This is a genomic window from Streptomyces sp. yr375, assembly GCF_900110755.1.
GTDB lineage: Bacteria > Actinomycetota > Actinomycetes > Streptomycetales > Streptomycetaceae > Streptomyces.
This window is the reverse complement of the sequence record NZ_FOFF01000009.1, coordinates 173015-230098: the sequence shown is the minus strand read 5'-3', so window position 1 is coordinate 230098 and position 57084 is coordinate 173015. Positions and strand designations below refer to the sequence as shown.

Below are 57084 nucleotides of genomic sequence, written 5' to 3'. Positions count from 1 at the left end.
CCGTCCTCCAGGAGCTGCTGGAGGTCTGGCCCACGCTGCGCCGACGGGCGAACGTCCGCATCGTCATCGACACCTCGGAGTCGATGAACGACGTGATCCCGGGCACCGGCGACACCAAGATGGCGCGCCTGAAGCAGGCCGAGGCCAACCTGTTCCACGAGTTCACCGGCAGCGACCGGGTCGGTCTGTGGAAGTTCTCCGACGCCTATGTCCTCGGCGGCGGCCACGACTACAAGGAACTGGTGCCGCTCGGCCGGTACGACCAGAAGCTGCCCGGCGGCACCCGCGCCGCCCTGCTGTCCGCCAACGTCGCGGGCCTGGACGCGGACGGCGCGACCGGTCTCTACGACACGCTCGACGCCGCGACCACGGCCATGCGCGACGACTACGACCCCCGGGCCATCAACGCGATCGTGCTGCTCACCGACGGCCACAACGAGGACGGCGACAGCCTCACCAAGGCCGAGCTGCTGAAGCGGATCAAGGACCCGGCCCGGCCCCAGATCCGGGTCTTCACCATCGCGTACGGGAGCAAGGCGGACGAGGACGACACCGACGGCCGCAGCGTGCTCGAGGAGATCGCGGACGCCAGCGGCGGCCAGGCCTACGACGCCAAGAAGGCGGAGACGATCGAGCAGGTCATCACCAGCGTGATCTCCAATTTCTAACCTGTTCCTTTACTTCCCGCAGGGGCGATCTCGGGCTGTCCATGGGCGGCGCGGGCGCACAATGGGCGGTGGGGCGAGTGCCTGACTGCGGGGTGATGCAGATGCAGAGCCGTTTCCGGAGCGACCGGGGTCTGACCGTGCGGATGACGGTCACCTTGTTCCTGCTCGGATTTCTGTACGTGGCGTTCGTCGTCGCGTTGATCGTGTTGTTGAAGTCGTGGGTGCTGGTCGTCGTGCTCATGGCGATCATGTTCGTCGCGCAGTTCTGGTTCTCCGACCGGATCGCGATGTTCGCGATGCGCGGGCGGGTCGTGGAGCGCGCCGAGTATCCCGAGCTGCACGCCGTCGTGGACCGGCTGTGCGCCCTGTCCGACATGCCCAAGCCCATCGTCGCCGTGTCCGACATGGACATGCCCAACGCGTTCGCGACCGGGCGCAATCCCGAGCACGCGGTGGTGTGCGTGACGACCGGGCTGCTGCGGCGGCTGGAGCCGGCCGAGCTGGAGGGCGTGCTCGCGCACGAGCTGTCGCACGTGGCGCACAAGGACGTGGCCGTGATCACGGTCGCGTCGTTCCTGGGCGTGATCGCGGGGCTGATCGTGCGGTTCGCGTTCTACTCGCAGCTCTTCGGCGGCGGGCGCCGCGACCAGAACACCGCGTTCGTCTTCGCCGTCGTGATGGGCGTCTCGGCGGCCGTGTACGCGCTGAGCTTCCTCCTCATCCGGGCGCTGTCGCGGTACCGGGAGCTGGCGGCGGACCGGGCGGCGGCGCATCTGACCGGCCGCCCCTCGGCGCTGGCCGCCGCGCTGACGAAGGTGTCCGGCGACATCGCCCGCATCCCGACGAAGGACCTGCGGACGGCCCAGGCGTTCAACGCCTTCTATTTCACCCCGGCGACCGGCCGCGAGCCGGGCATCGAACGGTACTTCTCCACCCACCCGAGTCTGGAGCAGCGGCTCGAACAGCTCGGGCGGATCTCCGCCGAGCTGGGCGAGGCGGCCACTCCTGGAAAGGCGAGCTGAGGCACACATGGGGCTGTTGGACATCCTGCTCGGCCGGACGAAACCGGTCGTGCCCGACCTCGACCAGTTGTTCGCGCTGCCGTCGGCGGCGGTGACGCTGGAGGCGGCGGCCGGGTTCGTCCCGACCGGGCAGGGAGCGGTGTGCTTCGCGACCGTCGAGGGCTCGGCCTTCGACCAGACGCACCGGGAGGTCCAGGCGCTCCTCGACGCGGACACCGACCGCACCGGTCCCCCGGTACGGCTCCTACGCGACGGCTACGGCTACTCCTGGCTGGTCTCGCAACGCACCCCCGACCAACTGTCGCTCCTGGTCAACGACCTGCACGCGGTGAACAGCGCGATGGAGGTCAACGGCTTCGGCCCCCAACTGCTCTGCTCCCTCGCCGGATTCGAGGAGACGGGGACGGGCGGGGCGGAGAGCGGGGCCGACGGGAGCGGGCGTCGGCTGGCGCTCGTGTACCTGTACAAGCGGGGTTCGTTCTACCCGTTCGCGCCGCTGCCCGGTGGTGGACAGCGGCGCGACAACCCGCTGGAGCTACAGGTGAAGGCCACCCTGGCGAACGACCTGCGGATCGAACAGGACCTGAGCCGCTGGTTCCCGGTCTGGGGCGCCCCCGGCCTCTGAACCGGCCCTGCGACGCTCCCACCTGGAGGCATACCCTCGTCGCATGAGCGAACTGATCTCCTTCACGCACGCGTGCGACGGTGAACGACTCAGCGGCGTCCACGGCGGTGGCGACGGTGTCGGTGTCGGCAGCGGGCTGGGCGGTGCCACCGTCGTCCTGTTGCACGGGGCGGGGAACGGCAGTCATGAGCGACTGCTGCCGGTAGTCCGGGAGTTCACGGGCCACGGCTGCCGGGTCCTCGCCTTCGACTTCTCCGGGCATGGTGAAAGCAGCGGTGCGCTCGGGGAGTTGAGCTTGCGCCGGCGGTTCGGGCAGGCGGTCTCCGTGATCGACGCGCACGTTCCGGCGGACGGTCCGCTGGTGCTCGTCGGGTTCAGCATGAGCGGGCAGACGGTGGCCGACCTCGTCGCGCACTACGGCGACCGGGTGACCGCCCTGGGCCTGTGCTCGCCCGCCGTGTACGCCACCGAGGCGTGGGAGGTCCCGTTCGGGGACGGGGACGGGGAGTTCAGCGCGATCATCCGCAGGCCGGGGAGCTGGCAGGGGGCGCCCGCGCTCGACGTGCTGCGGGCGTACGAGGGCGATGCGGTGCTGGCCGTGCCGGGCACCGACACGGTGATCCCGGCGGCGGTGACCGAGTCCGTCCACGGCGCGCTGGGTGCCCGCGCCCGGTACACGAGGCTCGAACTGCCCGACGCGGGGCACCGGTTGGGCGAGTGGTTTCACGACCACGCCGACGACCGACGGAAGTTCGTGACGACGGTGCTGGCGGCCCTGTCGAAGTCCCCGCTGCCGGAACGGAGTTGATCTCGGACCCCCGGCTGTCACACGCCCGGCGCGGCCTTCACCACCCCCGCCGCGATCGCCGCGCACAGGGCCGCGTGGTCGGCGGCGGTGCGGTCGGCGTAGGCGAGGGCGAAGTCGGCGACGGCGCGTTCGAAGGTGTCGGCGCCGCCGAGGTAGCCGGCGATGGCGACGCGGTCGCCGGAGCGGGCGTGGGCGCGGGCCAGCGCGGTGCCGCACAGCCGGGCGTACGCCAGAAGGTCGGCCGGGGACATGCCGGCGACGTCGGCGGAGCCCTTCATGTCCCGTAGCTGACGCCAGTAGAAGGCGCGGCCCTGCGGCCCGGTCATCCAGCCCAGGAAGATGTCGCCGGCGGCCTGGAGCAGCCGCTGCCCGGCGACGACCCGGTGGCCGGGATGGCCGTAAGAACTGTGCGGGCCGTAGGTGCCGTAGGTGCCGTTCGGGAGGTGTTCCTCGAGGACGGACGCGCGGGCCTCCTTGATCTGTAGGAACAGCGGATCGTCGGTGTCGCGCCCGGCGAGCAGCACGATGAAGCAGCGGGTGCCGACGCTGCCGACGCCGACGACCTTGCGGGCGGCGTCGACGAAGCGGTAGCGGTCCAGCAGGACGCGGCGCTCCTCGGCGAGGGTGGAGCGGTAGTCGCTGAAGATCTTGCGCAGGGCGGCGCCGTCGGACGCGCCGGCCGGTTCGAGCAGCGGCGGGTCGTGGACGATCCGGCGGCGTCCGTCGACCGTCTCGGTGAGCTTGCCGACGGCCTGGAGGCTGGTGCGGCGGCGGGCCCGGGTGAGGCTGGCCTCGACGCGTCCGCGGTGGCGGGCTGAGCGCAGCAGGGGCAGCAGGCGCTCGACGTCGATGCACTCGTACCAGACGGCGAGTTCGCCGAGCCGGGACAGCCGTCGCATGCCGGTGCGGTAGGCGGCGACGGCCTCCAGGGTGGCGCGGTGCACCTTGGGCTCGGGGTGTCCGTTCTCGCGGGCGGCCACGGCGACGGAGGCGGCGAGCCGTTTGACGTCCCACTCGAAGGGGCCGGGGAACGTCTCGTCGAAGTCGTTGAGGTCGAAGAGCAGGGCCCGTTCCGGGGAGGCGTACACCCCGAAGTTGAGCAGGTGGGCGTCGCCGCAGAGTTGGACGGTCAGGCCGGTGTGCGGCTGGGACGCCAGGTCGGCGGCCATGACGGCGGCCGAGCCGCGCAGGAAGGCGAAGGGCGAGGCGGCCATCCGCCCGTAGCGGATCGGCAGCAGTTCGGGCAGCCGGTCGCGGCCCTGCCGTTCCAGTACGGCGACGGGGTCGGGCCGGTCGACGGGCGGCAGCCAGGCGGTGTGGGCGGAACGGGCGACGCGTTTACGGGCGTCCTTGCCGCGCCGGGCCCGGTCGGCGGCGGTGGTGGCGGTCATCGGTGTCTCCTGCGCACCACGGCTGCCTCCCGTCCGCCCGGCCCGGCCCCTCCGGCTTCCTGTTCGCAGTGAAGGCCAAGACGGGGGCGTCCGCATGCCGGGTCCGGCGAACGGGTGACGGTGCGGTGCGGGCGGCGGCGGGCCCGATTGTCAGTGGCGTCGGGCAGGATGCGAAGAGGGACGACGACGGGTGGAGGCCGGGATGGGTGACGGGCTGCGGTACATCGGGGTGGCGGAGCGGCGGGCGCGGCTGGCGCTGCGGCACCGGCTGGCCCCGCGGGCGCGGGTCGCGACGCCGGAGGCGGTGGCCGACGCGCTCGTCGCCCTGCACGGCAGCGACCCGGCGACGGTGTATCTGGCGGTCGGCGCCCGCCTCGCCGACCCGGCGGCGACCGTCCCGGAGACCGACCGGGCGCTGTACACGGATCGCAGCATGGTGCGGATGCACGGCATGCGGCACACGGTCTTCGTGTTCCCGACGGAGCTGACGGCCGTCGTACACGCCTCGACCGGTCTCGCGGTGGCCGCGCGGGAGCGGGCCAACCTGGTGAAGGACATGGCGAAGGCCGGCGCCCCGGACGCGGCCTGGCTGGCGGAGGTCGAGGTGTCGGCGCTGGCCGCCCTGGCCCGGCTCGGCCAGGCCACGGCGGCCGAGCTGTCCCGCGAGGAGCCGCGCCTGCGGGAGCAGTTCGTGTACGCGGCGGGGAAGAAGTACGAGGGCGTCCACACCGTCGTGACGCGGCTGCTGCGGGTGCTGGGGGTGGAGGGCAAGGTGGTCCGGGGCCGCCCGCTGGGCTCGTGGACGTCGAGCCAGTTCCGTTGGGCCGTCGCCCCCGCGCACCGCGAACTGCCCACGGCGGACGCCCAGTCGGAGCTGCTGCGGCACTGGCTGACGGCGTGCGGCCCGGCCACCGAGGCGGACCTCAAGTGGTGGACGGGCTGGCGGGTGACGGACGTCCGCCGGGCGCTGACCGCGATCGGGGCGCGGGCGGTGACGCTGGACGAGGGCACGGGGTACGTCGTCGAGGGGGACGAGGAGCCGGTGGCCGGCGCCGGGGAACCGTGGGCGGCCCTGCTGCCCGGCCTCGACCCGACCGCGATGGGCTGGCAGGGCCGGGACTGGTATCTGGCCCCGGAGCTGCGGCCCGCCCTGTTCGACTACAGCGGCAATGTGGGGCCGACGGTGTGGTGGGACGGGCGGGTGGTGGGGAGTTGGGCCCAGCGGTCCGACGGGGAGGTCGTGTGGCGGATCCTGGACGGGGCGGACGCGAAGGATTCGGAGGGGGCGGAAGGTGTGGGGAGCGAGGCCAAGGCGGCGATCGGGGCGCAGGCCGAGCGGTTGGGGGCGTGGCTGGGGGCGACCCGGGTGACCCCGAGGTTCCGGACGCCGGTGGAGAAGGAGTTGGCGGGGTGAGTGGTGCGAGTGCGGTGAGTGGTGTGGCTTGTCGCGCGGGAGCGCCGGGCGCCGTCACTGACGACGGCGCCCGGCGTCCGGCTCACCGCGAGTAACGCAGCAGCGCGCGCACCATGTGGCACGTCGTGTCCGACGGCGGGTGGACGCCGATCAACTGGGCCGTGCTGCGGATCTTCTCGTTGCGGGCCTGGTTCGGCATGTACACCCCCAGGTCGAGCAGGGCGATCGTCAGGCGCATGGCCTTGAGGCGACGGTTGTGCATGACGTACCAGTCGCGCGGTCGCCCGGGCGGCAACGGCCGCTTCTCGACGGGCACATAGGGCAGATCGAGCTGGACGGGACGCTTGGCGGTGGACTGGGTCGGTATCGGCAACGGCTTCTGCTTCAGTGCGGCAGCGGGCACGGGCATCCTCCTGTCGCGGACAGGGTCCGACCCGGAACCCCTCCGGCGGACCCTCGAACACTGCTTCTATTCTACCGCCCACCACTGACAAAAGCCCCTGATCACAGGGGCTTTCGGCGTCTTCGAACGCTACCGTGTACGCCATGGAGATCTGGATCAACCCCGCCTGTTCCAAGTGCCGCGGCGCCCTCACCCTCCTCGACGCCGAGGGCGCCGACTACACCGTCCGCCGCTACCTGGAGGACGTACCGAGCGAGGACGAGATCAGGGACGTACTCGACCGCCTCGGCCTGGAACCCTGGGACATCATCCGCGCCCAGGAGGCCGACGCGAAGGAACTCGGCCTGAAGGACTGGGCGCGGGACGCGGACTCGCGTGGACGCTGGATCACCGCGCTCGCCGCGCACCCCAAGCTCATCCAGCGCCCGATCATCACCGCCGAGGACGGCACCGCGCTGGTGGCCCGCACGGACGAGGCCGTACGCGACGCCCTGTCCCGCCGGCCGTGACCGGGAAGGCCTGTCCCGCTGGACGAGGTCCGCGCCTCAACCCCATCGCATACGAGACGGTCGGCGACCGCCGCCGATCGCCCCGCCGCGACGGCGAACCGCAACTTCCGGCCGGGTCGGTGTCCTCACGCGGTGAGTCCCGCCACAGAACCACCAGGTAACACGGGGTTCACATTTGAGCAATGATCGGGAAATCGCCTGTTGACAAACTTCCGGGCAAACAGGTGGCGCCCCAGTGCCGCAGCGCCGCAGCACCCGCAAGTGCGTCAGACACACCCCCGAAGGAAGTGGCCCGTGACCTTCAAGGCTGAGTACATCTGGATCGACGGCACCCAGCCGACCGCCAAGCTCCGCTCCAAGACCAAGATCATCACGGGTGAGCCCGTCGGTCTGGACGCGCTCCCGATCTGGGGCTTCGACGGGTCGTCCACGAACCAGGCCGAGGGCCACTCCTCGGACCGTGTCCTCAAGCCGGTCTTCACCTGCCCCGACCCGATCCGCGGCGGCGACGACATCCTCGTCCTGTGCGAGGTCCTCGAGATCGACATGACGCCGCACGCGTCCAACACCCGTGCCGCGCTCGCCGAGGTCGCCGCGAAGTTCGCCGGTCAGGAGCCGATCTTCGGCATCGAGCAGGAGTACACGTTCTTCCAGGACGGCTACCCGCTCGGCTTCCCCAAGGGCGGCTTCCCGGCCCCGCAGGGCGGCTACTACTGCGGCGTCGGCGCCGACGAGATCTTCGGCCGTGAGGTCGTCGAGGCGCACCTGGACAACTGCCTGGCCGCCGGTCTCGCGATCTCCGGCATCAACGCCGAGGTCATGCCCGGCCAGTGGGAGTTCCAGGTCGGTCCGGTCTCGCCGCTTGAGGTCTCCGACCACCTGTGGGTTGCCCGTTGGCTGCTCTACCGCACCGCCGAGGACTTCGGCATCTCCGCCACCCTCGACCCGAAGCCGGTCAAGGGCGACTGGAACGGCGCGGGCGCGCACACCAACTTCTCCACGAAGGCCATGCGCGAGGGCTACGAGGCGATCATCACCGCATGCGAGTCGCTCGGCGAGGGCTCGAAGCCGCTCGACCACGTCAAGCACTACGGCGCCGGCATCGACGACCGCCTGACGGGCCTGCACGAGACCGCCCCGTGGAACGAGTACTCCTACGGCGTCTCCAACCGCGGTGCCTCGGTCCGCATCCCGTGGCAGGTCGAGCAGGACGGCAAGGGGTACATCGAGGACCGCCGTCCCAACGCCAACGTCGACCCGTACCTGGTGACGCGGCTGATCGTCGACACCTGCTGCTCGGCGCTGGAGAAGGCCGGCCAGGTCTGATCCCCCGTTCTTCCCTGACAGGGGCGCCCACCGTCACGGTGGGCGCCCCTTTCTGCGTGGAAGCGTCCAAGCTGTGAGAAGAAGGCTCCTGTGACGGGCATGTGTCTGCTTCAATGGGGCCATGGCCAGCTTCCAGAAGTACTCCGCGACAGGTCGCCATGACCTCGAGCCCTTCTGGCCTTCCCGTCAGCACCACGACTTCGACCGGGTGTGTTGCCGCGCGACGAACGCGTCGGCCCGCTAAAGCCGCACACCCCGGCCTTCGCCGACGCGAGACGACGTACGTCCCTCCCGACGAACTCCTCGCGCGAAAGAGCTGACCTCTCATGGCGACCACTCGTTCTCTGTCCTCCGCTCTCCTCCCCAACGCCTTCGGCCCCGTCGGCCCCGCCCAGAGCGCCGCCCGGCACCGGCTGCGGGCCGTCGACCCGGACGAGGTGGTGGACGTCGCGGATCTGCTGCCGCCCGGCGCCACCTGGCTGCCCGCACCGCAGCACACCCTGCCCACACTGCCCGGCCGGCCCCCGATGGTCGGCTACCTGGTGCTGATCCCGGCGGACCAGCACCAGCCGTTCCAGCCAATCCCGCCAGCCCCGGTGCCGGTCCCGGTGGCGGAGAAGGGCGTCGGCGAGCCGCTCGTGCGGATCGACGCCGTGCAGCGCACCGCCGAGGTGGACGGGCGGCAACTCGACCTGACCTACCTGGAGTTCGAGCTGCTCGCACACCTGGTGGCGCACCCGAACCGGGTGCACACCCGCGACCAGCTCGTCACCACGGTGTGGGGCTACGGCCATGTCGGCGACGGCCGCACGGTCGACGTCCACATCGCCCGGCTGCGCCGCAAGCTGGGCGCGCAGCACCGCCAGTCGATCCAGACGGTGCGCCGGGTCGGCTACAAGTTCACCCCGCCGACCGCCCGCTGAGACCCTGTCCCGCCCCCTCCGCCCCCTCTGCTCTCGGCAGAGGGTGGTTCCGCTCCGCGCCCCGGCCGGGCACAGTCGCCGGTATGAGACTTCTGGTGCTGGGCGGTACGGAGTTCGTGGGACGGGCGGTCGTCGAGGCGGCCCTCGGGCGCGGCTGGGACGTGACGGTGTTCAACCGGGGGCGGCACGCGCCCGCCCCCGGCGTCCGCCCACTGACCGGCGACCGCACCGCGCCCGGCGGCCTCGACACGCTGGCCGCCCCCGGTGAGGGGGACTGGGACGCCGTCGTCGACACCTGGTCGGCGGCCCCCCGCGCGGTGCACGAGGCGGCGCGGCTGCTGCGGGGCCGCGCCCGCCGGTACGTGTACGTGTCGAGCTGCTCGGTGTACACCTGGGCCCCGCCCGCCGGATACACCGAGGACGCGCCCGTCGTCGAGGGCGCCGAACCCGAGGCCGACGCGACCGACTACGCCCGGGACAAGCGCGGCGGCGAGCTGGCCGTCGTCGACGCCTTCGGCGCGGACGCCGCCGTCCTCGTCCGGGCCGGGCTGATCCTCGGCCCGTACGAGAACATCGGCCGGCTGCCCTGGTGGCTGACCCGGATCGCGCGCGGCGGCCCGGTCCTCGCGCCCGGCCCGCGCGAACTGCCCCTCCAGTACGTCGACGCCCGTGACCTCGCCGCGTGGATCCTCGGGGCGGTCGAGCGGGAGTCGAGCGGCCCGTACAACCTGATGAGCCGTCAAGGGCACGCCACCATGGGCGAGTTGCTGGAGGCCTGCGTCCGGGCGACCGGCGCTGCGGCCGAACTGCGGTGGACGGCCCCGGAGATCGTCCTCGGCGCGGGCCTCGCGCCGTGGACCGAGCTGCCCGTATGGGTGCCGCCGGGCAGCGACATGCACGACGCGCTCCACGCGGCCGACGTGTCACGGGCGTTGGCGACGGGCCTCGCCTGCCGTCCCGTCGAGGAGACCGTCGCCGACACCTGGACCTGGCTGCGGTCGATCGGCGGCACGGCACCCCGCCGCCCGGACCGACCGACCCTGGGCCTGGACCCGGAGAGGGAAGCGAAGGTGCTCGCGGCGGGCACGAGCATCGCCGGAAGCTCGGCCGGGGGTGTATCTGGCACCACCCCCTGACCGGGGGTCCCGGCCCCGTGCCCGTCGCGCGTGGCTCGGCCAGACTGGCCGTATGAACACCAACACGAAGAGCAGCGACGGGCGTTCGAGGGCTCGGGGGATGGCCATCGCCGCCGGGCGGGGGCTCGGGCTGGCCGTGCTGGCGCTGCCGGCGGCCGTCCTGGGCGTCACCCTCTCCCTCGTGTCCTTGGCGCTGATACCAGCCGGGATCGGGATCGTCACCACGCCCCCTGTGGTCAAGGGGGTGCGCGCCTACGCCACTTGGCGGCGGACGCTCGCCGAGCGGTGGGGCGGGGTGCGCGTCCCGTCGGCGTACCGGCCGCTGCCCGCCACCACGAACCCGTGGACGCTCACCCTCGCGCTGCTGCGCGACCCGGCGACCTGGCGGGACCTGCGCTGGCTGCCGGTGGACATGACGGCGGGGTTCCTGACCGCGCTGCTGCCGCCGCTCCTGCTCGTCTACCCCCTGGAGGGGTTCGCGCTGGCGGCCGGCGGGTGGCGGGCCGTGACGGACGCAGGGCACGGGCCGTACTGGTACGCCTTCGTGCCGGTCGCCGGGCAGGGCACCGCGCTCGCCGCCGGCGCGCTGGGCGCGGTCGTCCTCGTCGCCGCCCACCGGTACACGGTGCGCGCGCTGCACGCCCACTTCCGTCTCACCCGCGCCTTCCTCTCCCCCAGTCAGGCCGAACTGGCCGAGCGCGTACGGGTGTTGACCGAGACCCGGCGGGACGCCGTGGACACCTCGGCCGCCGAACTGCGGCGTATCGAACGGGACTTGCACGACGGGGCGCAGGCTCGGCTGGTGGCGATGGGCATGGACCTCGGCACCGTCGAGATGCTGCTCGACAAGAACCCGGCGAAGGCCAGGGAGCTCCTCGCGAAGACCCGCGAGTCGTCCGCCGAGGCGCTCGCCGAACTGCGCGACCTGGTGCGCGGCATCCACCCGCCGGTGCTGGCCGAACGCGGACTGGGCGACGCCGTAAAAGCGTTGGCGCTGCGGCTGCCGGTCGCGACGGAGGTGACGGTGGAGCTGGGAGCGGGCCGCGCGGAGGCGCCCGTGGAGTCGGCGGCCTACTTCGCGGTGAGCGAGGTGCTGACCAACGCGGTCAAGCACTCCGGCGCCGACCGGATCTGGGTCGACCTGCATCACACGGACGGCCGGCTGCTGGTCTCCGTCACCGACAACGGCAGGGGCGGCGCGGTGATCGGGGCGGGTTCGGGGCTGGCCGGGGTGGAACGGCGGCTGGGTACATTCGACGGCGTCCTGGCCGTCGGCTCCCCCGCCGGCGGTCCCACCATGGTGACCATGGAGATCCCTTGCGTGTTGTCCTAGCCGAGGACCTGTTCCTGCTGCGGGACGGTCTCGTCCGGCTGCTGGAGGCCTACGACTTCGAGATCGCCGCCGCCGTCGAGAGCGGGCCCGAACTCGCGCGGGCCCTCGCCGAATTGGAGCCGGACGTCGCCGTGGTCGACGTCCGGCTGCCGCCGACGCACACCGACGAGGGCCTGCAGTGCGCGCTCGAGGCCCGCCGCCGCAAGCCCGGGCTGCCGGTGCTGGTCCTCTCCCAGCACGTCGAGCAGTTGTACGCACGGGAGTTGCTCGCCGACGGCACCGGCGGGGTCGGCTATCTGCTGAAGGACCGGGTGTTCGACGCGGAGCAGTTCGTGGACGCCGTACGGCGGGTCGCGGCGGGCGGTACGGCGATGGATCCGGAGGTGATCCGGCAACTGCTGGCCCGGCGTTCGGGCGACGGGGAGGGGCCGGTGGACCGGCTCACTCCGCGCGAACGGGAAGTCATGGAACTGATGGCGCAGGGCCGGTCGAACGCGGCGATCGCCGCCAAAATGGTCGTCACCGAGCGGGCGATCGCCAAGCACACCGCCAATATTTTTCTGAAGCTCGGTTTGGAGGTCTCCGACGACGACAACCGCAGGGTGTTGGCGGTGTTGGCCTATCTGGACCGGGGTCGGTGAGCTGTGCAACCGCTGTGTACTGTGTGTGCGTTGGGGCTGGTTTGTCTTACGGAGCTCTCATCTATTTCCGAGAAGGCTGAACACCTCTGGGGCGACGTTCGTAAATGAGGGAGCAGCTTCACTCCTGTCGGGCGCCTCGATGCTGCCCCGCAAGGAAGTCAGAGGAGTTCCATGGGACGCAACATACGTAAACGCCGTTCGTCGATGGCCACGAAGGCCGTGGCAGCATCGGCGGCCCTAGCGCTCGGTGGGGGCGGGCTGATCTGGGCGAACTTCTACGCTTCGGCGCACGAGTCGAACAACTCAGGTCAGAACCAGACCAAGGCCGCCACCGCGGGCGCGCAGGTCGCCACCATCTCCTGCCCAGATGTGGGGCAGAAGCTGACGAACGTTCCGAACGGGGCGAAACAAGGCGTAGCGACCGAGCTGGCGAACCTCGACAAGCAGATCACCGAGGCTTACACGCGGCTCGCGTCGACCCGCCAGGCTCAGGCCAATGACTCCGGGTTCGTGCAGAACGCGATCACCGGCCCCCTCAAGGAGAAGAGGGCGGCCACGATCGACCGGATCCGGATCAACGTCCAGCGTTCCGGTGGTCAGTTCAACAACCAGCTCAGCCAGCTCGCGGCCTGCACCACGCAGGGCGCGAACACCAACGCCGGGCAGGCCGGTAACGGTCAGCAGAACAACGGCGGCAACGGCCAGCAGAACAACGGCCAGGGCCAGAACAACAACGGTCAGAACAACGGCCAGAACAACGGCGGCCAGCAGAACAACGGCGGCCAGAACAACAACGGCCAGAACAACGGCCAGAACAACGGTGGCCAGCAGAACAACGGCAACAACGGCCAGCAGCAGAACGGCCAGGGTGGCAACGGCCCCGTCGCCGCGGACTTCGTGGACATCACGAAGGTCCAGGGCAACGCGCAGTTGGGTGTCGGCCAGAACGGTCTCCCGGCGAACGGCAACAGCGGTTCCAAGGGCAGCTTCACGTCGAACTGCGGCACCAACGGGAACGACAACCACAACACGGACAACGTGATCGTCGCCCCCGGTGTCAAGAACGGCGCGCACCACCTGCACGACTACGTCGGCAACCAGAACAACGACGCCTTCGCGAGCGACCAGGACCTGGAGAACGGCGGCACGAGCTGCCAGAACCAGGGCGACAAGTCCTCGTACTTCTGGCCGGTGCTGCGTCTCCAGAACGGCACGCAGGACTTCGACCAGAACGACGACGGTGGTGGCAAGGAGGGCAACGTCGGCCAGATCCTCCAGGCCTCCCAGGCGCAGCTCAAGTTCGTCGGCAACAAGAAGGGCAAGGTCGTCGCGATGCCGACGGCCCTGCGCATCATCACCGGTGACGCCAAGGCCTTCGTCAACGGCAACGCGAACGCCAACGTGAACTGGAGCTGCACCGGCTTCGAGAACAAGGTGCAGTTGCACGACCAGTACCCGATCTGCCCGCAGGGCAGCCAGGTGGTGCGCACGACCAACTTCCAGAGCTGCTGGGACGGCAAGAACATCGACAGCGCCAACCACCGTACGCACGTGGCGTTCGTCCAGGCGGACGGCACCTGCGCCAACGGTTTCCAGGCGATCCCGCAGCTCCAGGTCCGACTGGTCTACAACGTTCCGGCCCCGAAGCTCCAGAACGGCACGGTGGTGAACCCGTACGCGGTGGACACCTTCCCGGAGAACCTGCACAAGCCGGTCACCGACCACAACGACTTCATCAACTTCTTCTCCACGAACACGATGAACCAGATGGTCAACTGCATCAACACCGGCAAGAACTGCAAGTAGGCACGTAGCACAACAGCACGAAAGGCCGGCGGTGAGGATTCCTCACCGCCGGCCTTTCGTGCTGCCCGCCTTTTGTGTTGCCGGCTTTCGTGTTGCCCGCGTTGTTCAGTGAGCTCAGTGAGCGGAGTGCGACGCGCCGTCCGAGGCCTCCTGGGAGGCGTGCGCGGAGTGGTCCGTGCCCTCCTCGATGTCGCCGCCGAGCGTCTTGCGCAGCGAGGTGACGGTGCTGGTCTCCTCGCCCACGGCCACCCACTTGCGGCCGACCAGGTAGTGACCGCCGTAGTCCTTGGCCCCGTTGATCCACTCGCGCTGGCCGCGGTCGGTGGCGAAGGTCAGCAGGATGAACTTGCCCGCGGTGGTCTTGCACAGGGCCTGCCGGAGTTCGTCGGCGTCGGTCTGCATGTTGGGCGTGCACTTCACCTCGGCGGCCAGGTGCTCCAGGCTGCCGGTCGCGGCCACCGGCACGCTGTCCACCTTCACGGCCGTGCCGCCGCCGGAACCGCAGCCCGTCAGCGCCAGCGCCGCCGCGGCGGCGGCTGCCGCCACGAGCATCGATCGGGTCACCTTCATGTGTGTTCCTCCCTGCAAGAGCCTCCCTGGGGATACGGCTCCCGCGCGCGGTGCGCTCAAAATACCGGTGCCCCACCTGGCACGCGCGTGCGAGGGTGGGCCGGTGAACCAAGACTGGGAAGATCGCGTGACCGCCGCCTGGGCCACCTTCGACGACTATCCGCAGGAGCGGGCGGCCGAGTTCCGGGCCGTGATCGACGCGCTCGTCGCCGAGCTTCCCGGGGGCAGTCCGCTGGGCCTCTTCGAGCAGGCCTGCGCCTGGGACTCGACCGGCCACTCGGACCGGGCGGCCCCGCTGTACCGGGAGGCCCTGGCCCGTGGCCTCGGCGACCTGAGCGGCTACAAGGCCCGCCGCGCCAAGATCCAACTCTCCAGCTCGCTGCGCAACATCGGCCAAGCCGACGAGGGCGTCAAGCTCCTCACCCCCGAACTGGACGCCCCGTCCGACGAGTTGGACGACGCCGTACGCGCCTGTCTGGCGCTGTGCCTGTCCAGCCTGGGCCGCGACCGCGAGGGCCTGTCGCTGGTGATCGGCGCGCTGGCCCCTCATCTGCCCCGCTACCAGCGGTCGATGGCCGCCTACGCGCGGGCGCTGGTCGAGGACGCCGACGCGGGCTGACCCGTTCGGCGGTGACCATCGCCCGCGTCGCTCGTTCTGCTGGGCGTGCAGTCACAGGATGTCGCCCCGCGCCCCGCACCCGGTTCCGCAGCCGACCGGATCGTCGACGTCGAGCAGGCCGAGGCCGCGCTCGTCGAGCACTACCCGCGTCTGGTCCGGCTCGCCTATCTGGTGCTGCCCCCAGGCCTCGGCCGCGGCCGGCGCGTCCTCACCGCCCACGCCCTCGCCCAGCGCGCGCTGCCCCGCCGCCGCGCCGCCGCGCCCGTCGTCCCGGCCCAGTCCACCGGCCGCGACGGCGACCCCGGGTACGCCTACGTCCGCCTCCAGGTGGTGCGTACGGCGCTGGAGGCGGGGCTGCCGCTGCGGCTGCGGGCGTGGCCCAAGCGCGCGCAGCTCCCGCCGCTGCTCCCCCAGGCGTGGGGCCTGCGGCTCTTCCCGCGTTCCGGCAGCGCCGACGAACTGGCCCTGGACCAGCGGCTGTCCGCGCTGTCCGGCCCGGCGCGCGCCGCCTACGTCCTGCGCGGCCTCGAGAAACTCCCCGACGGCGAAGTGCGCGAAGTGCTGACCGAGGCGGGCGTCGACGACGTGGCCGGCGCGCTGCGCGAGGCCGGTCAGATCCCCGCCGCGCAGTACGCGCTGCTCGACTCCCCCGAGTTCGACCCCTGTTCGCTCCAGGCCCGGCCCACCGACCTGATGCGCCGCCGCCAGCACACCCGGGCGGCGCTCGCCGCCGCGGCGGCCCTCGCGGTGTGCGGCGCCCTGGTCGCGCTGCCCGGCGACGGCTGGGGACCCGACGGCGCGGCCGCCCCGGTGTACGCGCAGAACCCGGCCGCCGAGGCCGCGCTCGACCCCGGGCGGCTGGTGAAGGTCTCCCCCGCCGCCTGGAAGACGTCCCCGCGCACCGACTTCTCGGCGTGGCCCGCGCGCGGCCCGCTCACCGGCGACACCGCGCTGCTGCGCCGCGCCCTCGCCGTGTGGGCCCGCCCCAGCGAGAAGGTCCGCGTCTCCGCCACCCCGGAGACCCCCTTCGGCGGCCCCGCAGGCCCGCCGCAGCTCCTGTACGCGGGCGACGTCGACAACGCGCGCGTGGTGATCCTCTACGACGGTCTGCGCATCGCCCGTTACGCCGAGCCGAAGGACGGCACGGCCGGGGCGGCCCTGGACTTCGCGCGGGTCGACGGCGCGACCGGCGCGGAGGCGGGCGCGCTGGTGCTGGACCGGGCCGACGGCAACGTCCGCTATCTGACGGCCCCCTGGGTGACGAAGGCCGGCGCGCGGGACCTGTCGAAGCCGGGCGCCGGGGTGCTGCGCCTGACGCTGACGGACGGCATCACCTCACCGCTGGCCAGCCCGGCCACCCAGACCGGCGCCTGCACGACGTGGAACGTGCTCCAACTGACCGACGCCACCGGCAGCCACCTCCTCAGCGACCTCGGCGAACTCGTCCCCGCCCGCCTCACCGCGGGCCGCCCGGCCGCGCCCGGGGAGGCGACCGGCCCGGAGGCGCTGCGGACCTGGGCGCCGTTCGCCTGCTCGCTGGCCGACGCGCGCGGGCAGGGCGTACGGACGGTCAACGCGTGGGCGTACACGCGGCAGCGACTGCCCGACGCGAGCGGCTCGGCGGCCTGGGTGTGCACCCGCGCCGAGACCTGGCGGGGCGACGGGAGCCGGGTGCTGGCCCAGTTCCACACGCCGGGCGGGCTGTTCGGGGCGGCCGTGGCGAAGGCCGGGGACGTGCCGGCGTGCGGACCGCGCGATCCGCACGTACTGGCCGGGGTGCTGTGGAAGTCGAAGGGCGGCCACTGGTACCTGCTCGCGGCCGGCGACAAGGCGACGGCGTCCATCCGGTCCACGGGCGGCGTACGCGGCTCGGGCGAGGGCAACCTGCTGACGGTGCCGGCGAAGCAGGGCGCGCAGGCCGGCCTGGAGGGGAAGCTGACGGACGGGCGGTCGGTCAGCGGGCTGCGCTGAGCGGTCGTCCGCGAAGTCGTCGCGCGGGGGTTCACCTGCGCGCTACCCGTCAGTACATTGACGTCATGTCCAACAAGCCCGCGCCGGAAGACCGGGTGCCCCTCACGGCGCGCAAGGTGTCCTTCGCCTGGGAGGGCACCCCGCTGCACTGGGTGCCCGGGGACCCCTTCACCACGCACACCATCAACGTGCTGCACCTGCTGCTGCCGGCCGGTGAGCGGTGGTTCGTGCACGTGTACAAGCAGGTGCTGCCGTACATCCGGGACGAGCGGCTGCGGGCGGACGTCATCGGGTTCATCGGGCAGGAGGCGACGCACGCGCAGGCGCACGACGAGGTGCTGCCGCATCTGCGGGAGCAGGGGCTCGACCCGACGCCGTACACCGCGCAGGTCGACTGGTTCTTCGAGCGGCTGCTCGGCGACCGTGCCCTGCCGCCGGGGCGGGCCCGGCGCTGGTGGCTGATGGAGCGGGTGGCGCTGATAGCGGCGATCGAGCACTACACGGCGTTTCTCGGCAACTGGGTGCTGAACGCGGGGGAGTTGGACCGGCGGGGCGCGGACCCGACCATGCTGGACCTGCTGCGCTGGCACGGTGCGGAGGAGGTGGAGCACCGGTCCGTCGCGTTCGACCTGTTCACGCATGTCGACGGCGGCTACCGGCGGCGGGCGCGGACCTGGGCGACGGCGTTCGCGGCGCTGGTGTTCCTGTGGCAGCGCGGCACCCGTTTCTTCATGGCGAACGACCCGACCCTCGTCGACGGCCGCGCCTCCTTGCGGGAGTTTTACCGGCGCGGCAGGCAGGGCACACTGCCCGCGACCGGTGACCTGCTGCGGTCCGTTCCGCGCTATCTGAGCCGCGCGTACCACCCGTCGCAGGAGGGGTCCACCGAGCAGGCGGTGGCCTATCTGGCCTCTTCGCCCGCCGCGCTCGCGGCTCTCGCGGCGCTCGCCCCGGAAGAGGGGGCCCGCTGATGCCGAGGCCGCTGACCCTGGTCACCGTCGCCGGTGCGGCGCTGTTCGCGCGGCTGGCGCTGCGGCGTCGGATCCGGGTGTCGCCGCTGTGGCCGATGCCCGCGCTGGCGGAGCCGGTCTCCGGGCGGCCCCGGTCGCGGGCGCTGCGGCTGCGGGTGGCCGCGCGGGCGATCGTCGCCGAGGGGGTCGTCCAACTGCGCCTGGAGGGCGGGCGGTTGCCGGGCTGGGAGCCGGGGGCGCATGTCGATCTGGTGCTGCCGTCGGGGCGGGTGCGGCAGTACTCGCTGTGCGGGGACCCGGCGGACTCCGCCGCCTACACGGTCGCCGTCCGGCTCGTGGCGGAGGGGCGGGGCGGGCGCGGCGGCTCGCGCGAGGTGCACGAGCTGCTGCGGGAGGGGAGCGAGGTCGAGGTGCGGGGGCCGCGGAACCGTTTCCCGCTCGTCGCCGCGCCCTCGTACGTGTTCGTCGCCGGGGGCATCGGGATCACGCCGCTGCTGCCCATGCTGCGGGCGCTGCCGGAGGACGCCCGGTGGCGGCTGGTTCTCGCCGGTCGGACACGGGCCTCGATGCCGTTCCTGGCGGAGGTCGAGAGACTCGGCGGGGACCAGGTGACGGTGGTGGAGGGGCGGCCGGATCTCGACGCGCTGCTGACGGACCTGCCCGAGGGGGCGGCCGTCTACTGCTGTGGTCCGGAGGGGCTCATGGCGGCGGTGGCGGAGCGGGTGCCGCATGTCCGGCTGGAGCGGTTCGCGCCGGGTTCGCTCCGTGACGGCACCGCCTTCGAGGTCGAACTGCGGCGCAGCGGGCGGGTGTTGACCGTCCCCGCCGACTCGACCGCGCTGGCCGCCGTACGCGCCGCGTTGCCGGACACCGCCTACTCGTGCGAGCAGGGTTTCTGCGGGACCTGCCGGCAGCGGGTGCTGGCCGGCGAGGTGGACCACCGGGACGAGTTGCTCGGCGACGCGGAGCGCGCCGACTCGATGCTGCTCTGTGTCTCGCGGGCGCGAAGTCGACGCCTGGTGCTGGATATGTGACAGAAACAAGGTGAACGTCTGATCCGGTCCGGTCCGTTGGCGTCCGGATCCGATCGGTAAGGTATTCGTATGACTACCGGGGTTCGTCGCAGAATGGGAGTCGAGGAGCGTCGGCAGCAGTTGATCGGCGTCGCCCTCGAACTGTTCGCCCAGCGCTCGCCCGACGAGGTCTCCATCGACGAGATAGCCGCCGCGGCGGGCATCTCGCGGCCCCTCGTCTACCACTACTTCCCCGGCAAACTCAGCCTGTACGAGGCCGCGTTGAAGCGGGCGTCGGAGGATCTGGCGAGCCGGTTCAGCGAGCCGCGCGAGGGGCCGCTCGGTGCCCGGCTGCGGCGCGTGATGCACCGGTTCTTCGACTTCGTCGACGCGCACGGCCCGGGCTTCTCGGCCCTGATGCGCGGCGGCCCGGCGGTCGGCTCCTCGACGACGAACGCACTCGTCGACTCCGTACGCCAGATCGCCTACGAACAGATCCTGTCGCATCTGGGCATCACCGATCCGCCGGCGCGGCTCGAACTGATCGTCCGCTCGTGGATCTCACTCGCCGAGTCGACCGCGCTGATCTGGCTGGACGGGCGGCGCATCCCGCGCGAGGAGCTGGAGGTGCAGCTCGTGCGCGACTTCGCCGCGCTGACCGCCGTCGGCGCGGCCTACGACGACGAGCTGCGGACGCTGCTGCGGCCGATGCTGGGCGGCGAGCCGGCCGACGGCCCGTTCGGGGACCTGGCCAACCGGCTCATCGCGCTCGCGTCCTGAGCCCGGCCCGGTGCGCCGGTCCTAGCTCTCGTGCTTGCGGTACGACGGGTCGAGGTCGCGGACCTCGGCGGAGGCGTGCAGCACGAACGTGTCGTCCTTGACGTGCTCGCGCAGCAGCTCCAACACGGTCTCGGTGAGCTTCGCCTTCGTCTCGTCGGTGCGGCCGGCGAGCAGCCCGAGCGTGACGTGGACGACCGCGTGCCGCCGGTCCTCGGGGTCGTCGTAGCCGAACGCGGTGAAGTCGGACGGCCGGAACAGGGTCTTGCAGGCCTCCGGCTTGGCGGCGGCGATCTCGACCACCGAGGTGTGCAGGGCCCGCGCGAACCCGGACCGGTCGAAGGCGGACTCCATCGTGGTCGAGTAGTCGACGCTGATCTGCGGCATGGGCACTCCCGTTCTAGGAACAGACTGCGCTCAGCCTAGTTCGTCAGCCGCAGGGCCAGCATGGCGATGTCGTCCTCCCGGTCGTGGTCGAAGCAGGTGAGGAGGGTGTCGCAGAGGGCGTCCAGGCCCGGCATGGCGCCGGTGGCCGCCGCGCGCAGGTGCTCCATCGAGACGGCGAGGTCGGTGCCCCGGGTCTCGATCAGACCGTCGGTGACCATGAGGAGCCGGTCGGTGGGTTCGAGGAACAGTTCGGTGGGGGCCGGGTGCGGCACGCCCAGGCCGAGCAGGGGGCCGGCCGCCTTGGCGTAGTCGGCGTCGCGGGTGTCGCGGGTGCCTCGGACGATCAGCGGCGGGATGTGCCCGGCGTTGGCGATGCGGGTGCGGCCGGTGGCGGGGTCGATCAACACCAGGCAGACGGTCGCCGTGGCCTCGGGGTGGTAGCGCCGCAGCATCCGGTCGAGACGCTCGGCGAGCACGGCCGGGTCGCTCTCGTCGACGCAGTAGGCGCGCAGCGCGTGCCGGATCTCGACCATCACGGTGGCCGCCTCCAGCGAGTGCCCGACGACGTCGCCGACCGCCGCCAGCACCCCGTCCCCGGTGTTCAGGGCGGCGTAGAAGTCGCCGCCGATCTCGGTCTCCCGGGACGCGGGCACATAGCGGACGACGACGTCGACGCCCGGCAGCTCGGGCAGCCGGTGCGGCTGGGGCAGGAAGCTGTGCTGGAGGGTGAGGGCGACGTGCCGTTCGACCTGGTACATGAGCAGCGGCTCGGCGGCGAGCACGGCGGCCTGGGCGAGCCGGGCGAGCAGGGACTCGGTCTCGGGGTCCACCCGGCGGACCCCGCGGGTGGGGGTGGCCAGGCACACCGAGGCCCGGCCGTCCTGGGTGGGGATCAGCACCAGCCGGGCGTCGTGCCGCACCTGCGGCCGGAAGAACCCGGCGGGCCACTGCGGCGCGGGCACGGTGGTGATCCGCACCCCCGCGTGCCCGGCCGGCCCGTGGCCGAGGCGGCGCAGCAGGGCGGCGACGGCCCGGTGGGCGCCCGCGTCCGGCAGCGCGAGGGTGGTGCGGTTGCGGGAGAGCGCGCGGTACAGCTCGTCGTCCGGGCCGAGGACGAAGACGGCGGCGGGCGCGCCGGTCAGCCGCGCTGCGCCCTCGGCGGCGGCGTCGGCGAGTTCCTGCGGGGAGCGCGCCGCCTGGATGGTGACGATCGCCTCCGACAGCACCGTCAGCCGCCGCGTCGCCGCCTGGTCGTCGGCGCGCAGCCGGGCGGCCCGCACCGCGGCCCGGACCACGGCGTCGATCTCGGCGGGCTCGGCGGGCATCGCCAGATGGGCTTCGCCGCCCGCCTCCAGCCCCTCGGCGCGCTCGCCGGGGGCCGGCTCACCGGCCGAGAAGTGCACGACGGGCAGACCGGCCATGTGCGGCCGGGCCTTGAGCCGGCGGCACAGCTCGAAGCCGCTCATGTCGGGCAGGTCGAGGCCGACGAGCGCCACGTCCGGCAGCGCGCCCTTGCGCCGCCGGACGTCCAGTTCGACGAGCGCCTCGGCGCCGGTGCCGACCGCGACGACCTCGTGCCCGGCCCGGCGCAGCACCGCGCCCAGGGCGAACCGGCCGGCCGACGTGGGGTCCACGACGAGCACGGTCGTGCCGGTCCGTCTGCCGCTGACGTCCATGTGCCAACCCTCGGACTCGACCCTTGGACTGAACTCCTCGGAGCAGACCTGGTTCAATACCTGCTCCACCAAGCCTGCTCCACCAAGGTAGTACCCCTGTCTAGGGCGTCCGGGAGAACACCGCCACGGTGCGGCCCGGCACGGTGAAGGTGCCCGAACTCGCCGCGTACGACGACGACTTGACGGTGGCGTCCGCCCCCGCCGCCTGGACCGGGTGCAGTCGGTATGCCGACCCGGCGAGCGCGTCGACGGTCTGCCGCTGCGCGGTGGGCGTCGCGTTGAAGACGACGACCAGGTCGCCGAGCCGCATGGTGACGACTCCGGGTGTCTCGTCCTTGCCGGACAGCGGGAAGGACAGCGCCGACTGCACCTGCGCGGCCGTCGCGAGGGAGAACACCGGCTCCGTCGCATGGATCCGCAGCAGGTCCAGGTAGGCGGCGGAGGTCGCGGTGATCTGTGGGCAGCCGACGGTGACGGTGGTCAACAGGGGTTTGGCGTAAGACCACTTGGACGCGTTGTCGGCGGCCGGCGGTAGTCCGTGCCCGAAGCCGTTGCCTGCGGCGCAGTTCCAGTGGATCGCGTTGAACCAGTCGCCGCTGTCGTAGGAGTTGCGGTCCAGGGACTTGGAGCGCAGCAGGTCGCTGCCCGCCTGGGACAGCGCGGGCCCCTGGGAGAGGGCGGCGGTGGCCAGCGCGAGGACCTGCATACGGGCGCGGTCGGCCGCGGAGGTGCCGGCCGGCAGCTTGTAGGCGAGGGCGTCGAACAGGGACTCGTTGTCGTGCGCGTCGACGTAGGCGAGGGCGTCGCCGGGCGCGGCCGCGTAGCCCGCCGGGGCGCCGTTGTAGTCGACCTCGGCGCCGGTGACCTCCTTGCCGTCGGTGTCGGTGAAGCGGTAGGCGGCGAGGTCTCCGGACAGGCCGACCTTGACGAGGTCCTGGTAGTGCAGCAGCCGCGCCTTCTGCTGCGCCGAACTGCCGTTGGCGGTCGATGAGTTGGGGTCGGTGTAGAGCCCGGAGGCGAAGCCCTGGACGCCGGGGTCGTCGTCGAACGGCCCGCCGCCGCGTACGGCGTCCCGGGCCCGGTCGGAGAACGTGGCGATGCCCGTGCCGGCCATGTTCTGCTGGGTGGCCTGGACGAACCGGGCGTCGTCGGCGACCTCGCCGAAGTTCCAGCCCTCGCCGTAGAGGATGATCCGCTTGCCGTCGACGCCGTCCTTGGCGGGCGTCAGCGCGTCGAGCGCCTTGCGCACGGCCAGGATGTTGGCCTTCGGCTGGTGCCCCATGAGGTCGAAGCGGAACCCGTCGACCTTGTACTCCCTGGCCCAGGTGACGACCGAGTCGACGACCAGTTTGCCCATCATCGCGTTCTCGGTCGCCGTGTTCGCACAGCACGTGCTGGTGGCGACCGACCCGTCGGCGAGCAGCCGCTGGTAGTAGCCGGGGACGATCCGGTCCAGGACGCTGGCCTGCGCCTGCCCGCTCGCCGCCGTGTGGTTGTAGACCACGTCCATGACGACCCTCAGCCCGTCCCGGTTGAGCGCCGCGACCATCTTCCGGAACTCGACCGTACGGGCCGTCCCGTCCGGATCACTGGCGTACGACCCCTCGGGGACCGTGTAGTGGTACGGGTCGTACCCCCAGTTGTAGGCGTCCTTGGCGGCGCTCGCCGTCACGCACTCCTGCTGGCGTTCGGAGGCCGCCGGGTAGGCGGCGAGGTCGCAGTCGGTGGCCGTCTGGTCGGCCTTGTTCTCGGGGATGGTGGCGATGTCGAAGACGGGCAGCAGATGGACGTACGACGTGCCGGCCGCCGCCAGTTGCCGCAGGTGCTTGGAGCCGTCGCTGTCCCGGTCGGTGAAGGCCAGATAGCCGCCCCGGTCCTTGGCCGGGACCGTCGGGTCGGCGACGGAGAAGTCGCGGACGTGCAGCTCCTGGATCCGGGCGGCCCGCAGCGGCACGGCCTTCGGCTTGCGCAGCGCCGACCAGCCGCTCGGCGCGAGGGACGTGTCGTCGAGGTCGACGACCAGGCTGCGCGCGGAGTCGGTGGTGAGGGCGACCGAGTAGGGGTTGGTGACCTTGTTGGTGACGACCTTGCCGACACTGGGCGCCCACACGGTCACGGCGTACCGATAGGCCTTGTTCCGCCAGGACGTGGGGCCGGTGACGGACCACACTCCGGTCGCGTCGTCGCGCCGCATCGGCACGGTGGAGCCGTCGAGTTCCAGTGCCGCCCGCTGTGCCGTGGGTGCCCAGACGGCCAGTGTGGGACGGCCGTTGTGGAAGGTCGGGCCGAGCCGCGCCTTGGTCGCGTGGGCGGCGTACAGGTCGTCCAGCACGCCCGCGAGTTGCACGCCCGTCGCGGCCAACACCGCGCCGTTCGCGGCCCGTTGGGTGGCGACGACCTGGCCGGTGAGCGCCTCGCGCACCCGGTCCCGGTCGCGCGGGTCGACGGACCACGCGGTGTAGGCCTTGAGGTGCGGGAACTTGGCCTTCTGGGCGTCGGTGAGGGCGGTCCTCGTCAGCCGCAGCCACTTGGCGGCTCCGGTGAGCCTGCCGTCCGCGACCTTGATCAACCCCTCCCCGCTGTACAGGAGTTGGGTGGAGGCGGCGGCTTCGGAGCCGTTCCAGGCGACCGTGTTCCGGTCGATCCAGACCGCCTTGGCGGTGGTCAGGTCCAGCGCCGCCGCAGCAGCGGCCGGCTGCGGCAGCAGGTACTTCTCCTGGCCGTTCAGCAGCCACACCTCGTGGCCGTTCGCCGTGAGGTCGAGCGACTGATCGGCGGGGAGGTCCTTCTCGTCGCCCTTGTGGAGGACGTAACTCAGGCTGGTGGCACCGGTGTTGAGCGGCACCTCGAAGACCGCGCCGTAGGCGTCGGTGCGCACCGGCTTCAGCGGGCTCGACCACTCGGTGGGGTTCGCCGCGCCCGTCCAGACGTGCAGCCCCCAGCCGTCGTAGTCCCCGTCGGCGCGGTGGTAGTGCAGGACGGCCTTCGTGGCGTCCGGGGCCGGAAGGCCGTCGGGCCGCTGCGTCCGTACGGCCTCCTTGCCCTGCTCGATCCAGACCTCACCGGTCTTCGTGACGTCGATCGTGCGGTCGGCGGCGACGTCCTTGACGCCGTTGCGGTCGACGACGACGAAGCCGACGTTCGCCGCGCCCGGCTTCAACTTGACGTAGGCGAAGGCCCCGTAGGCGTCACGGCCGACGAAGGGGTGACCGTCCGGGAAGGTGGTCGACTCGCCGTCGGCCAGGTCGCCCGTCGCGTACAGACCCCAGTCGGTGTAGTCGCCGTCGGGGCGCTGGTAGTGGACGATCGCGTAGTCCCGGGAGGAGGCGGTGGGGGTCTCCTCGGCGGGCGGGGTACCGGTGACGGAGTCCGCGCTCGCACTCGCCGTGCGCCCGGCCGAGTCGACGACAACGGCCTTGTAGCGCAGGGCTGTTCCGGCCGGGAGGGCCGCGTCGATGCTCTGCGTGACCTTGTAGGGGGTGTGGTCGGCGGAGCCCAGCGTCCGCCACTTGCCGTTGCCGGTCTGGGCGGCGAAGACGACCCGGTTGAGCTGCCCGCCGTCGACGTCGGCGGTCAGCTCGACGGTGCCGGTCGCGCCGGCGGCGGGGGCGTGCAGGGTGATGGTCGGCTCGGTGGCGGGGGCGGGCGGCTTGCGGGTGGCCTTGAGGACGACGGCCGAGCCCGCCGGGACGGTCACCGTGATCTTCTTGTCGGCACCGGTGGTCGCCGACTCGTGCGTGCCGTAGATCCCCCGGAACACCGTGTTCGCGAAACCGGTTTCGAAGGTCGCCTCCGACGCCGTACCGGCGTTGTTGAAGGCGACGACGTACTCGGTCGTATCCGTGCCCGTGCCCGTGGCCTTGCTCTTGCCGCTGCTCGTGCCGTTGCGGGAGAAGGCGTAGACGCCGGGGCCGTCGGCCGCGTAGCGCTCGGTCTGGACGCCGTCGGTGAGGGCGGGGTTCGCCGCGCGGAGCTTGGCGAGGGCGCTGATCTGGCGGTACAGCGGGGCGGCGGTGTCGTAGGCGTCGCTCGCGTGGGTGCGGTCGGTGCCGATCTCGTCGTCGTCGAGGTAGTCGGGCGTCTTCGAGGCGAACATCGTCTGGCGGGCGTCCTTGTCGCCGCCGGAGCCGGTGAAGCCCTGCTCGTCGCCGTAGTAGACGACCGGGTTGCCTCGGCTGAGGAACATCAGCTCGTTGGCGAGCTGGTCCTTGGCGAGGATCTGCGCGTCCGTGGCGTTGGGGTTGTCCTGCTCCAGGAAGTAGCCGATGCGGCCCATGTCGTGGTTGCCGAGGAAGGTGACCTGCTCGTACGCGTTGGCCTTGTCGGTCGTGTACTTGTAGTCGTCGGCGAAGACCGAGGCCAGCTTCCGCGCGCTGCCGCCCTGGGAGGCGTACTGCCGGGCCGCCTCCTGGAAGGGGAAGTCGAGCGTGGCGTCCAGGCGGCCCTGGGTGACGTACGGGGAGGTGATGTTCGTATCGGCGGAGTAGACCTCGCCGAACATGAAGAAGTCGTCGCGCCCCTGCTTCTTGGCGTACGCGTCGAGCGCGGTCGCCCACTGCGTCCAGAACCCCATGTCCACGTGCTTCACGGTGTCGATCCGGAAGCCGTCGACGTCGAAGTCCCGCACCCAGCGCTGGTAGATCTTCTCCATCCCGGTGACGACCTCGGGACGCTCGGTCCACAGGTCGTCGAGCCCGGAGAAGTCGCCGTACGTCGTCGACTCACCGGCGTAGGTCGAGTCGCCGCGATTGTGGTACATCGTCGGGTCGTTGAGCCAGGACGGGACCTTGGCGTTCTTCTTCGCGGCGGCGACCGTCGGGGTGCGCGGGAAGGAACCGGCGTCCACGGCGGGGAACTTCCGGCCGCCGGCCGCGTAGTCGGCGTTGTCGAAGGGCTCGCCGTCCTTGGTCAGATACGGGAACGCGCCCTTGGACAGGTAGTCGTAGGACTTCTCCTGGTAGTCGACGACGTCGGCGGTGTGGTTGGTGATGACGTCGAAGAAGACCTTCATGCCCTTGGCGTGCGCCTTGGAGATGAGGGTCTCCAGGTCCTTGTTGGTGCCGAAGTGCGGGTCGACCTGGGTGAAGTCGGTGATCCAGTAACCGTGGTAGCCGGCGGAGGCGTTACTCCCCGTCCCCTGCACGGGCTGGTTCTTGAAGATCGGGGCCATCCACAGGGCGGTGGTGCCGAGGCCCTTGATGTAGTCGAGCTTCCTGGTCAGGCCCTTGAGGTCGCCGCCCTGGTAGAAACCCTTGTCGGTGGGGTCGTAGCCGGTGGTGAGACGTGAACCGGTGAGCCCGCCGGTGTCGTTGGCGGTGTCCCCGTTGGCGAACCGGTCCGGCATGACGAAGTAGAACTGCTCACGTGTGTCGTCGTGCCGGGCGGGGGCGGCGGCCAGTTTCGCGTCGGACGGCGGCGGGGGCGGGGCGTCCGCGTGGGCGGTGAGGGGCTGCACGAGGGCTGCGGCGAGCGCGGCGACGGTGACGGCCACGATCCGTCTTCTCGGTGTCACAGGCGGGAACTCCTAGCGGATTGCGGCTCACTTGCGCTTTTGCACTCTTGCGCTCGTCTCGGGTCCGACCCCGCGCGACCGTATCGCCGCCGCAAGTGTTACAGCAAGAGTTCCGCAACTCGTGGCAAGAACTTTCACATGATGGTGTAGGTGACGAGGGAGCGGGCCGGGACCGTGGCCGTCAGGGAGCCTCCGTCGACGGCGAGGGCCGGCTGCTCGGCGGTGTTGTGCGTGGCGTCGGTGAGGTACGGGGTCGCCGTGCCCGTCGCGATCCCCGTGTTCGGCAGGCTGAACGCCACCTGACTGGCGCTGGTGGCCGCGTTGAGCGCGACGACCGTCACCGTGCCGTCGGCGTTGCGGAACGCGGACAACTTGAGGTCGGCGTCGGGGGCGGTCGCGGCGATGCGGGTGGCGCCGGGGCGGATGAAGCGGCTGTAGTTGGCCAGCGCCCACAGCCGCTTCGACACGTGGTAGCCGTCGCCGTCCATCTGGATCAGACCCCGGGTGGCGCCGGTCGACGCGCCGTACCAGTAGACGTACCCGCTGGTGTTGCCCTTGGTGAGGGCGTCATGGACGGCGGCGGCGACGGTGAAGCCGTCGTAGCCGCTTCCGTCGTCCCAATTCTCGTTCCAGGTCGTGCCGTTGGGCGACCACTCCGACATCCAGGTGCGCTTCCGGGTGGGCAGCGGTCCGTCGACGGCGCTGGCGTAGTTGTGGCCGGTGTGGGTGGCGACGAGTCCCCGGGCCGTCGGGTCGGCCTCGATGGCGCTGCTGTAGGCCTTCTGCTGGTTCCAGCCGAAGGAGTCACAGCAAGCGACCTGGTATCCGGCCGAGTTGGCCACCGGGCCGAGGACCTTGGTGAACTCGACGGCCTGGGCGGGGGTGAGCCGCATGGAGTCGTACGTCGCCGTCCAGTCGGGCTCGTTGGTGAAGCCGAGGTCGGTGACCGGGATGCCCGCCTCACCGTAGAACTCGGCATACCGCACAAGGTAGTTGGCGTACGCCGTGCGCCAGTCGCCGCTTGCGCAGGAGGCCCCGGCGAGACCGCACAGCGTCCCGCCGTCGCCATCGGTCCCGTTGGTCTTCATATAGCCGGGAGCGGTCCAGGCGTCGGCGTAGAAGCGGTTCACCCCGTACGCCTTGGCCTGCCGCGCCAGCCACACCTGGCCCTTGTCATAGCCGTCCCACACGTACGCGGGGGTCGCGTCCGGTCCGCCGGGGTCGGTCGGCTGGATGCCCGAGTCGATGCCGAGGCGCAGGATGCTCAGTCCGGCGCCGGTGCTGCGGCTCAGCAGCAGGTCGAGGATCTCGCGCTGATGCCGGGCCGACAGCCCCTGCGACCCGTTCATGATGGCGGCCCGCCCGAAGTGCTCGGAGAACCCGAAGCCGTCGATGGGCTGGTACGTGGTCGAGCCGTCGACGACCGCCACGGGGGCCACCGCCCCGACCTCGGGCGAGGTGGCCCCCGTGACTCCGGCGACGGTGAGGAGGACGGCTGTGGAGGTCAGCGTCCATTTCCTGAGTCTGCTCAGCATGATCCGCCCAATTCCGACCGTTATGGGAGCGCTCCCAGTCAGTGCGGAACGTAGGGCGGTGTCATGAAACCGTCAACCCCACCGGAGGGAACTCAGCAGCTCGACTTGCCGGTGTAGATGGCCAGGGCCGTGTTGGCCCCGAGGGTCGCCGTGAACTGGCCCGAACCGTTCACGCTCACGGTCGTGTTGTTCTGCACGTTGCAGTACGTACCGGCGGGAAGGGAGGTCTGGTACGTCCGGCTCAGGGAACCGCTCTCGTGATTGATGGCGACGTACCCCTTACTCCCCCGCCCGAAGGCGATGGCGTCGCCCCCGTTGTCCCACCACCCGGTGACCGACTCGCCCCGCGTGGCGTTGCGGAAGGCGACCATGCGCTGGATCTCCGGCCAGGCGTGCTGGCACTTCCAGCCGTCCTGCCAACAGGCGTTCACAGCACCGCCGTTGGGCGGACCGGCGTCCGTGTCCGACCATTCGTAACCGGAGTTGATGTCCGGAGCGCCGTACGGATAGGCGAGCATGAAGACGTTGGCGAGCGTGTAGTTCGCGCCGTCCTTGTAGTTGAGGGTCGAGCCGTTGCGCTCGGTGTCGTGGTTGTCGACGAACACACCGGCGACGGAGCTGCTCAAGTACCCCCAGCCCTCACCGTAGTTCTTCAGATAGGCGAGGTTCTCGTTGTTGAAGACGCGCTTGAGGTCGAACGCGTAACGGAACTCCTGGACGTCCCCGTTGCCCGTGTACTCGGTGGGCTGGACGGCCTCTCCGCTCCCGTAGATGACCTCCTGCTTCCAGTACACGCCCGGATTCGTCAGCCGTGACTTGATGTCGGCGAGGTCGGCGGTGTCGATGTGCTTGGCCGCGTCGATGCGGAAGCCGTCGACGCCGAGGGCGAGCAGGTCGTTCAGGTACCCGGCGATGGTCTTGCGGACGTACTCCTCACCGGTGTCCAGATCGGCGAGGCCGACGAGTTCGCAGTGCTGGACGTTCCAGCGGTCGGCGTAGTTGGTCACCTGGGAGGTGCAGTCGTCGAAGTCGGCGGCGGAGTAGAGGCCCGGGTAGTCGTACTTCGTGTACGAAGACCCGCCGGTCCCGGTGCCGGCGCCGGCCGCCATGTGGTTGACGACGGAGTCGACGACGACCTTCACCCCGGCCGCGTGGCACGTGTTCACCATGTCCTGGAACGCCGTACGGTCGCCCAGCCGACCCGCGATCTTGTAGCTGACGGGCTGGTACGACGTCCACCACTGCGCGCCCTGTATGTGCTCGGCGGGCGGGGAGACCTGCACGTATCCGTACCCGGCCGGGCCGAGTGTGTTGGTGCACTCCTTGGCGACCGAGGCGAAGTTCCACTCGAACAGGACGGCGGTGACGTCCTTGACGCCGGGCGGGGAGGCGTACGCGGTGGCGGCACCGGGGGCAATGACGACGGCCACGGCGGCGGCCAGGGCGAGGGCGCCCGAAAGAGGTCTGCTGCTTGCCATGTGGGGTTCCTTCTCCATTGAAGGTTCTTGCTGCAATCTTTCAGAAACCTTGCGGTGGAGAGATGTTAAGAGGAACTTCGGCCGGCGGGGCAGAGCAGTGATGTGAAGGAACTGCAAGGAAAACGCACGAGGCCCGCCGCTCCGGCAAGGAGCGGCGGGCCAGGCTGAGGTGACGGACCATCAGCCTCTGTCGTCAGTCACCGTCGTCAGTCCGTCGTCCACCAGACCGTCGTGTCACCCGGCAGGCTCGTCTCGCCCGCGTCCGGCTCCGCCGGCTCCGCCGAATCCACCGTCTCGCCGCTCGTGAGGAGTACGCGGCCGTACGTCGGGGTTGTCGTCGGCTCGGGTGTGGTGTTTGTGACGCAGGTGAACGCGCCTCGGCGGAAGGCCAGGACGCCTGTGGGGGACGGTAGCCAGTCCAGGGTGTCGCCTGCGCCGAGGTCGGGGGTGGTGCGGCGGAGGGTGAGGGCCGAGCGGTAGAGCTCCAGGGTCGAGCCCGCCGTGCCTTCCTGTGCCTGCACGCTCAACTCGCCCCAGACGGGCGGCTGGGGCAGCCAACTGCCGCCGTCGCCGAAGCCGTACGACGAGCCCTCGCGGGTCCACGGGATCGGGACGCGGCAGCCGTCGCGGAAGCCGTCCTGGCCCGCGCCGCGGAAGTACGCCGGGTCCTGGCGGACTTCGTCGGGCAGGTCGACGACGTCGGGGAGGCCGAGCTCCTCGCCCTGGTAGACGTAGGCCGAGCCGGGCAGCGCCAGCATCAGCAGGGTCGCCGCCCGTGCCCGGCGCAGGCCCAGTTCGCGGTCGCCCGCGGTGCGGATCTGGGTGCCGAGGCCGGGCGGGTTCGCGAAGCGGGTCGCGTGCCGGGTGACGTCGTGGTTGGAGAGGACCCAGGTCGCCGGGGCACCGACCGGGCGCATCGCCTCGAGGGTGCGGTCGATGACCGTCCGCAGTTCGTCCGCGTCCCAATCCGTGCTCAGGTACTGGAAGTTGAAGGCCTGGTGGAGTTCGTCGGGGCGGACGTAGTTCGCCGTGCGCTCCACCGTCGGCGTCCACGCCTCCGCGACGAAGATGCGCTCGCCCGAGTACTCGTCGAGGATGAGCCGCCACTCGCGGTAGATCTCGTGGACGCCGTCCTGGTCGAAGAACGGCATGACATCGTTGCCCAGCAGCTTGAGTTGGTCGTGCGCGCCGAGGTCCGGGAGGCCGGGCGCCTTCACCAGGCCGTGGGCGACGTCGATGCGGAAGCCGTCGACGCCGATGTCGAGCCAGAAGCGCAGGATCGAGCGGAACTCGTCTCCCACCGCCGGGTGTTCCCAGTTGAAGTCGGGCTGTTCGGGGGCGAAGAGGTGGAGGTACCACGCGCCGGGCGAGCCGTCCGGTTCGGTCACCCGCGTCCACGCCGGGCCGCCGAAGATGGACTCCCAGTTGTTGGGCGGGAGTTCGCCGTTCTCACCCTGGCCGGACCGGAAGTGGTAGCGGTCGCGCAGCGGGGAGCCGGGGCCTTCCGCCACCGCCCGCTTGAACCACTCGTGCTGGTCGGAGGAGTGGTTCGGGACCAGGTCGACGATGATCCGCAGGCCCAGTTCGCGGGCGTCGCGGATGAGCGCGTCGGCGTCCAGGAGGGTGCCGAACATCGGGTCGACGGCGCGGTAGTCGGCGACGTCGTAGCCGGCGTCGGCCTGCGGGGAGGCGTAGAAGGGGCTGAGCCACACGGCGTCCACGCCGAGGCCCTGCAGGTACGGGAGTCGGGAGCGTACGCCTTCCAGGTCGCCCATGCCGTCGCCGTCGCTGTCGGCGAAACTGCGCGGGTACACCTGGTAGATCACCGCGTCGCGCCACCAGTCACGGCGCTTGGCGACGGCCGTCGCGGCGGAGGGGGCGGGGGCCGGGGCTGCGGAGGGCTGCTGGCTCATGGCGTCCTTGGTGCGTAACGGGGTGGAATTCATGGCGAGTTGGTGGGGTCGACGGCGAGTTGACGAGGCGGCCGCGGTCACAGCGGGGTCGGATGGTGACCGCGGCCGCAACCCGCGCGCTCAGGCGCGCGGGAGTCTCGGGCGGGTGAGGCGACCGAGGCCGCTCACCCCTTGGTGCCGCCCGCCGTGAGGCCGGTGACCAGGTTCTTCTGCACGAGGTAGAAGAACGCGGCGGCGGGTATCGCGATCAGCACCGCGGTGGCGGCCATCAGGTTGCGCTGCGCGTCGTGCTCGCTGACGAACGACTGGAGACCCACGGCGAGCGTGTACTTGTCGTCGCTGAGCATGAACGTCGAGGCGAAGGCGACCTCGCTGAAGGCGGTGAGGAAGTTGTAGAAGGCGGCCACCGCGAGGCCCGGCTTGGCCAGCGGCAGGATCAGCCGGAAGAAGGTGCCGAAGGGGGTGAGCCCGTCGACGCGTCCCGCCTCGTCGATCTCGAAGGGGATGGTGTCGAAGTACCCCTTGAGCAGCCAGGCGCTGTACGGGATGACCGTCGTGCAGTAGACGAGGATCAGGCCGAGGTAGTTGTCGATGAGTCGCAGGTCGGACAGGATCTGGTACATCGGGACCATCAGCACGGCGACCGGGAACATCTGGGTGACCAGCAGCACCCACATGAACTTCTTGTAGCCGGGGAAGCGCATGCGGGAGACGGCGTAGCCGGTGGTGGCGGCGATCAGCACGCCGATGGCCGTGGTGCCGAGCGTGACGATCAGCGAACTCTTCAACCAGTCGAAGAACTTGGTGTGTTGGAGGACGAACGCGTAGTTGTCGAACGTCATCTTGGCCCAGATGCCGCCCGGGTGCAGATAGTCGTCCTTGTCCGGGCCGAGGGACAGGTAGACCAGCCAGCCGATCGGGAAGAGCGCGATCAGGCTCGCGACGATCAGGATGCCGTGCGAGGCGAGGGAGCCGGCCAGGCTGTTCTCGCCGCGCCGCCGGGTCCGGTCGGGGCGGTCGCTCCGGTCGGTCCGGCTGGGCTGCTGGGGCCGACCTGCGGCCGGGGTCGTCGTACGCGTCGTCGTACTCATGGGAACGGGCACTCCTGCCTCAGATCGCGAGCTGCTGCTCGTTGCGGTTCAGCCAGCGGCGGTAGAACGAGGTGAAGACGATCAGGATGGCCAGCAGCAGGATGCCGTAGGCGGCGGACTGGGCGAAGTCGCGCGGCTGTTGTCCGAAGCCGAGGAAGTACGCCCAGGTGACGAGGATCTGCGCGTCCGGCGCGGTGGTGCCGAACAGCAGGAAGATGACGGCGAACTGGTTGAACGTCCAGATGACGCCGAGCAGGACGACGGTGGAGCTGACCGACCTGAGGCCCGGCAGGGTGACGTGCCGGAAGCGCTGCCAGGCGCTCGCGCCGTCCATCTCGGCGGCCTCGTACAGCGATCCGTCGATGGCCTGGAGGCCGCCGAGCAGCGAGATCATCATGAACGGCACACCGCACCAGGTGTTGACCATGATCGCGGCGACCCGCTGCCAGAGGGTGTCCTCCAGCCACAGCGGGGTCGGCAGATGCAGCGCGTCGAGCGCGGAGTTGATGACGCCGCCGTCCGCGAGCATGAACCGCCAGCCGAAGACGGTGACGAACGTGGGCACCGCCCACGGCAGGACCAGGATCAGCCGGTACACCGTGCGCCCGCGCAGCTTCTGGTTGAGCAGGAGCGCGAGGCCGAGGCCGAGGCCGTAGTGCAGGGCGACGCAGGCGGCCGTCCACACGATCGTCCAGAGGAAGTGCGACCAGAAGCGGTCGTAGGCGGTCGGGCCCCACAGGATGTCGGCGTAGTTGTCGAGGCCGATGAACTTGTAGGTGGCGTCGATGTGGTTGACGCCGATGGTGCGCGCGGTGTTCAGGCTGTCGGCGTCGGTCAGCGTCAGGTAGAGGCCGTACACCAGGGGGTACAGGACGAGGGTGCCGAGCACGACCGCCACCGGCGCGATCATCACGTACGCGTACCAGTGCTTGTGGTAGCCGTGCTTCAGGCGGATGCCCAGCCCGGGCCTCGGCTCACGGTCACCGCTGCGCCTGCCGGTCGCGCGGTCGATGGCGACTGTCATGATGCGACACCTTCTGGATCTTCACGCTGGTTCTTCGACGGGGAGGTACGACGCACAGACCGGTGGCCGCCGGATCCCTCCCCCCAGGAATCCGGTGTGTGTCCGGGGGATCCGACGGCCACGCGGGGCCTACTTGCCGAAGTCCGGCAGCAGCTTCGCGAAGGCGAGTTGGACGTTGCTCAGGCCCTTGTCGAGGGACTCGTCGCCGCCCGCGATCTTGGGCAGTTCGGTGTCGAGCGGACCCCACAGGGAGCTGTACTCCGGCAGCGCGGGGCGCGGCTGGGCGGCGGCCAGGACGCTCTGGTAGCCGGCGATGCCCGGGTCGGCCTTGACGGCGGCGGTGTAGGCGTCGTCGCGCGTGGGCAGCGTGGAGTTCTTCTGGGCGACGGTCGCCTGCGACGCCGCCGAGGTCATGAAGTTGACGAACTTCAGCGCGGCGGCCTGGTGGGCCGCGTCGGAGCCGGCGTAGACGGAGAGGTTGTGGCCGCCGGTCGGGGCGCCCGCCTTGCCGGTGGAGCCGGCCGGGACGGTGGCGATGCCGAGGTTGCCCTTGTCCTTGAAGGCGGTGCCCTTGTAGAAGTTCGTGATCTCCCAGGGGCCCTGGATGATCGCGGCGACCTTGCCGTTGACGAAGGCGTCCTGGATGTGGGCGTAGGCGTCGGCGGTGGTGTCGGCCTTGTGCAGGCCCTTGCCGTCGAAGAGGCCGAGCCAGGTGCCGTACGCCTTCTTCGCCGCCGCCGAGTCGACGGTGATCTTCCTGGCGTCGGCGTCGACGGTGTCGGTGCCCTCGCCGTAGAGGAACGGCTGCGCGTAGTAGCCCGCCGTGGCGGAGCCCCAGTAGCCGTCGACGCCGGTCTTCGCCTTGACGGTGGCGGCGGCGGTCTTCAGCTCGGCCCAGGTCTTCGGGACGGCGGTGAGGCCGGCCTGCGCGAAGAGGGCCTTGTTGTAGACGAGCGCGAGGGTGTCGGTGACCAAAGGCACGCCGTAGGTCTTGCCGTCGTACGTGGCCTGCTCGACCAGGTTCGGCTTGAACGCGGCCTTGTCCTTGAGGGCCTCGGTGCCGTCCAGCGGCAGGAAGTAGCCCTTCTTGGCGAAGGCGGGGGTCCAGCCGACCTCGGAGCGCATCACGTCGGGGGCGCCGGACGCGCCGGCGGCGGTGTCGAACTTGTTCTGCGCCTGGTCGAAGGGCACGTTGACGTACTTGACCTTGACGTCCTTGTTGGCGGCCTCGAACTGCTTGACGAGGGCCTGGTAGGTGGGCGCCTCGTTGGTGGCGTTGGAGGTGTCCCACCAGGTGATGGTCACCGGCCCGTCGGACTTGTCGCTGCCGCTGCCGTCCGAGCCGCAGGCCGTCGCCGCGAGGGCGAAGGACGCGACCAGCGCGGTGGCCGCTATGCCACGCCGCATGAGTTTCTCCTTGAGGGCTGGGGTGAGGGAGCTTGGGGGCTTGGGGGCTTGGGGGCTTGGGGCTTCGGTGGGGGGGGATCGCATGGGAGGGGGACTACGCCGTCGGGCGTCGCCGAACGTAACAGCGATGTAAGCGGCGCGAAAGTCCTTGCAGCAAAAAAGTGCAAGAGTGCTTCGAAGTTATCCGGGCGTGATCCAACAGCGACCGCCGTGAGACGCTCGTTTACAGCACTGGAGCACTTCAGGGCGACTATGCAAGACTCTGCAAGCTCTTGCCATCACTTTCATGAGGGATCACGAGGGAGCGCGATGACGCAGCAGACCGGGCGAGGCCGGCCGACCCGACCGGTACAGTCCACCCCTGTGACCACACGGCTTGCCGACATCGCCGCGCAGGCGGGAGTGAGCGAAGCGACCGTCAGCCGCGTCCTCAACGGCAAGCCTGGCGTCGCCGCCACCACCCGTCAGTCCGTGCTCGCCGCGCTGGACGTCCTGGGGTACGAGCGCCCGGTCCGGTTGCGGCAGCGCAGCGCGGGTCTGGTCGGCCTCATCACGCCGGAGCTGGAGAACCCGATATTCCCGGCCCTGGCGCAGGTCATCGGCCAGGCGCTGACCCGGCAGGGCTACACCCCGGTGCTCGCCACCCAGACCCCGGGCGGTTCCACGGAGGACGAGCTGACCGAGATGCTGGTCGACCGCGGGGTCGCCGGCATCATCTACGTCTCCGGGCTGCACGCCGACACCACGGCCGACACCCAGCGCTACGAGCAGCTCCGCGCGCAGAACGTCCCCTTCGTGCTGGTGGACGGCTTCTCCCCGAAGGTGCAGGCGCCGTTCATCTCCCCCGACGACCGGGCGGCGATGACCCTGGCGGTCACCCACCTCGTCTCCCTCGGCCACACCCGGGTGGGCCTGGCCCTGGGCCCCAAGCGGTTCGTGCCGGTCCAGCGCAAGATCGAGGGCTTCGTACGGGCCATGCAGGACCAGCTCGACCTGAGCCCGCAGACGATCGAGACGGACCTGATCCAGCACTCCCTGTACACCCTGGAGGGCGGTCAGGCCGCGACCACGGCCCTGATCGACCGGGGCTGTACGGCGATCGTCTGCGCCAGCGACATGATGGCGCTGGGCGCGATACGCGCGGCCCGGCAGCGCGGCCTCGACGTCCCCCGGGACGTCTCGGTGGTCGGTTTCGACGACTCCCCGCTGATCGCCTTCACCGACCCGCCCCTCACCACGGTCCGCAAGCCGGTCCCGGCGATGGGCCAGGCCGCCGTCCGCACGCTGCTGGAGGAGATCGGCGGGACTCCGGCGCCGCACAGCGAGTTCGTGTTCATGCCGGAACTGGTGGTGCGCGGCTCGACCGCCTCGGCACCCGGGGACCGGAATCGCCCCTAGGGTCCTCAGGGTGGAGAACCAGGGTTTTCCCCCCAGTACACGGGGAGTAGACGCCGTCGTCCGCCCGTTGTAGAACATGCGGGGCGGACCCGTCCGGGGGATGATCGGGCCAAGAGGGCTTTTCTGGCAGACTTTATGTTCATGGGTGAATCGACTGTGACTTCGCTGGAAGGCCGTGACCAGGCCGTTCCGTACCCGGTCACGACCGAGCCCGGACCCGGGCCCGAGCCCAGGCAGCGCCTGCTGGCGCGGCTGCGCACCCCCCGCCGCCCCCGCCTGTGGTTCGAGATCCTTCTCATCGCGGTGAGTTACTGGACGTACTCACTCGTGCGCAACGCGGTCCCGGAGCAACGCGCCGCGGCGCTGCGCAACGCGGACTGGATCTGGCGCATGGAGAACCACCTCAGCATCGCCGTCGAGGAGTCCGTCAACCACGCGGTGAACTCGGTGACCTGGCTCGTCGTGGGCATGAACTACTACTACGCGACGCTGCACTTCGTGATCACGCTGACCGTCCTGGTCTGGCTCTACCGCAGCCACCCCGGCCGGTACGCGGCGACGCGCCTGGTGCTGTTCGCGACGACGGCGGTGGCTCTCGTCGGCTACTACCTGTATCCCCTGGCGCCGCCGCGCCTGATGCCGGGCGGCGGCTTCATCGACACGGTGATGGTGCACCGGACGTGGGGCTCGATGGCGTCCGGCGACCTGAAACACATGTCGAACCAGTACGCGGCGATGCCGTCGATGCACATCGGCTGGTCCCTGTGGTGCGGCCTGACGATCTTCGCCCTCGCCAAGCTGCCCTGGGTCCGCGTCCTGGGCCTGCTCTACCCGGTGGCGACGCTGGTGGTCATCGTCGCCACGGCGAACCACTTCTGGCTGGACGCGGTGGGCGGCGTCCTGTGCCTGACCTTCGGCTTCACGGTGGCCCGCCTCTGGTACGGCCGCCTGCCGTACGCCCTGCCGAGACGGGTACCACCGAGGAACCGGAAACAGGGCGACCGCCTACTCCCCACCACCACCAAGGCCTAGCGCGACCTTCACCGCTCTCCCCGGTGCACCACGTGCCCCCCGGTCACGGTCAGCAGCACCGGTGCCTCGGTGAGCTCGTCCGGCGGGGCGGCCACCGGGTCGAGGCCGAGCGCGGTGAGGTCGGCGCGCTGTCCGACGGCGATCTGTCCGGCCCGTCCGCTCTCCCCCGCGGCGCGGGCCGCGTGCGTGGTGCACCCCTCCAGCGCTTCGAGCCCCGTGAGCCCCTCCTGCCGGGATGCGGCCCCGCGTGGGGCGCGCGCCGTCGCCAGGACGCCCCGGACGTCGTAGGGGGCGATGGGCCAGTCCGAGCCGAGGGCGACCGTCGCGCCGGCGTCCCGTAGATCCCGCAGCCGCCAGGCGTGCCCGGCCCGCTCCGCGCCCAGCCGCCGGGACCACTCGTCGGTGCCGTCGGCCCGGGTGTAGGCGGTGTGCGGCGGCTGCATCGACGCGGCCACGCCCAGCTCGGCGAACCGCGGCAGCAGCGCGTCGGGCGCGGTTTCGACGTGCTCCACCCGGTGCCGCCCCCGGCCGCCCTCCCCCAGCCCGGCGACCACGTCGAGGACGTGCCGTACGGCCGCGTCGCCGATGGCGTGCGTGGCGGTGCGCACGCCGGCCGCGTGCAGCCGCCGTACCGCGTCGCCGTACGCGTCGGGGTCCGGCCAGAACGCGGCGGTGCCCTGTCCATGACAGTCCGCGTGCTCCAGCCAGGCGGTGCCGCCTTCCACGGTCCCGTCCATGAAGAACTTGACCCCGTCGACGACCCAGTGCCGCCCGCCTCGCCCCTGGAGCCGGACCAGCTCCGCGAGCCCGGCTTCGGCCACGCCGGGCATGCACCAGGGCGCGAACCGCAGCCGCACCGGCAGCACGGTCTCCCGGGCGACCGCCGCGACCAGGTCCGGATCCCCGGCGTCCATGACGTGCGCCCCGGTCAGCCCGGTGGCCGCCATCGCGGCGAGCAGTTCGACGAGCCGTTCCCGCCGGGCGGCGTACGACGGCGTCGGGACGACCTCCGTCAGCAGCTCCATGGCGGCGTGCTCGACGAGATGCCCGGTGGGCCGCCCCTCGGCATCGCACACGACCTGCGACCGCTGGACGAAGTCCCGCGCCCCGGTGACCCCGGCCGCGGCGAGCGCCGCGCCGCTGGCCAGCGCGGAGTGCCCGTCGTACAGGCGCAGAAAGGCGGGCGCGCCGCCGAGGACGTCCTCGACGAGCGTCCGGTCGACGGCCCGCCCCTCGAACGCGTTGTGATCGAGCCCGAACCCGACCACCCACCCGTCGATCCGCTCGGCCCCGGCCAGCGCGGCCCGCAGCCCCGCGAGATCGGTCACCCCCGACAGATCCACCCCGGTCGCCAGGTCCAGCCCCCACACGGGATGACTGTGCGCGTCCACCAGGCCGGGCACCAGGTGCGCACCCGCCAGGGGTACGACCTCGGTCCCCGGCCCGCGCCAGGCGCGTACGTCGCTCTCGTCGCCGACCGCGGCGATCACCCCGTCGCGCACGGCGACGGCGGTGGCGCAGGGCCGGGCGGGATCGAGGGTACGCACCGTGGCACCGGTGAGGATCAGCTCGGGGGCGGTCATGATTCGGTGGACTCCTTTGCCGTACGGGGTTGTTGGGCCGACGCAGTGAATTCGGCGGGCTCGCCCGGTCCGTCCTGCTCATCCGGCTCGGCGGCGAAGTTGGCGTAGACGAGGGGCCGTTCGCGGCGCAGCCACCAGGCCAGGACGAGCCCCGCCGCGAAGACGGCGGGCGCGAGGCCGATGAGGACGGTGTTCACCGCGTCGGACGCGCCGGTGAACAGGTCGATGTGGGTGATGACGAGGCCTATGGCGCCGGCGAGCAGGACGGCCGCTACGACCGGGGCGACGACCGTGCGCAGCGCGCCCTCCTGGTGCCGGATCCGCCGGAAGTAGCAGGGCACCGCGATGGCGACGAGCAACTGGAGTGTGAACAGGCCGATCATTCCCGGGGTGTTGACCCACAGGAGCAACTGCCCGTACGGATCGGCGCCGGCCGCCCAGAAGGCGAGGACGACGACCGCGCCGAGGACGGTCTGCATGACTCCGGCGACGTACGGGGAGCCGTGGCGCGGGTGGACGCGGCCGAGCGCCTTGGGCAGGACGCCCTCCTCGGCGAGGGCGAGCGTGTACCGGTTGATGGCGTTGTGGAAGGCGAGGAGGGAGGCGAGGACGCTGGTGGCGATGAAGATGTGCATCAGGTCGGCCGCCCAGCCGCCGACGAAGGCGGTGATGGCGGAGAAGAACAGCCCGCCGGGGTCCTTGGCGGCGGCCGCGATCACCTCCTGGTCGCCGAAGGCCTGGATGACGATCCAGACGATGAAGGAGTAGAAGAGGCCGAGGAAGCCGATGGCGGCGTAGGTCGCCCGCGGCACCGTCCGGTCCGGGTCGCGGGCCTCGCGCCGGTAGATGACGGTCGACTCGAAGCCGGTGAACGCGGCGAAGGCTAAGGCGAGCACGACGGCCGTACCGGAGACGAGGACGTGGTCCGGGGCGAAGGACGCGAGGGACAGCCCGTGCGCACCCCCCTTGACCAGCACCCCGCCCGCGAGCAGCACCAGGATCCCGGTCTCGGCGGCGAGCAGTACGCCCAGCACCTTGGCGCCGAAGTCGATGGAGCGGAAGCCGCCGTAGCCGATGACGAGCAGCCCGGCGAGGGCGATCGGCAGCCAGGGCGGATCGGTGCCGAAGAGTGCCCGCGCGGTGTCCTTGCCGGTGCTGCCGAGCAGGCCGTAGACACCGATCTCCATGCCGTTGTAGCCGATCAGCGCGAGCAGCGCGGCGCCGATGCCCACCGGCCGGCCGAGGCCGCGGGTGATGTACGCGTAGAACGCGCCGCCGCTCTTCACATGCCGGCTCATGGTGGTGAAGCCGACGGCGAAGAGGGCGAGGGTGAGGCCGGCGACGAGGTAGCCGGCGGGGGCGCCGATGCCGCCGAGCAGGATGGCGAGCGGGGCGACGCCGGCCATGACGGTGAGCGGGGCGGCGGCGGAGACGACGAAGAAGGTGATGTCGGCGGTGCCGAGGGAACCCGAGCGGAGGGTCGCCGCGGCGGGCGGCGTTCTCCGCTCTCGGGCGGTGTCGGACATGGGAAGCCCTTCGAGCGCGACGGACGGGAGGGTTCCGGGCGTGCGGGATGACCGGCGTTCCCGGGGCGGACGGCGTGAGCAAGGCCGCCCCGGACCCGTAAATCTAAAGGCTTTCGGTTTCGGCAATGTAGCCTCAACCTGGGCATCCGGGAAGCCCTTCTCGGACCTTCAAGGGGAGAACGCACACATGGGACGGCCGCGCACACCGCTCCTCGACCGCGAGCGCATCACCACGACGGCACTGCAACTCGTCGACGAACAGGGCGACTTCAGCGTGCCGAAGATCGCCAAGCGGCTGGGGGTGCAGACCGGTTCGGTGTATCACCATGTGGACGGCCGGGACGGCATAGTGGAACTGCTGCGCGAGCGCATCGCGTCCGCGATCGACCCGGACACCCTGGACGCCGACCCCTGGGACGCGGCCCTGGATGCCTGGGCCCGCTCCTACCGGGCCGCGTTCGCCGCGCACCCGAGGGTGATCCCCCTCCTCATGACCTCACCCGTCCGGGCCCCGCGCGTCCTGGAGCAGTACGAGCGGGCGGTGACGTTCCTCCTGGACGTGGGCTTCGCGCCGCGCTCGGTGATGCCGTTGCTGATCGCGCTGGAGAACCTGATCCTGGGCTCGGCCCTGGACCTGGCGGCCCCGGAGACGATGTGGGAACTGACGGAGGAGACCGTCACCCCGCACCTGGCCGAGGCCCTGGCCGCGACGACGGAGGGCCGAGCGGACCAGGCCTTCAACGTGGGCCTGACGGCCCTCATGAACCACGCGAGGGCGATACAGACGACGCCGTCGGTCCAGCCGGTCCAGCCGAAGAGCTGACCGGCCGGGTCGGGGCCGCTCGCAGCGCCGTCCAGCCGGTCCAGCCGGTCCAGCCGAAGAGCTGACCGGCCCGGTCGGGGCCGCTCGCAGCGCGGTGATGAAGGCGTCCGGTGTGGGCTGTGCGGGCGCGGTCTCTCGGACGACGGCGGGGATGCCCCGCACCGGTGCCGGGTCCCGGACCTCCCGGACGATCACCCCCGGAGGCCGGCTGCCCAGCCCCAGACGGGGCAGCGGGCCGCGAAGCGCACGGTAAAGCTCACCCCCGCGCCGGGCCCGGCAGGGCCCGCGTCCAGCTCGGGCTGCGCGGGTGCCGTCTCCCGGACCACGGCGGGGATGCCCCGCACCGGCGCCGGTCGCGCACCTCCCGCACGAGCGCCCCCGCTGCCCAGCCCCAGCCGGGGCAGCGGGCCGCGAAGCGCGGCCCCTGGCCTCAGCCTCCGTAGAACAGTTCGTCCACCACTGCCCGGGCCCGGCGGGCGGTGCGGCGGTAGTCGTCCAGCATGTCGCCGACGCGGCCCGGGCCGTAGCCCAAGTACCGGCCTACGGCGACCAGTTCGCGAGGGTCGGTGGGGAAGGTGTCGCCGGCTCGCCCGCGGACCAGCATCACCGCGTTGCGGACCCGGGTGGCCAGGACCCAGGCCTCGCCCAGCGTCCCGGCGTCCTCTGCCGAGATGAGCCCGGCGGCGCATGCGGCGGCGAGTGCCTCCCGGGTGCGGGTGGTGCGCAGGCCCGGCTCGGTGGCCCCGTGCCGCATCTGGAGCAACTGCACGGTCCACTCCACGTCGGAGAGCCCGCCCGGCCCGAGTTTGGTGTGCAGCTTGGGATCGGCCCCCCGGGGCAGCCGCTCCGCCTCCATACGCGCCTTCAGCCGCCTGATCTCCCGGACGGCGTCGTCCCCGAGCCCGCCCTCCGGATAGCGCAGCGGGTCGACGAGTTCGATGAACCGCCGCCCCAACTCCGCGTCACCCGCGACGGGTTCGGCCCGCAGCAGCGCCTGTGACTCCCATCCCAGCGACCAGCGCCGGTAGTAGGCCGCGTAGGACTTCAACGACCGTACGAGCGGCCCGGACTTGCCCTCGGGCCGCAGGTCGGCGTCCACGAGCAGCGGCGGGTCCGCGCTGGGGACCTGAAGCAGCCGGCGCATCTCGGAGACGACCTTGTTGGCGGCGTCCGAGGCCTCCCGCTCGTCGGCGCCGTCCCACGGCTCGTGCACGAACAGGACGTCGGCGTCCGACCCGTAGCCCAGCTCGTGGCCGCCGAAGCGCCCCATCCCCACGACGGCGAAGCGGGTGGGAAGGGTGTCTCCCCAGCCCTCGCGCACGACCGCCCGCAGGGTCCCGGCGAGCGTGGCGGCGGTGAGGTCCGACACGGCCCCGCCCACCAGGTCCACGAGCGCCCCCTGATCGGCCTCGACCGGCTGCGCCTCGGTGCCGTAGGAGCCGACGATGTCCGCGGCGGCCGTACGGAACAGCTCGCGCCGCCGCACCCCGCGCGCCGCGGTGACGGCCTGCACGACGCCCTCGGCGCGTCCGACGGCGGACAGTATCTCCTGCTCCAACTGGGCCCGCCCGCGCGGCTCGAGCCCTTCGCCGTCGCCGTCCCGGTCGCCGAGCAGGGCCACCGCCTCGGGGGCCCGCATGAGCAGATCGGGGGCGAGCCGCCCGGCGGACAGCACGCGGGCGAGGTTCTCCGCGGCGGCCCCTTCGTCCCGCAACAGCCGTAGGTACCAAGGGGTCTTGCCGAGCGCGTCGGACACCTTGCGGAAGTTCAGCAGCCCCGCGTCCGGGTCGGCGGAGTCCGCGAACCAGCCCAACAGCACGGGCAGCAGCGTGCGTTGGATGGCGGCCTTGCGGGAGACGCCGGAGGCCAGCGCCTCCAGGTGACGCAGCGCCGAGGCGGGATCGGCGTACCCGAGCGCGACGAGCCGTTCCCGGGCCGCCGCGGGGCTCAACCGGCTCTCGCCGGGCGCGAGTTGGGCGACGGCGTCGAGGAGCGGCCGGTAGAACAGTTTCTCGTGCAGTCGGCGCACCATCGCCGCGTACCGCTTCCACTCCCGGCCCAGTTCGACGACGGGATCGGTGCGCAGCCCCAGCGACCGGCCGAGCCGCCGCAGTTCGGCCTCGCTCTCCGGTACGAGGTGGGTGCGCCGCAGCCGGTAGAGCTGGATCCGGTGCTCCATGGACCGCAGGAACCGGTAGGCGGCGTCGAGTTGGACGGCGTCGGCCCGCCCGATGTACCCCCCGGCGGCGAGCGCCTGGAGCGCGTCGAGGGTGGTCCCGCTGCGCAGCGAGGCGTCGGCCCGTCCGTGCACGAGTTGCAGCAACTGCACGGCGAACTCGACGTCTCTCAACCCGCCGGGCCCGAGCTTGAGTTCACGCTCGACCTCGGCGACCGGAATGTTCTCGACGACCCGCCGCCGCATCTTCTGCACGTCGGTGACGAAGTTCTCCCGCTCGGCGGCCTTCCACACCAGCGGCTCGACGGCGGTGACGTACGCGGCCCCCAGCGCCAGATCGCCCGCCACCGGCCGCGCCTTCAACAGGGCCTGGAACTCCCAGGTCTTGGCCCACCGCTGGTAGTAGGCGAGATGGCTGCTCAGCGTCCGCACCAGCGGCCCGTTGCGCCCTTCGGGCCGCAGGTTGGCGTCGACGGGCCAGATCGACCCTTCCACGGTGGTCTCGGAACAGATCCGCATCATGTGCGAGGCGAGCTTGGTGGCGGCCCGCAGCGCCTTCCCCTCGTCGGCCCCGTCGACGGCCTCACCGACGAAGATGACGTCGACGTCCGACACGTAGTTCAGCTCGTGCCCGCCGCACTTCCCCATGGCGACGACGGCGAGCCGGCACAACGCGGCGTCGTCGGGCGCGTCGGCCCGCGCCAGCCCCAGCGCCGCCCGCAGGGTGGCCGTGGCGAGGTCGGCGAGCTCGGCGGCGGTCTCGGCGACATCGGTGGTCCCGCACACGTCACGCGCCGCGATGGCCAGCAGACACCGCCGGTAGGCGACCCGCAGCAGCACGGGATCGGTGGCCCAGGCGAGCCCCCGCTCGAACTCCTCCACCCCCGGGTGCAGATCCCGGGGCTCGTACATGACCAGCGCCTCCCAGTCGCGCGGATGCCGGGCCAGATGGTCGGCGAGGGCGGCGGACGCCCCCAGCACCCCCAGCAGCCGGTCCCGCAGCGGCTTGGCCGCTATCAGCGTGTCGAGCAGTTCCCGCCGGGCGGTGTGCCCGGGCTGCGCCTCCAGCAGCCGGACCAGACCGTGCAGGGCGAGATCGGGATCGGCGGTGTCCCCGAGGGCCTCCAGAAGCACCGGGTCGTTGCGCACCGGGCCCAGCTCGGGCCCGTCGAGCAGCCGCTCGGCGGCGGACGGATCGGTGAAGCCGTGCCGCAGCAGCCGAGTGAAGGTACTGCTCCTGCGCCCCGGCGCCATCCTGGCCTCCTCGTCGATCAAGGTCGTCCTCGTCCGATCAAGGCCGTCCGCACCTGAGCCTAGCCCTCACCTCACGGTGGCGCGCCGGGCCGGTTTCGGGTTCCGTGGAGAACATGAACATGACCCTAGAAGTGATCCTGCTGCCGGTGTCGGACGTCGACCGGGCCAAGGAGTTCTACCGCGACAAGGTCGGCTTCCACGTGGACCTCGACGGCGAGGTGATGGAGGGCGTACGGATCGTGCAGCTCACCCCGCCCGGCTCGGGCTGTTCGATCGCCCTGGTCGACGGCCTCCAGGTCCCGACGGGAACCCCGCGACCGGGCACGTACCACGGCATGCAGCTCTGCGTGACGGACGCGAAGGCGGCGTACGAGGAACTGACCGCCCGGGGCCTGGACGTCAGCGAGCCGGTGCGGTTCGCCCCGCAGGACGGCGCGACCTTCATGTACTTCAAGGACCCGGACGGCAACGGCTGGGCGATCCAGGAGTACCGCCGCCGCGAGACGGAGCCGCTGCACAAGGTGCTGGCGCAGTTGACAGACCCGGCAGACCCGACGGGCTGACGGGCCCACCGGGAAAGAGGCGTCAGTTCACCAGGTCTTCATCCTTCAGGTTGAACGACGTGGGGCACGGGCATCTTGGCGTGTGCATGCTCTATCTGCACAGCGCAGCACCACACCACGGTTACCGCCCCCGCCCTTCCCCCCACCGGAGGTAGATGTGTCCGGCAGCTCCAGATACCGCCGCAGCCGCGCCGTCGTGGCGTCCGCGCTCGCCTTCACGGCGGCAGCCGTCGGCCTGTGGTCCGGGCTCGGCGGCTCCTCGTCGCCCGCGCGGGCCGCGGCCGGCGTGCCGACCCCGGACCACGTCGTCGTCGTGGTCTTCGAGAACCACGCCTACAGCCAGGTGATCGGCGCGTCCGGCGCGCCGTACCTCAACTCGCTCAGGACCGGCGGGGCCAACCTCTCCCAGTCCTACGCCGAGACCCACCCGAGCCAGCCCAACTACTTCGCCCTGTTCTCCGGCTCCACCCAGGGCATCACGGACGACAGTTGCTACACGCCCGGCTTCTCCTCGGCCCCGAACCTCGCCTCCGAGCTGATCGCGGCCGGCCGCACCTGGGCGAGCTACAACGAGACGCTGCCCAGCCAGGGCTCGACGACGTGCAGCAGCGGCACCTACGCCCGCAAGCACAACCCGTGGTTCGGCTTCAGCAACATCCCGACGTCGACGGCGAAGACGTTCGCGCAGTTCCCGACCGACTACACGACGCTCCCGCAGGTGTCCTTCGTCGTCCCCAACCTGTGCAACGACATGCACGACTGCTCGGTGGCGACCGGCGACACCTGGCTCAAGAACAACCTCGGCGCGTACGCCACCTGGGCCAAGACCCACAACAGCCTCCTCGTCGTCACTTTCGACGAGGACAACCGCCTCGCCGGCAACCGCATCCCGACCGTCCTCTACGGCCAGCCGGTGACGCCGGGTTCGACCTCGTCGACGACGTACAACCACTACGACCTGCTGCGCACCCTCGAGGACAGCCAGGGCCTGACGACCCACGCGGGCAACGCGGACGCAGCGACGGACATCACGGGGATCTGGGCCTCCTGAGATGTACGTAGCGGACAGCCGCGCCGGCGCACCCGCTGCCCCCGCCGCAACCACCACAGCCGCCACAGCCGCCACAGCCGCCACAGCCGGTGTCGCGCCGACCGTCCTCGCGCTCGGCGCGGTCAGCCTGATCACCGACGTGTCGTCGGAGATGGTGACGGCCGTGCTCCCGCTGTACCTGGTGGCGGGCCTCGGCCTGTCCCCGCTGGGCTTCGGGCTCCTGGACGGCGTCTACAACGGCTTCTCCGCGGTCGTACGGCTGGCCGGCGGCCACCTCGCCGACCGGGGCGGCGGTCGTCACAAGTGGGTGGCGGGGGCGGGCTACGCCCTCTCGGCGCTGTGCAAGCCCCTGCTGCTCCTGGCGCACACACTGACCCCGATCGGCCTGATCCTGGCCGCCGACCGCACCGGCAAGGGCCTGCGCACGGCCCCGCGCGACGCGCTGATCTCCCTCTCGTCCACGCCCGAGACCCGTGGCCGCGCCTTCGGGGTGCACCGGGCGATGGACACGGCGGGCGCCCTGCTCGGCCCGCTGGCGGCGTTCCTGATCCTGCGCGCGACGGTGGACGGCTACGACGCCGTCTTCACGGTCAGCTTCTGCGTGGCGGTCGTCGGCGTACTCGTACTGCTCCTGTTCGTGCCGAACACACCCACGGCACAACCCAAAGAACAGACCACGCCCCCGGCCCCCCGCCCCACCCTCCGCGCCGCCCTCGCCCTCCTGCGCCACCGCGACCTGCGCCGCATCACGCTCTGCGCCCTGCTGCTGGGCCTCGCCACGGTCAGCGACTCCTTCGTCTACCTGCTGCTGCAACGCCGCCTGGGCGTCCCCGACCGCTGTTTCGCCCTGCTGCCGCTCGGCACGGCGGCGGCGTTCCTGCTCCTCGCCGTGCCGCTGGGCAGGCTGGCGGACCGGATCGGCCGCCGCCGGGTCTTCCTCGCCGGCCACGGCGCGCTGCTCCTCGCCTACGGGCTCCTGCTCACGTCCTGGCACGGCCCCGCGCTGCCCTACGCCGTGCTGCTCCTGCACGGCGGCTTCTACGCGGCGACCGACGGCGTACTGATGGCGGCGGCCTCGGACTGCGTACCGGAGGAGCTGCGCTCGTCGGGACTGGCCCTCGTCCAGACCGGCCAGGCGCTGGCCCGTTTCGTCTGCTCGCTCGCCTTCGGGGCGGCCTGGACGCTGTGGGGCGACCGTACGGCGCTCCTGGCGTCGACGGCGGCGCTGGCGGTGTGCGCGGCCTTCGCCCTGACCCTGCGCCCGGCCCAGGAGCCCACCTCATGCCCCTGACCAGCATTTCCTTGACCCTGCGCCACCGGGTCCTGGTGCTCCTCGCGGCCGTCGCCGTCCTCGCCGGGGTGGCGACGGCCGCGGTGCTGCACGCGTCGGCGCGGGCGGAGCGGCGCGACCAGGCCCAGGCGGGCGGCCCGCAGGTCACCGCCGGGCGGATCACCCTGACGGACACCGGCCGCATGGTGTTCCGCAACATGGCCTGGGGCCCACACCGCGACGAACTGACGACGGTCCCGGCCTCGGACCCCGCCGGCCCGCGCACCGCCGCCGGCGTCAAGTGCCTCCGCTTCTACGCCGCTTCGGGCACCGGAGTCTGCCTCCAGGCGGTGCACGGCGCGGTGACGGACACCTACCGCGCCCTCATCCTCGACGCGACGCTGAAGGAGACGGCCCGCTACGACGTCCCCGGCATCCCCTCCCGCGCCCGCGTCTCGCCCAGCGGCCGCTTCGCCGCCTGGACGGCGTTCGTCGGCGGCGACTCGTACGCGGGCACGAACTTCTCGACCCGTACGGCGATCGTGGACACGCGCACGGGGAAGCTGACCCCGTCCCTGGAGGAGTTCCGCATCCTGAAGGACGGCCACGTCTACCACGCGGCGGACGTCAACTTCTGGGGCGTGACCTTCGCCTCGGACGACCGCACCTTCTACGCGACGCTGGCCACCAAGGGCGGCACGTACCTGATCAAGGGCGACCTGAGCACCCGCACGGCGACCATCGTGCACCCGAACGTGGAGTGCCCGTCCCTCTCCCCCGACGGCACCCGCATCGCCTACAAGAAACGGGTGCCGGGCCTCCCGAAGGACGCCCCCTGGCACCTCTACGTCCTGGACCTCCGCACCCTCCGCGAAACCCCGCTCGCCGAACCCCGCAGCGTCGACGACCAGGCGGTCTGGCGCGATGCCCACACGATCGTCTACGCCCTCCCCGGCGACTACGGAGCGGACCTCTACACCGTCCCGGCGGACGGCACGGGAAAGCCGCGGCGCATCAGCACCGCGGCCGTGTCCCCTGCGTTCCCTGCGTTCGCTACGTCCCCTACAGAACCGGCAGGTTCTTCCGCAGCTCGAAGGCCGTGACCTCGGAGCGGTACTCGTGCCATTCGGCGCGCTTGTTGCGGAGGAAGAAGTCGAAGACGTGCTCGCCGAGCGTCTCGGCGACGAGGTCGCTGCGCTCCATCAGGCCCAGCGCCTCGCCGAGGTTCTGCGGGAGCGGCTCGATGCCCATGGCCCGGCGTTCGGCGTCCGACAGCGCCCAGACGTCGTCCTCCGCGCCCGGCGGAAGCTCGTAGCCCTCCTCGACGCCCTTGAGGCCGGCGGCGAGCAGCATGGCGTACGCCAGGTACGGGTTGGCGCCGGTGTCGAGGGAGCGGACCTCGATGCGCGCGGAGCCGGTCTTGCCGGGCTTGTACATCGGGACGCGGACCAGCGCGGAGCGGTTGTTGTGGCCCCAGCAGATGTACGACGGGGCCTCGCCGCCCGCACCGGCCGTGCGCTCGGAGCCGCCCCAGATGCGCTTGTAGGAGTTGACCCACTGGTTGGTGACGGCGGCGATCTCGGCGGCGTGCTTCAGCAGGCCCGCGATGAAGGACCGGCCGACCTTGGAGAGCTGGTACTCGGCGCCGGACTCGTAGAACGCGTTGCGGTCGCCCTCGAAGAGGGAGAGGTGCGTGTGCATGCCACTGCCGGGGTGCTCGCTGAACGGCTTCGGCATGAAGGTCGCCTGGACCCCCTGCTCCAGCGCGACCTGCTTCATGACCAGGCGGAACGTCATGATGTTGTCGGCGGTAGAGAGCGCGTCGGCGTAGCGCAGGTCGATCTCCTGCTGGCCGGGCGCGCCCTCGTGGTGGGAGAACTCGACCGAGATGCCCATCGACTCCAGCATGGTGATCGCCTGGCGGCGGAAGTCCATGCCGACGTTGTGCGGGGTGTGGTCGAAGTAGCCGGAGTTGTCGGCCGGGGTCGGGCGGGAGCCGTCGGTCGGCTTGTCCTTCAGCAGGAAGAACTCGATCTCCGGGTGGGTGTAGAAGGTGAAGCCCAGGTCGGAGGCGCGGGCGAGGGCGCGCTTGAGCACGTACCGCGGGTCCGCGAAGGACGGCGAGCCGTCCGGCATGAGGATGTCGCAGAACATCCGGGCGGTGCCGGGGGCCTCCGCGCGCCAGGGCAGGACCTGGAAGGTGGACGGATCCGGCTTGGCGATCATGTCGGACTCGTAGACCCGGGCGAAGCCCTCGATCGCGGAGCCGTCGAAGCCGATGCCCTCGTCGAAGGCCTGCTCGAGCTCGGCGGGGGCCACGGCGACGGACTTGAGGAAGCCCAGCACGTCCGTGAACCACAGCCGTACGAACCGGATGTCGCGCTCCTCCAACGTCCGGAGCACGAACTCCTGCTGCTTGTCCATCTTCCGCTTCCCCATCCTTGCTGGTCAGGCCGCCTGTCTCCCGTCCCACGGAGAGGCGGTCGGGCACCCGAGCATCACACCACAACACCATTTCATGCGCGTTGCCGACCATGATCGCCTCGGCGACCCGGGCCTGAACGCCTCACGTCGGGCAGATGTACTGCTCTCCCGCCCCATCTTGCCTGCTCGCCCCGTCTTCCGTAATGCCCGACCCCTTCCGTCTCACCCCGCCGTCTAATTTGCACCCCGGATGCAACTTTGGCCGGGCCGATGCGGGGCCGGTGCCGGGCCGGTGCCGTCCCGCTGCCTGGCCGGTGCCGCCCGATGCGGGCGCGGTTTCGAAACAAGCACGGTTTCGAAGATCCACTTGCCGCCGGGCGGACGGTCAGGCGCAGGTCCCCGCCGTTTTCGCCGTCCGGGACGGGTGTCGATGCGTGGATGTGACGCGGACGGCCGCAGCGATCGGACGCGCGCTGGCGCATACTGGTGGCAATGACGAAGCCAGCAGCCCAGAAGCGTTATTTGCCTACCAGCCCCTTCAAGGCCCCGGTGGCGCCGGTCCCCAAGCAGTTCGCCGTGGGCGACCAGGTCACACACGACATGTACGGCCTCGGCCGTGTCGTCGGCATCGAGGATGGGATCGCGGTGCTTGTGGATTTCGGCTCGGCTCAAGAGCGGATCTTGAGTCCCTACGCCAAGATGAGCAAGCTGTAGGACCGCTGCGCCCGGTCACGGCAGACCGGGCCTCATCATGACCCCGTACCGAATGGGAGACCTCTCATCGAACTGACCTCGCTGTTCTCCGCTCCGGAGGGGGCGCCCCGCGGTGCCGCGACAGCATCGCCGCCTCCGACGACGAACCCCTTCCAGGCCCCCGACTTCGGTGAGGTCGACACCTACTCGCTCGACGACGCGCACGCGTCCGCCCTCCCCGGCATGGACGCCCCCCAGCGCAGGGCGGGCTAGCCCCGACCACGACCGACCAAGCCTCAGGAACTTTCCCCTTCTGCCGGTAGGCGGGCATGCTGGTATGCCCGTCCTCTGATCAGATGCGAGGTGGGGGCAGCAGTGAGCAGGAGGCGTTACGTCGCCCGGGGGGTGCCGGGCGGCTACCGGATCTGGGACAACCGGGGCCGCCGATGGTGGGGCGACCTGTACGAGCTGTGCCCGGACGGTCTCCTCGTCGAACTCAACGGCCAGGCGGACCCGGAGCGGATCACCGCGCTGCTCAGGCACCACCGGGCCCGGAAGCGGTGAGCGGCGAGCGGTAGAAGTCCGAGCGGTAGAAGTCGAGGGTGGCCGCCGTCCGGCCCTCGGGGGTGCGCGTCACACCGGGCGGGTCGTGATGCCCAGCAGCAGCGGGCCCGTCGGTTGCCGTACGAGGTCTGCGACCGTGACCGGGTCCAGGGACGTGAAGAACGCCTCCTGCGCGCGCCGCAGAGCGCCGCGCAGGCGGCAGGCCGGGTTCAGGGGGCAGGGAGTGGCGCCCTCGCAGTCGACGACGTCGCCGTCGCCCTCGAAGACGCGCACCAGTGCGCCCACCGACGCCGTACGGCCGCGCTCCGTCAGGGCCAGCCCGCCGCCCCTCCCCCGGCGGGCCGCCAGCAGGCCCAGGTGCTGGAGCTCGGCGACGACCTTGGCCGCGTGCGTGTAGGGGACCTCCATCGCGGCCGCGACCTCCCGCGTCGTCTCCCGTGTCGTCTCCTGCGCTTCGTCCGTCGCCGCCAGCCGCATGAGGACGCGCAGGGCCAGGTCGGTGGATCGCAGCAGCCGCATGGGAGGGAGCGTAGGTAATGCGCATCTCGGCTTCAAATTATCGTGCCCTCCCTACAAGATCCCCCATCCTTCGCATTACGATCGGCGGACCGTGGGCAGATGCGCCCCTCCCGTCCCGCCCCTTTCCCCCAGAAGGACAGGCCTCATGGGTTCCGCCGACCAGACCAGCAGCACGACGCGCAAGGCGCGTATAGAGGAGATGCGGCGGGCCGAGCAGGCCCGTGAGCGGCGCAACCGGTTTCTCGCGATCGGGGGCAGTGTCGTGGCCGTCGGCGCGCTCGTCGCCGGCGGGGTGTTCGTCGTGAAGTCGCAGTCCGGCCACGACGCCTCCGCCGCCGCCTCCGACTCCAAGTCCTCGGGGCACTTCGTCACCGGTTCGGACGGCGTCAAGACGTGGAAGGGCACCCTCGGCCGTACGCACGTCGCCAAGACCGTGAAGTACCCGACCGAGCCCCCCGTCGGCGGCGACCACAACCAGGTCTGGATGAACTGCAACGGCGACGTCTACACCAAGGCGCTCAACAACATGAACGCCGTCCACTCGCTGGAGCACGGCGCGGTCTGGGTGACGTACAACAGCAAGGCGGCCAAGGCGGACATCGCCGCGCTCGCCGCCAAGGTCAAGAAGACGCCGTACACCCTGATGAGCCCGGACGACGCGCAGGCCGACCCGATCATGCTGACCGCGTGGGGGCACCAGCGCACGGTGACGAGTGCGAGCGACGCGAACGTGGACAAGTTCTTCGCGAAGTTCGTGCAGGGCTCGCAGACGCCCGAGCCGGGCGCGGCCTGCACGGGCGGTCTGCCGCAGTGAGGTACGCGGGTGTGGCGGTCGCCGTGGCCGGGGTGCTCGTCGCCGCGGGGGCCGTCACCTTCTCGGTCGCCGAGGACGGTGGGACGGGCGGCGGCGCGAGCGGCGTGGTCCCCGCCGTGGACTCCGCGGACGCCGGGTTCGCGCGGGACATGGCGGTGCATCACCAGCAGGCCGTCGAGATGTCGTACATCGTGCGGGACCGGACGGCCGACGCGGACGTCCGGCGGCTCGCCTACGACATCGCGCAGACGCAGGCCAACCAGCGCGGCATGCTGCTGGGTTGGCTCGATCTCTGGGGGTTGCCGAAGGTGTCGTCCGACGCGCCCATGACCTGGATGGGCATGGGCGACATGGCCGACGGCGCGGACGGCGCGCTCATGCCGGGCATGGCCACCAACAGCGAGTTGAAGAAGCTGGGCACCCTCAACGGCAGGCAGGCGGAGGTGTTCTTCCTCCAGCTCATGACCGAACACCACAAGGGCGGCATCCACATGGCGCGGGGGTGTGTCGCCAAGTGCACGGTGGGCGTCGAGAAGCGGCTCGCGCAGGGCATGGTCGACGCGCAGGAGTCGGAGCTCGAGGTCATGGCCGACATGCTCAAGGAGCGCGGTGCCAAGGCCCGGTGACGGGGCGTCACCGACGACCGGACGATCCCGGTGACACAACGGTCCTATGACGGAAAGATCCCGGTAACGGGAAGATCTTCGCCCGGCCGTCACACGTCCGGAAGGACCTAAACCCCAAAACGCCTCCGACAGCGGTTACTTGGGTTCTTCTTGGTCTTCACATTCCCCTGACATGAACGGTTCACGGCGAGAGTGGCCGAGACGAGTGATCTACTCGCGTCGAACCACATACAGGGGGTCCTATGAGATCCAACCGTGCCGCGCTGCGCGCCGGAGCGAGCATGGCGGCCACGCTGCCCATGATCGCCGGCGCGCTGGCGCTCGGTATACCCGCGGCGCACGCCGCGGACAGCCCCACCCGTGACACGCTGGCCGGGACCAAGCCCGCGTGGGCCACGGCCAAGGCGGACAAGGGCTCGACCCCGGACAGCAGCCAGGTCTCCGCCCGGGTCTACCTCGCGGGACGGGACGCCGCCGGCCTCGCCGCGTACGCGAAGTCCGTCGCCGACCCCGGCTCGGCCGCCTACGGCGAGTACCTCTCCGCCGCGCAGGCGCAGGCCCGCTTCGGCGCGACCGCGGCGCAGGTGGCCGCGGTCAAGTCGTGGCTGACGGCCGCCGGTCTGAAGGTGACGGGCACGTCGGAGCACTACGTCTCCGTGAGCGGCGAAGTCGCCGCCGCCGAGAAGGCGTTCGGCACCCAACTGCACAACTACGCGAAGAGCGGCAAGACCTACCGCGCCCCCGCGCAGGCCGCCTCGGCGCCCGCGGGTCTGGACGGCGCCGTGCTGACCGTCACCGGCCTGGACAACGCGCCGCACAAGGCCAGCTCCAAGGACCAACTCCCGCCGCCGGACGCGGTGTTCAAGAACGCCGGGCCGTTCTCCTCGTACTACGGCTCCAACGTGGCGACGACCCTCCCGTCGGCGTACGGCCAGAAGATCCCGTACGCCGTCCAGGGGTACACGGGCAAGCAGTTGCGGGCCGCCTACGGCGCCGGCAAGTTCACCGGCAAGGGTGTGCGCGTCGCCATCACGGACGCCTACGCCTCGCCGACGATCGCCTTCGACTCGGCCACGTACGCGAAGGCGCACGGCGACGGGTCCTGGAAGACGAGCCAGCTCAAGCAGGTCCTGCCCGCGCAGTTCACCAGGACCACGGAGTGCGGGGCGTCCGGCTGGTACGGCGAGGAGACCCTCGACGTCGAGGCCGTGCACGCGGTCGCGCCGGACGCGAACGTCACGTACGTGGGCGCCGCGTCCTGCTACGACGAGGATCTGCTCGACTCGCTCAGCAAGGTCGTCGACAACCACCTGGCCGACATCGTCTCCAACTCCTGGGGCGACATCGAGGCCAACCAGACGCCCGACCTCGCGGCCGCCTACGACCAGGTCTTCCAGTTCGGCGCGGTCGAGGGCATCGGCTTCTACTTCTCCTCCGGCGACAACGGCGACGAGGTCGCCAACACCGGTACGAAGCAGGTCGACACCCCGGCCAACTCGGCGTGGGTGACGGCGGTCGGCGGTACCTCGCTGGCGGTCGGCAAGGGCGACAAGTACCTGTGGGAGACCGGCTGGGGCACCGACAAGGCCGTCCTGTCGGCCGACGGCAAGAGCTGGACCGGCTTCCCGGGCGCGTACAACTCGGGCGCGGGCGGCGGCACCAGCAAGACCGTCGCGCAGCCGTACTACCAGAAGGGCGTCGTCCCGACGGCGCTGGCCACGGCGAACAACGCCGCCGGCAACCGCGTCGTCCCGGACATCGCGGCGATCGCCGACCCGAACACCGGCTTCCGCGTCGGCCAGACCCAGACCTTCCCGGACGGGTCCCAGCAGTACGCCGAGTACCGCATCGGCGGCACCTCGCTCGCCGCTCCGGTGATCGCGGCCGTCCAGGCGCTGGCGCAGGAGGCGCAGGGCGGCAAGGCGATCGGTTTCGCCAACCCGTCGATCTACGCCAAGTTCGGCTCGCGGGTCTACCACGACGTCACGGACAAGCCGACGGGTACCGAACTCGCCGTCGCGCGCGTCGACTTCGTCAACGGCTTCGACGCGACGGGCGGTCTGCTGACCTCCGTGCGCAGCCTCGGCAAGGACAGCTCGCTGTCCGCGGTCAAGGGCTACGACGACGTCACCGGCGTCGGCACGCCGGCGAGCGGCTACGTCGAGTCGTACCGCGGCGCCAAGCGCTGAGCGGTGGCCGACCGGTGGCTGATCGGCGACCGACCGGTGGCTGATCGGTAGCCGGGCAGTACCCCGTAAGGGTTGAGAGTTATCGGTGGGGGTGCGTGAGGTGCGTGACACCTCGCGCACCCCCATCGCGTCGCACTGACGATTACACTGGTTCCGTGCCTCAACTTCGTCTCGCTCTGAACCAGATCGACTCGCGCGTCGGCGACCTCGCCGGCAACACCGAAACGATCCTCCGCTGGACCCGGCACTCCGCCGAACAGGGAGCGCATCTCGTGGCGTTCCCGGAGATGGCGCTGACCGGGTATCCCGTCGAGGACCTCGCCCTACGCTCCTCCTTCGTCGAGGCCTCCCGCGCGGCCCTGCGCGCGCTCGCCGCGCGCCTCGCCGAGGAGGGCTTCGGGGAGCTGCCGGTGATCGTCGGCTACCTCGACCGGTCGCAGGACGACCAGCCGAAGTTCGGCCGCCCGGCCGGCTCCCCGCGCAACGCGGCGGCGGTGCTGCACGGCGGCGAGGTGGTCCTGTCCTTCGCCAAGCACCACCTGCCGAACTACGGCGTCTTCGACGAGTTCCGCTACTTCGTGCCCGGCGACACCATGCCGGTGGTCCGGGTGCACGGGGTGGACGTGGCGC

47 protein-coding genes (2 of these 47 only partly in view) are annotated in these 57084 nt (G+C 71.2%); 30 read left to right on the top strand and 17 right to left on the bottom strand.

The features are described 5' to 3' along the window. The 4 genes from BMZ82_RS12960 to BMZ82_RS12945 form a co-directional block, all read left to right on the top strand. Positions 1-668: the 3' end of a phosphorylase family protein gene (locus tag BMZ82_RS12960; protein ID WP_177244471.1), read on the top strand. It extends 1975 nt beyond the left edge of the window; only the last 668 of its 2643 coding nucleotides appear in the window; its start codon lies beyond the left edge, outside the window; the stop codon is at positions 666-668. A gap of 101 nt (positions 669-769) precedes the next feature. After that, positions 770-1690: a zinc metalloprotease HtpX gene (htpX, locus tag BMZ82_RS12955; protein ID WP_093775063.1), complete on the top strand. Its 921-nt coding sequence runs from the start codon at positions 770-772 to the stop codon at positions 1688-1690. Positions 1691-1697: 7 nt separating this feature from the next. Next, positions 1698-2315, top strand: coding sequence for a PspA-associated protein PspAB (locus BMZ82_RS12950; RefSeq protein WP_093775015.1), 618 nt, complete (start codon positions 1698-1700; stop codon positions 2313-2315). A gap of 43 nt (positions 2316-2358) precedes the next feature. Next, positions 2359-3123: an alpha/beta hydrolase gene (locus BMZ82_RS12945; RefSeq protein ID WP_093775013.1), complete on the top strand. Its 765-nt coding sequence runs from the start codon at positions 2359-2361 to the stop codon at positions 3121-3123. Between the two features lie 17 nt (positions 3124-3140). Here the strand turns inward: BMZ82_RS12945 and BMZ82_RS12940 are convergent, their stop codons facing one another. Continuing rightward, positions 3141-4514, bottom strand: a complete 1374-nt coding sequence (locus BMZ82_RS12940) for a DUF2252 domain-containing protein (protein ID WP_093775011.1) — start codon at positions 4512-4514, stop codon at positions 3141-3143. A gap of 202 nt (positions 4515-4716) precedes the next feature. Between BMZ82_RS12940 and BMZ82_RS12935 the strand changes: the two genes are divergently transcribed. Beyond that, positions 4717-5928: a winged helix DNA-binding domain-containing protein gene (locus tag BMZ82_RS12935; protein ID WP_093775009.1), complete on the top strand. Its 1212-nt coding sequence runs from the start codon at positions 4717-4719 to the stop codon at positions 5926-5928. Between the two features lie 82 nt (positions 5929-6010). Here the strand turns inward: BMZ82_RS12935 and BMZ82_RS12930 are convergent, their stop codons facing one another. Continuing rightward, a complete protein-coding gene (locus BMZ82_RS12930; protein ID WP_093775007.1) occupies positions 6011-6331 on the bottom strand; it encodes a hypothetical protein in 321 nt (106 codons plus the stop codon). 143 nt (positions 6332-6474) lie between these two features. On the opposite strand from BMZ82_RS12930, the gene BMZ82_RS12925 reads away from it, so the two are divergent. From BMZ82_RS12925 to BMZ82_RS12890, 7 genes are all read left to right on the top strand, one after another. Continuing rightward, positions 6475-6840 (top strand): arsenate reductase family protein, encoded by a 366-nt coding sequence (locus BMZ82_RS12925; protein WP_093775061.1) that lies wholly within the window; start codon positions 6475-6477, stop codon positions 6838-6840. A gap of 294 nt (positions 6841-7134) precedes the next feature. Beyond that, positions 7135-8166, top strand: a complete 1032-nt coding sequence (glnII, locus tag BMZ82_RS12920) for a glutamine synthetase (protein ID WP_093775005.1) — start codon at positions 7135-7137, stop codon at positions 8164-8166. A 326-nt stretch (positions 8167-8492) separates the two neighbouring features. Next, positions 8493-9089 (top strand): winged helix-turn-helix domain-containing protein, encoded by a 597-nt coding sequence (locus BMZ82_RS12910; RefSeq protein ID WP_093775001.1) that lies wholly within the window; start codon positions 8493-8495, stop codon positions 9087-9089. Positions 9090-9172: 83 nt separating this feature from the next. Then, positions 9173-10225: an NAD-dependent epimerase/dehydratase family protein gene (locus tag BMZ82_RS12905; RefSeq protein ID WP_093774999.1), complete on the top strand. Its 1053-nt coding sequence runs from the start codon at positions 9173-9175 to the stop codon at positions 10223-10225. Positions 10226-10277: 52 nt separating this feature from the next. Continuing rightward, a complete protein-coding gene (locus BMZ82_RS12900; RefSeq protein ID WP_093774997.1) occupies positions 10278-11558 on the top strand; it encodes a sensor histidine kinase in 1281 nt (426 codons plus the stop codon). Continuing rightward, entirely contained in the window at positions 11543-12199 is a 657-nt protein-coding gene (locus BMZ82_RS12895) for a LuxR C-terminal-related transcriptional regulator (protein WP_093774995.1), read from the top strand. The genes BMZ82_RS12900 and BMZ82_RS12895 overlap by 16 nt, the downstream gene beginning before the upstream one ends. A gap of 171 nt (positions 12200-12370) precedes the next feature. Next, positions 12371-14005, top strand: a complete 1635-nt coding sequence (locus BMZ82_RS12890) for a DUF1996 domain-containing protein (RefSeq protein WP_093774993.1) — start codon at positions 12371-12373, stop codon at positions 14003-14005. A gap of 114 nt (positions 14006-14119) precedes the next feature. On the opposite strand, the gene BMZ82_RS12885 is transcribed toward BMZ82_RS12890, so the two are convergent. Then, the gene (locus BMZ82_RS12885; protein WP_093774991.1) at positions 14120-14575 is read right to left on the bottom strand and encodes a hypothetical protein; all 456 of its coding nucleotides are present in this window, start codon (positions 14573-14575) and stop codon (positions 14120-14122) included. 103 nt (positions 14576-14678) lie between these two features. Here BMZ82_RS12885 and BMZ82_RS12880 point away from each other — a divergent pair, with 103 nt between their 5' ends. From BMZ82_RS12880 to BMZ82_RS12860, 5 genes are all read left to right on the top strand, one after another. Next, positions 14679-15194 (top strand): tetratricopeptide repeat protein, encoded by a 516-nt coding sequence (locus BMZ82_RS12880; protein ID WP_256251879.1) that lies wholly within the window; start codon positions 14679-14681, stop codon positions 15192-15194. Between the two features lie 45 nt (positions 15195-15239). Then, positions 15240-17165 carry a hypothetical protein gene (locus tag BMZ82_RS12875; RefSeq protein WP_093774987.1) on the top strand — a complete coding sequence of 642 codons (1926 nt, stop codon included), beginning with the start codon at positions 15240-15242 and terminating at the stop codon, positions 17163-17165. A 65-nt stretch (positions 17166-17230) separates the two neighbouring features. After that, on the top strand, positions 17231-18136 hold the full coding sequence (locus BMZ82_RS12870; RefSeq protein ID WP_093774984.1) for a metal-dependent hydrolase: 906 nt from the start codon (positions 17231-17233) through the stop codon (positions 18134-18136). After that, positions 18136-19170, top strand: a complete 1035-nt coding sequence (locus tag BMZ82_RS12865) for a PDR/VanB family oxidoreductase (protein ID WP_093774982.1) — start codon at positions 18136-18138, stop codon at positions 19168-19170. The genes BMZ82_RS12870 and BMZ82_RS12865 overlap by 1 nt, the downstream gene beginning before the upstream one ends. A gap of 69 nt (positions 19171-19239) precedes the next feature. Continuing rightward, a complete protein-coding gene (locus tag BMZ82_RS12860; RefSeq protein ID WP_093774980.1) occupies positions 19240-19929 on the top strand; it encodes a TetR/AcrR family transcriptional regulator in 690 nt (229 codons plus the stop codon). Between the two features lie 21 nt (positions 19930-19950). On the opposite strand, the gene BMZ82_RS12855 is transcribed toward BMZ82_RS12860, so the two are convergent. The 9 genes from BMZ82_RS12855 to BMZ82_RS12815 form a co-directional block, all read right to left on the bottom strand. Then, the gene (locus BMZ82_RS12855) at positions 19951-20313 is read right to left on the bottom strand and encodes a 5-carboxymethyl-2-hydroxymuconate Delta-isomerase (RefSeq protein ID WP_093774978.1); all 363 of its coding nucleotides are present in this window, start codon (positions 20311-20313) and stop codon (positions 19951-19953) included. A 35-nt stretch (positions 20314-20348) separates the two neighbouring features. Next, positions 20349-21989, bottom strand: coding sequence for a fused response regulator/phosphatase (locus BMZ82_RS12850; protein ID WP_093774976.1), 1641 nt, complete (start codon positions 21987-21989; stop codon positions 20349-20351). 100 nt (positions 21990-22089) lie between these two features. Then, positions 22090-27480 carry a pullulanase-type alpha-1,6-glucosidase gene (gene pulA / locus BMZ82_RS12845; RefSeq protein ID WP_256251878.1) on the bottom strand — a complete coding sequence of 1797 codons (5391 nt, stop codon included), beginning with the start codon at positions 27478-27480 and terminating at the stop codon, positions 22090-22092. Positions 27481-27635: 155 nt separating this feature from the next. Beyond that, on the bottom strand, positions 27636-29036 hold the full coding sequence (locus tag BMZ82_RS12840) for a glycoside hydrolase family 30 protein (RefSeq protein WP_093774972.1): 1401 nt from the start codon (positions 29034-29036) through the stop codon (positions 27636-27638). A 92-nt stretch (positions 29037-29128) separates the two neighbouring features. Continuing rightward, positions 29129-30514 (bottom strand): alpha-amylase, encoded by a 1386-nt coding sequence (locus BMZ82_RS12835; protein ID WP_093774970.1) that lies wholly within the window; start codon positions 30512-30514, stop codon positions 29129-29131. Between the two features lie 206 nt (positions 30515-30720). Then, positions 30721-32427, bottom strand: a complete 1707-nt coding sequence (locus BMZ82_RS12830; RefSeq protein ID WP_093774968.1) for a glycoside hydrolase family 13 protein — start codon at positions 32425-32427, stop codon at positions 30721-30723. 164 nt (positions 32428-32591) lie between these two features. Beyond that, complete coding sequence (locus tag BMZ82_RS12825; RefSeq protein WP_093774966.1) at positions 32592-33518, bottom strand: sugar ABC transporter permease; 927 nt, start codon at positions 33516-33518, stop codon at positions 32592-32594. Between the two features lie 19 nt (positions 33519-33537). Then, a complete protein-coding gene (locus tag BMZ82_RS12820) occupies positions 33538-34542 on the bottom strand; it encodes a carbohydrate ABC transporter permease (protein ID WP_093774964.1) in 1005 nt (334 codons plus the stop codon). A gap of 129 nt (positions 34543-34671) precedes the next feature. Further along, positions 34672-35949 carry an extracellular solute-binding protein gene (locus tag BMZ82_RS12815; protein ID WP_093774962.1) on the bottom strand — a complete coding sequence of 426 codons (1278 nt, stop codon included), beginning with the start codon at positions 35947-35949 and terminating at the stop codon, positions 34672-34674. A gap of 363 nt (positions 35950-36312) precedes the next feature. On the opposite strand from BMZ82_RS12815, the gene BMZ82_RS12810 reads away from it, so the two are divergent. Then, on the top strand, positions 36313-37347 hold the full coding sequence (locus BMZ82_RS12810; protein ID WP_305729207.1) for a LacI family DNA-binding transcriptional regulator: 1035 nt from the start codon (positions 36313-36315) through the stop codon (positions 37345-37347). A gap of 141 nt (positions 37348-37488) precedes the next feature. Further along, on the top strand, positions 37489-38379 hold the full coding sequence (locus tag BMZ82_RS12805; RefSeq protein WP_093775059.1) for a phosphatase PAP2 family protein: 891 nt from the start codon (positions 37489-37491) through the stop codon (positions 38377-38379). Between the two features lie 8 nt (positions 38380-38387). Here the strand turns inward: BMZ82_RS12805 and BMZ82_RS12800 are convergent, their stop codons facing one another. Beyond that, positions 38388-39962 (bottom strand): amidohydrolase, encoded by a 1575-nt coding sequence (locus BMZ82_RS12800; protein ID WP_093774958.1) that lies wholly within the window; start codon positions 39960-39962, stop codon positions 38388-38390. Next, positions 39959-41488 (bottom strand): APC family permease, encoded by a 1530-nt coding sequence (locus tag BMZ82_RS12795; protein ID WP_093774956.1) that lies wholly within the window; start codon positions 41486-41488, stop codon positions 39959-39961. Before BMZ82_RS12795 ends, BMZ82_RS12800 begins: the two co-directional genes overlap by 4 nt. A 187-nt stretch (positions 41489-41675) precedes the next feature. On the opposite strand from BMZ82_RS12795, the gene BMZ82_RS12790 reads away from it, so the two are divergent. Continuing rightward, positions 41676-42311 (top strand): TetR/AcrR family transcriptional regulator, encoded by a 636-nt coding sequence (locus tag BMZ82_RS12790; protein ID WP_093774954.1) that lies wholly within the window; start codon positions 41676-41678, stop codon positions 42309-42311. Between the two features lie 430 nt (positions 42312-42741). On the opposite strand, the gene BMZ82_RS12780 is transcribed toward BMZ82_RS12790, so the two are convergent. After that, positions 42742-45741, bottom strand: a complete 3000-nt coding sequence (locus BMZ82_RS12780; protein WP_093774952.1) for a bifunctional [glutamine synthetase] adenylyltransferase/[glutamine synthetase]-adenylyl-L-tyrosine phosphorylase — start codon at positions 45739-45741, stop codon at positions 42742-42744. A gap of 113 nt (positions 45742-45854) precedes the next feature. Here BMZ82_RS12780 and BMZ82_RS12775 point away from each other — a divergent pair, with 113 nt between their 5' ends. From BMZ82_RS12775 to BMZ82_RS12760, 4 genes are all read left to right on the top strand, one after another. Then, positions 45855-46304, top strand: coding sequence for a VOC family protein (locus BMZ82_RS12775; RefSeq protein WP_093774950.1), 450 nt, complete (start codon positions 45855-45857; stop codon positions 46302-46304). A 157-nt stretch (positions 46305-46461) separates the two neighbouring features. After that, positions 46462-47355 carry an alkaline phosphatase family protein gene (locus BMZ82_RS12770; RefSeq protein WP_093774948.1) on the top strand — a complete coding sequence of 298 codons (894 nt, stop codon included), beginning with the start codon at positions 46462-46464 and terminating at the stop codon, positions 47353-47355. A gap of 1 nt (position 47356) precedes the next feature. Continuing rightward, on the top strand, positions 47357-48646 hold the full coding sequence (locus BMZ82_RS12765; RefSeq protein WP_093774946.1) for an MFS transporter: 1290 nt from the start codon (positions 47357-47359) through the stop codon (positions 48644-48646). 11 nt (positions 48647-48657) lie between these two features. Continuing rightward, positions 48658-49728 carry a TolB family protein gene (locus tag BMZ82_RS12760; RefSeq protein WP_093775057.1) on the top strand — a complete coding sequence of 357 codons (1071 nt, stop codon included), beginning with the start codon at positions 48658-48660 and terminating at the stop codon, positions 49726-49728. Here the strand turns inward: BMZ82_RS12760 and BMZ82_RS12755 are convergent. Then, a complete protein-coding gene (locus BMZ82_RS12755) occupies positions 49688-51049 on the bottom strand; it encodes a glutamine synthetase family protein (protein WP_093774944.1) in 1362 nt (453 codons plus the stop codon). The genes BMZ82_RS12760 and BMZ82_RS12755 overlap by 41 nt on opposite strands. Before the next feature lie 492 nt (positions 51050-51541). Here BMZ82_RS12755 and BMZ82_RS12750 point away from each other — a divergent pair, with 492 nt between their 5' ends. Together BMZ82_RS12750 and BMZ82_RS12740 are read left to right on the top strand one after the other, a co-directional pair. Further along, positions 51542-51763, top strand: coding sequence for a hypothetical protein (locus BMZ82_RS12750; RefSeq protein WP_093774942.1), 222 nt, complete (start codon positions 51542-51544; stop codon positions 51761-51763). A 354-nt stretch (positions 51764-52117) separates the two neighbouring features. Then, positions 52118-52306, top strand: a complete 189-nt coding sequence (locus BMZ82_RS12740) for a hypothetical protein (RefSeq protein ID WP_093774941.1) — start codon at positions 52118-52120, stop codon at positions 52304-52306. A gap of 69 nt (positions 52307-52375) precedes the next feature. On the opposite strand, the gene BMZ82_RS12735 is transcribed toward BMZ82_RS12740, so the two are convergent. Further along, entirely contained in the window at positions 52376-52825 is a 450-nt protein-coding gene (locus BMZ82_RS12735) for an RrF2 family transcriptional regulator (protein ID WP_093774939.1), read from the bottom strand. Positions 52826-52970: 145 nt separating this feature from the next. On the opposite strand from BMZ82_RS12735, the gene BMZ82_RS12730 reads away from it, so the two are divergent. The 4 genes from BMZ82_RS12730 to BMZ82_RS12715 all read left to right on the top strand — a co-directional run. Next, positions 52971-53639, top strand: a complete 669-nt coding sequence (locus BMZ82_RS12730) for a DUF3105 domain-containing protein (RefSeq protein ID WP_093774937.1) — start codon at positions 52971-52973, stop codon at positions 53637-53639. 11 nt (positions 53640-53650) lie between these two features. Next, entirely contained in the window at positions 53651-54265 is a 615-nt protein-coding gene (locus tag BMZ82_RS12725) for a DUF305 domain-containing protein (RefSeq protein WP_093774935.1), read from the top strand. Positions 54266-54507: 242 nt separating this feature from the next. After that, complete coding sequence (locus BMZ82_RS12720; RefSeq protein ID WP_093774933.1) at positions 54508-56454, top strand: S53 family peptidase; 1947 nt, start codon at positions 54508-54510, stop codon at positions 56452-56454. Positions 56455-56609: 155 nt separating this feature from the next. Beyond that, positions 56610-57084 carry the beginning of an NAD+ synthase gene (locus BMZ82_RS12715; RefSeq protein WP_093774931.1) on the top strand. 1280 nt of this gene lie beyond the right edge of the window, so only the first 475 of its 1755 coding nucleotides appear in the window; it begins with the start codon at positions 56610-56612; its stop codon lies off the right edge, out of view.

What these genes read in the sequence shown, in the direction of transcription:
- htpX (WP_093775063.1), top strand. Translation starts at nt 770, where the DNA reads ATGCAGAGCCGTTTCCGGAGCGACCGGGGTCTGACCGTGCGGATGACG.
- BMZ82_RS12950 (WP_093775015.1), top strand. Translation starts at nt 1,698, where the DNA reads ATGGGGCTGTTGGACATCCTGCTCGGCCGGACGAAACCGGTCGTGCCC.
- BMZ82_RS12945 (WP_093775013.1), top strand. Translation starts at nt 2,359, where the DNA reads ATGAGCGAACTGATCTCCTTCACGCACGCGTGCGACGGTGAACGACTC.
- BMZ82_RS12940 (WP_093775011.1), bottom strand. Translation starts at nt 4,514, where the DNA reads ATGACCGCCACCACCGCCGCCGACCGGGCCCGGCGCGGCAAGGACGCC.
- BMZ82_RS12935 (WP_093775009.1), top strand. Translation starts at nt 4,717, where the DNA reads ATGGGTGACGGGCTGCGGTACATCGGGGTGGCGGAGCGGCGGGCGCGG.
- BMZ82_RS12925 (WP_093775061.1), top strand. Translation starts at nt 6,475, where the DNA reads ATGGAGATCTGGATCAACCCCGCCTGTTCCAAGTGCCGCGGCGCCCTC.
- BMZ82_RS12910 (WP_093775001.1), top strand. Translation starts at nt 8,493, where the DNA reads ATGGCGACCACTCGTTCTCTGTCCTCCGCTCTCCTCCCCAACGCCTTC.
- BMZ82_RS12905 (WP_093774999.1), top strand. Translation starts at nt 9,173, where the DNA reads ATGAGACTTCTGGTGCTGGGCGGTACGGAGTTCGTGGGACGGGCGGTC.
- BMZ82_RS12900 (WP_093774997.1), top strand. Translation starts at nt 10,278, where the DNA reads ATGAACACCAACACGAAGAGCAGCGACGGGCGTTCGAGGGCTCGGGGG.
- BMZ82_RS12890 (WP_093774993.1), top strand. Translation starts at nt 12,371, where the DNA reads ATGGGACGCAACATACGTAAACGCCGTTCGTCGATGGCCACGAAGGCC.
- BMZ82_RS12885 (WP_093774991.1), bottom strand. Translation starts at nt 14,575, where the DNA reads ATGAAGGTGACCCGATCGATGCTCGTGGCGGCAGCCGCCGCCGCGGCG.
- BMZ82_RS12870 (WP_093774984.1), top strand. Translation starts at nt 17,231, where the DNA reads ATGTCCAACAAGCCCGCGCCGGAAGACCGGGTGCCCCTCACGGCGCGC.
- BMZ82_RS12865 (WP_093774982.1), top strand. Translation starts at nt 18,136, where the DNA reads ATGCCGAGGCCGCTGACCCTGGTCACCGTCGCCGGTGCGGCGCTGTTC.
- BMZ82_RS12860 (WP_093774980.1), top strand. Translation starts at nt 19,240, where the DNA reads ATGACTACCGGGGTTCGTCGCAGAATGGGAGTCGAGGAGCGTCGGCAG.
- BMZ82_RS12855 (WP_093774978.1), bottom strand. Translation starts at nt 20,313, where the DNA reads ATGCCGCAGATCAGCGTCGACTACTCGACCACGATGGAGTCCGCCTTC.
- BMZ82_RS12850 (WP_093774976.1), bottom strand. Translation starts at nt 21,989, where the DNA reads ATGGACGTCAGCGGCAGACGGACCGGCACGACCGTGCTCGTCGTGGAC.
- BMZ82_RS12840 (WP_093774972.1), bottom strand. Translation starts at nt 29,036, where the DNA reads ATGCTGAGCAGACTCAGGAAATGGACGCTGACCTCCACAGCCGTCCTC.
- BMZ82_RS12835 (WP_093774970.1), bottom strand. Translation starts at nt 30,514, where the DNA reads ATGGCAAGCAGCAGACCTCTTTCGGGCGCCCTCGCCCTGGCCGCCGCC.
- BMZ82_RS12830 (WP_093774968.1), bottom strand. Translation starts at nt 32,427, where the DNA reads ATGAGCCAGCAGCCCTCCGCAGCCCCGGCCCCCGCCCCCTCCGCCGCG.
- BMZ82_RS12825 (WP_093774966.1), bottom strand. Translation starts at nt 33,518, where the DNA reads ATGAGTACGACGACGCGTACGACGACCCCGGCCGCAGGTCGGCCCCAG.
- BMZ82_RS12820 (WP_093774964.1), bottom strand. Translation starts at nt 34,542, where the DNA reads ATGACAGTCGCCATCGACCGCGCGACCGGCAGGCGCAGCGGTGACCGT.
- BMZ82_RS12815 (WP_093774962.1), bottom strand. Translation starts at nt 35,949, where the DNA reads ATGCGGCGTGGCATAGCGGCCACCGCGCTGGTCGCGTCCTTCGCCCTC.
- BMZ82_RS12805 (WP_093775059.1), top strand. Translation starts at nt 37,489, where the DNA reads ATGGGTGAATCGACTGTGACTTCGCTGGAAGGCCGTGACCAGGCCGTT.
- BMZ82_RS12800 (WP_093774958.1), bottom strand. Translation starts at nt 39,962, where the DNA reads ATGACCGCCCCCGAGCTGATCCTCACCGGTGCCACGGTGCGTACCCTC.
- BMZ82_RS12795 (WP_093774956.1), bottom strand. Translation starts at nt 41,488, where the DNA reads ATGTCCGACACCGCCCGAGAGCGGAGAACGCCGCCCGCCGCGGCGACC.
- BMZ82_RS12790 (WP_093774954.1), top strand. Translation starts at nt 41,676, where the DNA reads ATGGGACGGCCGCGCACACCGCTCCTCGACCGCGAGCGCATCACCACG.
- BMZ82_RS12780 (WP_093774952.1), bottom strand. Translation starts at nt 45,741, where the DNA reads ATGGCGCCGGGGCGCAGGAGCAGTACCTTCACTCGGCTGCTGCGGCAC.
- BMZ82_RS12775 (WP_093774950.1), top strand. Translation starts at nt 45,855, where the DNA reads ATGAACATGACCCTAGAAGTGATCCTGCTGCCGGTGTCGGACGTCGAC.
- BMZ82_RS12765 (WP_093774946.1), top strand. Translation starts at nt 47,357, where the DNA reads ATGTACGTAGCGGACAGCCGCGCCGGCGCACCCGCTGCCCCCGCCGCA.
- BMZ82_RS12755 (WP_093774944.1), bottom strand. Translation starts at nt 51,049, where the DNA reads ATGGACAAGCAGCAGGAGTTCGTGCTCCGGACGTTGGAGGAGCGCGAC.
- BMZ82_RS12750 (WP_093774942.1), top strand. Translation starts at nt 51,542, where the DNA reads ATGACGAAGCCAGCAGCCCAGAAGCGTTATTTGCCTACCAGCCCCTTC.
- BMZ82_RS12735 (WP_093774939.1), bottom strand. Translation starts at nt 52,825, where the DNA reads ATGCGGCTGCTGCGATCCACCGACCTGGCCCTGCGCGTCCTCATGCGG.
- BMZ82_RS12730 (WP_093774937.1), top strand. Translation starts at nt 52,971, where the DNA reads ATGGGTTCCGCCGACCAGACCAGCAGCACGACGCGCAAGGCGCGTATA.
- BMZ82_RS12720 (WP_093774933.1), top strand. Translation starts at nt 54,508, where the DNA reads ATGAGATCCAACCGTGCCGCGCTGCGCGCCGGAGCGAGCATGGCGGCC.